This window comes from Peribacillus sp. YIM B13472 (assembly GCF_042788005.1).
In the GTDB taxonomy this organism is placed as follows: Bacteria; Bacillota; Bacilli; order Bacillales; family DSM-1321; genus Peribacillus; species Peribacillus simplex_E.
On sequence record NZ_JBHZPG010000017.1, the window covers coordinates 1 to 57,671 of the forward strand.

Genomic DNA, 57,671 nt, shown 5'->3' on the forward strand with positions numbered 1-57,671 from the left:
AGGCGAAAATTCAAAGGGAATTTCAAAAGGGTTTCAGAATTTTTTAATTCCGAACCCCTTTTGTCTACAAACTGAAGCACCCAAATTATGGGTGCCTATAATTTATAATAATTGATAAATTTTACTCGGCCTTCCACGAGTGGCGTTAGCCTCTTCCCCAATACATTGTGCCAAATCAACTTCGCACATATCTGCAACAATTCGCCGTACATTGCGCTCTGTCATCTCAAGATGTGTCGCTAAATCCTTTGTAGTAAAATCACTCCAGCCCATTCTTTGAACGAGAGCCGATATTTTCTTATACGTTTTAACACTGATATTTCCATTTTTCAACTTTTCTATAAGGGGTTTATTGTGGGAACGGGTATCATATTGCAGTTCTTTCTTTTTGCCTGGTGATTCGATAATTTTTCCATCATCTTGAATAATCACAATTTCACGCTTTTTCATCTCTTTCGAATGTTGAATAGCACGAAAAGCATTGATTTCCGCTGAATAGGCAGTCTCGCCGAAGCCAATTCCAACGGTAACGGGTGTATCTGCTTCAAAGGCCAATTTTTGAATGGTATCTTCGAGCGTAATGATTTCTCGTTCAATTGCGCCGCGAGAACTAAAAATCATGTACCTTCCATTCCCTTTCTCTGAAAAGGAACCATTTATTTTTTCTCCAAGCTGAATCAACATTTCTTTTAGGCGAAGCTCCAAGTACTGTAAATGATATGGAGTTTTCATATCCTCTGCCACTTTGTTAAAATATTCGACTTCAATGATTTCAACTCCGATTTGTGTATCTTTAAAGTAGGATGTCTTTACTTTTTCAGAAAGAATTCGAAGCGTTTGCCGCACTTCCATCTTACTCATCGACATACGATAGGCTGGAATGCCATATTCCCTTAAAGCGTCACACACGGACGGAAAACAAGAAAAAGCTCCTTCTGTCTTCCCCGTATTCCATAAATTCAAGTGAAAATGTACCAATTCATCCGTATCAACATCTGTCTCAAACACTTTCGTATAAATCTTTTTGGTTTTTATATTCAACTGTGACAAAGCTTCTTCGCTAATATTATTTGAGGACATAGTATCAATACTTAGATGCTCAATGATTTTCCCTTGTTCGTAGATCATCTCTAAAAAGGATTTATAAAAACCTGATTCCGTGGCTGGAACATGGACCATTATTTTATCTGTACCTAGTGTCCTTTTGGCAATTTCATAGGGAAGTGGTCCAGAAAAAAGCCATGCATGTACGTTAGAATCATATTCCTTTACAATATTCTCTACCTCTTCTGTCTTTACATAGGGCAAAGAGATGAATTCCAACTCATGTTTATATTCTTCTGCCAAGATTAAAATTTGTTCTATAGAAGTTTTTAGACCGACCAGTCCGATTTTATACATCCAGTAATCGACTTCCTTTATAATCTGTAATAGATTCATTGTTCTTTGTAGAATATCCTAGTTTAATCTAAGTCATGATATCGTAATCCTAATTCTTCCGCTGTCTAACTATTGCTCAATTTGCAGTTGTCTTGTTACTCTTGATCATATCGGCAGCAAAAAGAAATAGTTGTATTCATACCCACGCCAAGCTTTTCTCTTTTGAATCATTTTATCATGCAACACTTTTATTCGTGAACATCTCCTTTTAGGAATTATTATACTTCCCCGCCCATTACAATAAAAAAGCTGCCTCAAAGACAGCTTCGCATTTCTATAAAGATTCCTCTACGAACAGGACACGATCCAGCATACACTTCACTGGTCATAGGCAAATCCGCTGGAACAACGATTTTCCCCAAATAACAGGTGATAAGATGCGGGGAATTCCTGATTGACTCGTTGAACTTCATGTGCAAATTCCTTACTATCCTTTGGCACTCGTGAAAGTGCATCCGCTTTTTCCTGCGAATCAATATTAGCTCCAGGTGGTACAAAACTATCAGGTGGTATCCGAACGCCATTTGTTACTACTGTATTATAAGAAATAAATGCGCCTCTTCCTACAATTGCGGTATAAACAATGGAATTAAAACCAACAAATACTTTGTCTGCAATATAACAAGGACCATGGACAAGGGCACCATGAGCAATGGTCACTTAATTACCAATGAATATTGAATACCCTTTTTTTTCAACTAAAATCCTGTTATTTAATAAACCATGTAAAATTACTCCATCCTGTATATTTGAATTGGAACCTATATAAAAAGGAGTTCCTTCATCCGCACGTATACTTACATTAGGAGCTACATAGACATTGTTACTAATGGTAACATCACCTATGACACTGGAAAACTGACTTACAAATGCTGTTTTATCAATTTTAGGAAAGCGTTGGACAGGATTAAATGAAGTAATGGGATTGGGACTTATAAATGGTTCAAAACAGTGAGAATGGTTATTAGAAGAGGCGTTTGTTCCTTTTTTTTCGCTCAAGTAATCACCTCCTTCACAATCTATTGGGTTTAAGTATTTTATGCAGGAAGATTGGGTGAAGAATGGGCAATCATTCAGGTATCTATTCCTTTCCATGAAGCAGAACTGGACCTCAGAGGATGGAATTTTTCAGTTCCCCCCCTAGAAATGGATATTTCTCATGTTAGAAACTAAGGAGAATACCCATAAGTCCTGTTATGCACCTACCCTAGTGCAGTTTGTGAATCAACCGTGGAAGATCACGAAGTTTCTTAGCCACCCGGGGAGATCTAAAACGTGAAATCAAGAAATTTATGAGATCATGCTACCATACAGATATCAATGGAATTAAAAAAATGACCCCTGTTCAAATCAGAGATCATCTCCTAAAAACTGCCTCGACTTTTTTACTATGTCCGTTTCAACGGGTGCGCTTTATATACTATTATTAACAGAAACCGCCATATCCTTGGACGGTGCCATGACCGCCACCGAAACAAGCAGTTCCAACAATGATTAAGAGTATAAACAAAACGACTATAAAAGCGAAACCTCCACCAAATCCACCAACACCGTTATCACAACCACAATTTGACAAGAGAAACATCTCCTTATTTGTTCTAAGGAGGAATAAATTTAATGGTTCAATTTACTTTATGTTCTAATTAGGATATTGGCTAACCTCACCGGAAACTTTTTATTGACCACCCTTATGACTGAAATTAGCAGTTTACAGCATTTTTTAGGAGCCTCATGCACAAAACTATCATCGGGACTCGAATTTCATTTACGTGTATACCAAGAACGTCGAGGTGTTACTTCTTTAACATATAAATTTTACGTGGTCTTCCCCGAGGCGATTGAAGTTCTTCTCCTTTGTACTCCACTAAACCGCTTTCACTCAAACTACTCATAATTCTCTGGGCATTTCGAACGGTCATGGATAAATGAGAAGCTAAGTCTGAGGAAGTGAAGCCGTCCCAGCCCATACGATCAACCAATGCTTCTATCTTTTTATACGTTTTTACACTAATGTTAGCCTGATTCAATTTATCTAGCAGTTCTTTATCATTAGAACGGAAGGTATATGCCAATTGTTCTTCTTTACCTACGGATTCAATCATTACACCATCTTCTTGGATAACAACAATACCGGAACTGTCTTGCTTCTTCGAATGACGGATCGCCTTACGGGCATTGATTTCTGCTGATGCAGCCGTCTCACCAAAACCAATACCCACTGCAACTGAGACATCCATATCAAGGGCCAGTAATTGTACAGTACTTTGCAAGCTACCAATTTCCCGTTCAATTGCCTTGCGTGAACTAAATATTTGATAGCGGCCGTTTCCATTTTCTATGAGGGATCCATCTAATTTTTCGCAAAGTGAAAGCAATGTTTGCTTAATTTTCAGCTCCAAATGCTGAAGATGATATCGAATATTAACCTCGTCCACAAATTGATCAAACTGATCAATTTCAATAATCTCAACACCTATCTGACTATCTTTAAAATAGGTGCTTTTTGCTTTTTCAATCAAAATCTTGACCGCTTGCCGAATTTCCATCTTTGTCATATTTATTTTGTAGACAGCAACATTTTCTTTCTTCAAGGCCTCATATACAGATTGTAAAACGGTTAGGACAGCATGTATCTCCCCTTCCCTCCACAACTGAAGATGAAATTGAACAATTTCTTGATAATCATATTGTTCATCAAATGTTTTTACATAAATATGTTCGGTGGAAATCCCTAGCTCTTGCAGCGACTCATGCAAAAAAAAGTCTTCCAATCGAATCATATCGATGGATAACTTATCGAAAAAATGTTTTTGATCTGCAGACATTTGTAATAAACATCTATATAAACTAGATCCTACAGGAGGACAATATGTAAAATTGGCCTCTGAATCCAACATTCCTTTTGCTATTCTATAAGGAACTGGTCCAGAGAAAAACCAACCATTTACTGTACTTTGGTGATTTTTTATAATGTCCGTTACCTCACGTGCATCTTCATATGGAAAATCAATAAAATCTATTTCATGTTCAAATTCATTAGTAACATCCCGAATTTTCTTTATAGATGAAAGTGGACCTACGACCCCAATTTTATACAAGTTTATTTCACCCCTACATCATACTATTAGTTTTATTATATCAAAATAACCAACCTTAACAGGGAATAAAAAATGAGCTCAAATTATAAAAGCATGTGAAGCACCGTTTGACATAAATAAACGGTGCTACTTAATATGGTTTCATATCTATCGTGAGTTCAAGAGTGACAGGGCTTATTCATTCAATGGTTTTGAATCCCATTGTTTATTTCACAACAATTACCAGAAAATATTTTCCCTTTTTTCTGAAAATTTTATTGAAATAGATTATTCTTAATTATATAATACATTTAACGAAAATAGCGTTAAATGTTCGTTAAATAAAAATCAGTATATTCGAAGGAATTAATGAAGTTCACAAAGGATGAAAGACGGTAATTTGAGTTTAAGGCATGTTTAGAGAAAAAGTGTATAAATGGAATGGTACAAAACGCACAAACTACAAATGGAAGAAGGTTTAGGAGGAGAATGTAATGGAACAAAAAGTAATGAAAGATACAACTAATCTGCAAAATCATAAAACGGGTGGTTTTTTCAATCGAGTTGAGCGAATAGGAAACAAAATCCCCCACCCCTTTATCTTATTTATTTATATGATTGCCTTTTTATTTGTTGTAACCGCTCTCTTATCAGTATTCCATGTTTCAGCATCGGACCCGATAAGTGGAGAGAAAGTGGAAGTTCAAAACCTCTTAAGCCGTGAAGGCATCCAATGGATTTTGCCGAATATGATTAAAAACTTTTCCGGCTTTTTACCACTTGGATCTATTTTAGCTCTTATGCTAGGAGTAGGATTAGCAGAAAAAGTTGGATTGTTAGAAGTTTTGATTCGGAAAATGTCGTTAAAAGTCTCAGGGAAATACGCTAGTTATTTAGTTGTATTTGTTGCCTTTTTTAGTCATGTTTCTTCTGATGCTGCGCTTGTTATTATGCCTCCCCTTGGTGCTTTAATTTTCCTTGCTGTGGGACGGCACCCTGTTGCTGGGTTGCTCGCTGCCATCGCTGGGGTTGGTTCAGGTTTCACTGCCAACTTATTAATCGTCACAACAGATGTCTTGCTTTCAGGAATTAGTTCGGAAGTAGCGAAAGGCATGAATGCAAATTTGACCGTAAATGTTACGGATAACTGGTTCTTTATGGCGACTTCCGTTCTCGTACTCACGGTAGTTATATCCTTGATTACAGATAAATTTGTCGAGCCGCGCTTAGGAAAGTATGAAGGTGGCGGTCAGCATAAAAAATTGGAGCAATTAACGAAGCTACAAAACAAAGCACTCCTGGCTACAGGTATTTCAGCATTGATTTTTATAGCTGTTATGGCCGTTCTAGTCGTTCCGGAAGGAGCTCTATTACGAAATCCAGAAACTGGAGCCATTCTCCCCTCTCCATTCATGTCTGGAATTGTCGCAATCATCTTACTCTTCTTTTTTACAGTTTCTATTACTTATGGAGTTAAGGTGGGAGCAATCAAGAAACAAAATGACATTCCGGAATTATTAGTGGACCCAATTAAAGGAATGGCCGGATTTATTATTATGGTTTTTCCGCTTTCCCAGTTTGTCGCTTGCTTTAACTGGAGTAATATGGGTAAATTTTTGGCTTTATCCATCACAGATCTCTTGGAACAGCTAAACATAGAAGGTGCACCTGTCCTAATTGGGCTAATGTTCTTATCTGGACTTCTTTCCATGTTCATTGCCAGCGGATCTGCAATATGGTCTATATTGGCACCCGTTTTTGTCCCAATGTTCATGGTATTAGGCTATCATCCTGCCTTCGCCCAAATGTTGTTCAGGGTAGCAGATTCATCTGTACTGCCATTGGCACCTGTATCTCCATTTGTCCCACTATTCTTAAGTTTCTTACAAGAGTATCGAAAAGATGCAAAACTAGGAACCTATTATTCTCTTATATTGCCTTATCCGATTATCATCTTCATCATTTGGACTCTATTGGTAGTTGTTTGGTATTTCCTTGGCCTCCCAATTGGTCCCGGAATATATCCGAAATTACCGTAATTTGAAAAATCTCAAGCGCCTCGCATGCCCCTTACCCGACTTGGGGGGCTGGGCTGCTTGGTCCAGACACCAAATCGTATTATATGAATTATCATCAAATAAATTAGGAGTGAAACGAATTGGATATTGTTTCTTTAAGACGTGATCTTCATCAACATCCGGAAGTTGGATTTACGGAATTTCGAACTGCTTCAAAGGTAGTAGAAGCACTAACTTCTCTGAAATATAACGTGATATTTGGAAAAGATGCTTTAGATGGTGATTCTCGCCGTGGAGTCCCCCCTATAGAAGTATTAGAGGAAACATTTAATAGAGCATTACAAGATGGCGCCAATCCAAAAATCCTCCAAGAAATGGAGGGTGGATATACTGCCGTCATTGGTGTATTAAAAGGAAAAACTGATGGCCCAACCGTAGCTTTCCGCTTTGATATGGATGCATTGCCTGTTACGGAAAGTACTGATTCTGACCACTACCCGCAAATAAACGGTTTTCGTTCCAAATATGAAGGGAATATGCATGCCTGTGCACACGATGGCCATACAGCAATTGGCTTAGGACTTGCTGAAAAATTAGCGGATGGGAATTTTGCAGGAACGGTAAAGCTTATTTTTCAACCAGCTGAAGAAGGAGTACGCGGTGCCTATTCAATTGTACAAAAAGGGATTTTGGATGATGTGGATTATTTATATTGTCTGCACCTTGGCACAGATGTCCCCCTAGGAGAATTTCATGGTGGTTCTTCCGGCTTTTTAGCAAGTACGAAAATGGCTGCCCATTTTCATGGGGTATCTTCTCATGCAGGGGCTTCTCCGGAAAAAGGGAAAAATGCATTGTTAGGAGCAGCCACCGCATTGTTAAATATACATGCCATTCCAAGATTCAGTTCAGGTTCTACTCGCATAAATGTAGGTATTCTTAACGGAGGAACAGCCGCTAATATTATTCCAGCGCATGCAAAAATGGTCATTGAGACCCGTTCTGTATCCGAAGAAACAAATGCTGAAGTGGAGCAACGTGTTCGAAATATCGTGGCTCATAGTGCAGGTATGCATGAGCTTGAACATGAAATTGAAATTATAGGTCAAGCAATTACGATTCGTTGTGATCAAGAACTTGTCGAACTGGCCATGGAAGAAGCCAGGAATGTAGATGGTTTTTCAACAATCAAAGCATGCAGGGAATCCGGTTCTGCTGGTAGCGAAGATGCAAGTTTTATGATTCGAAGAGTACAGGATAATGGCGGTAAAGGGACATATATGATTATTGGGACTGATATTCCTGCACCACATCACCACCCTAAATTTGATATTCAAGAAGAAGTTTTACCAAGGAGTGCAGAACTTTTGAATCTAATTGCAAGACGCCTATTAAAATAATTCTTCAGAATATATATAGGAAGGAAAGAGTGTAAAATGACACATGTAAATAGATTATCGGAAATCATTGAACAAAAAAAAGAAAAATTCATTGAAGTCAGTGACTGTATATGGAATTTTGCAGAAACACGCTTTGAAGAATATCAATCTGCTGAATTGCTGTGCAGCACGTTAGAAAACGAAGGATTTTCTGTTGAAAAAGGTGTTGGAAACATAGAAACGGCATTTATCGGTAGCTTTGGCACCGGTAAACCTATTGTGGCAATCATGGGAGAATTTGATGCGCTGTCAGGTATGAGTCAAAAAAAAGCTACAGCTAAACAAGAGCCAATAGTACAAGGTGAAAATGGCCATGGATGTGGTCACAATTTACTTGGTACGGGATCTTTAGCTGCAGCTGTTGCAGTGAAGGATTATATGGAAGAGAATCATATAAATGGGACAGTCCGTTATTATGGATGTCCAGGAGAAGAAGGCGGATCAGGCAAAACCTTCATGGTCAGAGAAGGTTTGTTCGATGACGTTGATTTTGCATTTTGTTGGCACCCACTGGATGTTAACGGCGTTATGTCGATGGATTCGCTTTCCAATTTCCAAGTGTATTATAAGTTTAAAGGCAAAAGCTCTCATGCAGCAGCATCACCACATTTGGGACGGAGTGCTTTAGATGCCGTAGAACTTATGAATGTTGGCGTGAACTATTTAAGAGAGCATATTATTCAAGAAGCAAGAGTCCATTATGCAATAACGAATTCAGGTGGATTATCGCCTAATGTTGTCCAACAAGATGCAGAAGTTCTTTATTTATTACGAGCTCCAGAAGTTTCACAAGTTCAAGATATTTACTTGAGAGTTTGTAATATTGCTAAAGGAGCTGCCCTTATGACAGGAACTGAATTAGAAATCATTTTCGATAAAGCCTGCTCCAATGTTATCCAAAACAATGTGCTAGAATCCGTCATGTACAAGAATTTTCAAGAATTAGGTATTCCACAACACGATGATAAGGAAAAACAGCTTGCCAAAGAAGTCCGCGCCACCTTAACCGAACAAGAAAGGAACAGTACACTCAATCCTTTTAAGGATAATCAAGATGATGCATTGGCAAATTGGTTAGAACCCATTGAGGGCTTCCAAGCGCCATTAACAGGTTCATCGGATGTGGGAGATGTTAGTTGGATTGTTCCTACTGCCCAATGCACAACAGCTTGTTTTGTTCTTGGGTCACCTTTGCATAGCTGGCAGTGGGTTACACTAGGATCAACATCTATTGCCCATAAGGGAATGCTTCATGCTGGCAAGGTTATTGCGGCAACTGCAATAGAAGTGCTTCAAAATCCAGATTTAATCGAAAAGGCAAAAACAGAGCTAAAAGAACGATTACAAGGGAAAAGCTATATCTCCCCTATTCCGCAAGATGTAAAGCCTTTAGTTAAAAGATGATGGACTAGATAGTGGGTTGCCGTAATCGACCCTTGCATATACGGCCATTTAGTTCCTGGCATAAAAAGGGATCTTCGATTGGAAGATCCCTTTTTCATTTGGGCTTTATATTAACTCCATGTTAAGAGCAGGAAAGTCTTGGTTTTGGAAATCTCTAAGTGTCATAAAAATTAATGGTAAGAAGCTTATCCCTTCATATTCAACAGATATCCTTCAATTTCGTGCTTGCTTTTTAATATAACTATTAGCTTTTTTGGGTCACTCTTTTGAAGATCTGCAAATCTCATTTTCATTTCTTTCTTGCGAGGAAAGTAGGTGGTCATGATAAATTTAACAAACTGCCAATCTAATTTTTCATTGCAGTCTTTGCCCATATCAGGTCTTGTTTTACCTAGATAAGATAACCAACGTTTTATAACACGGTAAAGGCAAACACGGAGAGGAAGTTCTAAATAAATAATCGTATCGGCAAGCTCCGAACGTAAATTAAAAGAATTACTATAGTTGCCTTCCATTATCCACTTGTCATGACTCAATACTTCCTTCTGAGCAGAAATAAAATCCTCTAAAGGAGCTTCCACCCAGCCAGGCCTCCAATAGAAAGTATCCAAATGATGTACTTCGATATCCAAATTATCTCCAAGTCTTCTTGCAAAAGTGGATTTTCCGACACCCGCGGACACTCCGATAACCATGATACGTTCCATTTATATACCAGCTTCCTCACTTTATTAATTGAAATAACCAGTAAGTCTACCAAATATATATAACCTTTTTAACGTCCTTCTTCCTCTGCACTTCCCTTTTAGTTCCATAGAAAAGGCGACCCTTCTTGAATGAAGAATCGCATCAGTTATAGAGAAGGAAGTATGGTTACTGCGGTGTCCTGTCAATGAACAAGCCTGACTTATATTATATCCCTATTAAATCAGTTGCCCTAAATGTTTCTTTGCCTCGTAATCAACAAGTTTTTCATCTTGCTTAATTCGTGCCAGATAATCCGGGTTGGCTATAAGCGGACGTCCAATCGCCGCAACGTCAATAATGCCTTTTTCCAGTGCGGCTTCTGCGGTTTCAGGATCAAGCCCCCCTACACCAATTATGATCCCATCCCAGTGGCTGCGTACCAATTCATGCATCGTCAATCCTCTTGCAATCGGTTTGGTAAATTCCATCGTGGATGGGTGAATCATTTTGACTCCTGTTTCATTGAACGCTTCAATAAATGTTTGGATCGCTTTTTCAGGGTCTTCCCACATGTAAGACGGCTGGTCAATTTTCAAAGCCGAGAAACGAATAAGGGTGCGTTCCACTCCAACCGCATCAATAACTGCTTTTAGCACTTCCTTCATAAAAGTCAGACGCTGTTTTAAATCACCACCGTAACGATCGGTCCTTTTATTGGAGGTATCAGAATTGAACTGGTCTATTAAGTAGCCGTGTGCACCATGAATTTCAACGCCGTCAAAGCCAGCACCCATTGCATTCTTTGCAGCTTGTTTATATTGGTTCACAACTTCTGCAATATCCGTCTCTGTCATTTCTTCAGGAATGTCAAAAGGTTTACCGAATCGTGAAACCTTACCTTCTGCAGCGATAGGCGACGGAGCCTGCGGAGGAAGTCCTCCTGCAATTTCATGGTGGCTTGCACGGCCCACATGCCAGATTTGCGCAATAATCGTTCCGCCTTCTGCATGCACTGCTTCCGTTACTTTTTTCCACCCGTTGATTTGCTCTTGAGTATATATTCCGGGAACCCCAGGATTGCCCTTTGCTCTTGGTGAAATCACTACACCTTCAGTAATGATAAGTCCGATTCCATCTTGAGCCCGTTTTCGGTAATATTCTACGGTCAGGTCATTTACAACACCAGTTTCGTTATCGGCAAACGATCGTGTCATAGGAGCCATTGCCGTTCTTGTTTTTAAGTTCCATGCACCTATTGTTACAGGTTCAAACATTTTGGTTTTTATTGTATTCATTTGAATTCCTCCTGTTAACCGCTTTACCTGGGCTAAATTTAGTAACTATTACTGTGTAAGATTATCCGATAAGTGGTTGATTTTCAAATAATTCACTCTGATTTTTATAGCTTTTGATAAAATATGGTAATAAAGACCAATAAAAACGTTTTATTCACGGTGTTATTGTTTTTTTCCAAACAAAAAGCCAGACAGAGAAAACCTTTTCCCTGCTGGCTAATTTATCTTTTTCATTAATATCTTATTAGTCTCGTGCTGTCCTGATAAAAAACGAGACGATCAAACCAATGATTGCAAGGACAAGACCGAAAATAAAGGCATCTTGAACACCTGCAGTCAATGAACCGCTGATGGCAGATGGATCGAACGGATCTTCTGCATTTGCCATATAATTTTTTTGGGATGCTGACATGATTGTAATGGCAACGGTTGTACCGATGGCCCCCGATACTTGTTGCAATGTATTCATTAGAGCCGTTCCATCCGGATAAAGATTTTTCGGCAGTTGATTCAGACCATTTGTCTGGGCCGGCATCATGACCATCGAAACACCTATCATAAGGAGGGTATGCATGACGATTACCATAATGATCGTCGTTTCAGTCGTTACGTTCGTCAAAGTCCATAACATGACAATCATGATAATGAAGCCTGGGATCACTAACCCTCTTGGCCCGAACTTATCAAAAATGCGCCCCGTAACCGGAGACATGATACCATTAAGCACTCCACCCGGTAATAGTACAAGCCCAGCAGAAAACGCAGCTAATGCAAGACCGGTTTGCAGGTATAACGGTAAGAGAATCATGGATGACATGATGATCATGAAGGTGATGAAGACGGTTATTAACCCTAACGTGAACATAGGATATTTAAAAACGCGCAAATCAATCATTGGTTTATCCATGTTGAATTGCCTTACAGCAAACAGGAATAACGCTACAAGTCCAACAATGATCGAAGATAGAACTATCGCATTGCTCCATCCTTGCTCTCCGACAATACTAAAGCCATAAACAATACCCCCAAAACCAATGGTCGATAAAACAATGGATGGTACATCGATTTTAGGTTTGGTGATTGTTGAAACGTTTTGCATATATTTGAGACCGAATAGTAAAGCGATCACAAAGAACGGCAAAGACACCCAGAAAATGAAATTCCACTTTAGGTTTTCGATAATCAAACCTGAAACTGTCGGTCCGATGGCTGGGGCAAACATGATCACCAGCCCCATCAATCCCATTGTCGCTCCCCTTTTATGAATAGGGAAAATCAATAAGATGGTATTGAACATGAGAGGTAATAAAAGACCCGTTCCGATTGCCTGGATGACACGAGCTAGCATCAAGATGCCGAACCCAGGTGCAATTGCTGCAATGAGCGTCCCAATGATGGAGAACACCATTGAGGCAATGAATAATTGACGAGTATTGAACCACTGAATCAAGAGTCCCGAAACTGGAACCAATATCCCCAATGTTAATAGATAACCCGTTGTCAGCCATTGCACGGTGGAAGGACTGACATTGAATTCTTGTATTAGATCCCCCAGCGCCATGTTTAATGCCGTCTCGCTGAATAACCCAATGAACCCTGCAATTAAAAATGCAATTAATATAGGGGTCGTTCTAATGACTGGGTTTTGTTGCTGTGTTGCATCTGCAGACATAAAATAATTCCTCCAATTACTAACTGTTCGACCTAAGCTTAAGATAATTTTTCCGCATGACTTATTTATTTATCAGCAATAATGGTATCTGTTCCGCAATGGCTTGGAGGGGTTCCCCGTTTTTCGCCGTTAAGGATAAAAGGATACCGCCTTCAATTAAAGCATTAATTACGATACTCAATTCTTTTGCCCGTTTCTCACTGAATTCCGCCTCGAGTAATTTCTTCACATATATGGATTGCCAATCTTCTATCGCTTCTTGACAGGCCGTTCTTATCTGCTCACTCGTCGTATATGTTTCCGCTGCAATCGTCCCGATTGGCAGTCCTAATAGATTTTCACTATCACCAAATACCTCGGATAAATGAAAAATATGAGACTGAATGGCTTTGATAGGGTCTTCAATTTCATCAAATCCCCGTTTAATTTCATCTATCACGAATTCTTTTGTATGAATAATCGCCTCGATCGCCAATTCTTCTTTGCCTTTCGGAAAATAATGATACAGGGAACCTTTTGGGATACCACTTTCCTCAATAATGTCCTTGAGCCCTACACCGTAATATCCACGTATCCGAAAAAGTCGGGAAGCAGCTTCAATAAGAATGTCTTTCGAGTTTCGTTTTTCTGCCATAGCTGGATCACTCCTTAAAATTATATCAACCGGTCTATTAGAGACTATACTTGTATATCATTGTTTTGTCAAAAATGACAGCTTATGAATGGAATATGCTATTGAACTCATTGAAAACAAAAAGAACACCTCATAATGGTGTTCTCTGCAAGTTTAAAAATTCAATACCTTCTATAAACAACCCGGTATTTTTTAAACGCTTCCATTATTAATCAAACACATCGGCCTGCCCCAATATCTTCAAGGATTGTTGTCATGATTTTTGAAATCAAGAATAGCAATTACAAACATGCCAAAGCTTAGCATCAGGGAAATAACTTCGAAAGTACCCATTCATACATCGCCTCCTTACATCCAGCTTTTCCTGATCAGAGATTGTCCTATACAAGAAAAAGATGAAGCAGTGGCTTTTAAACAAAAAAAAGCAAACCCAATCAGGTTTGCCCTCGTACTTCATTCTTATGATTGATCCGTTGAACTTTCTTTTCAAAAGACCGATTACTGTTAATAACCAAGTTTTTTTTCCACAACGTTCATTAGGGGTTTACCGTCAGAAAATAGCTTTAAATTTTTCAGGAATAATTCCATCACACGATCTAGGTGTTTGGAAGAGTTGTAAGCATTATGCGGGGAAATCATGACATTTTCCAGCTGCCAGAATGGGTGATCCTTAGGTAAAGGTTCTACTTCAAACACATCTAGAGCCGCTCCTGCTATGTGCCCATTGCTTAAGAAATCGATTAAATCTTCATCCACAATCGTATTACCGCGGCCGACATTAATTACATAGCTGCCTTTTTTCATTTTATTTAAACGTTCTTTATTAAAAAAGTATGAGGTATCTTTTGTATACGGGAGTGCCAAGACGACAAAATCGGACCTGGAGAGGACATCATCCACTTGATCCATACCCATTATCAAATCAGCAGGTTCATATTCTTTGTTCCTCTTGGAGGGATTCCGGCGGCACCCGATTACGTTCATACCTAGTGCTTTACATCTCTTTGCTATCTCATAGCCAATATCACCATACCCAATTATCCCCACTGTCGCATTTTCAAGATCTTTCACAGGAATTTCAACCCAGGTTTTGTTTATTTGATTTCTGATCATTGTCGGTATTCCTCGTGCTAAAGAAGATAGCATCGCAATTGTATGCTCGGCTATCGGGACAGATGTGCAGCCTTTGACATTGGTGATGATGACATCGCTGTTTTGTATATCTTCATTCAGCATGGTCTCCACTCCAGCACTGTCTGAATGGACCCATTTAATCTTTGGAGCTTTTTTTATAATGTTAAGATTATCATGAAGCCCCAGCGTATATAGGACATCAAACTTTGTTAAATCAACCGTTGGCTCTGGTTCGGGTTCGCCGAATTCCCATGGCTCGACAACAACTTCTGAACAAATCTCCTTAAACTGATTGATGTATTTTTCCGGTATATCGACCCTGATATAAAGTGAAGGTGCTGTTTTCTTAGAAGCGGACATTATAAAACCTCCTCAAGAACCTACGATTCCTTTCTCCCTCTTTTACGAGAAGGCAATCCGTTGCGATTATACTATGCCGTGCTTTATGATCACTTCAAGAAATCTGGTTGCTCTTTTCTGATTCTGTCCCAAAGAGGCTGAAAACTCAGCCATCCCTCATATTCCGTTCCCGTTTGTTCTGCCGTTAACTTTGCATACTCTTCTTCTATAAAAATCGGCTTACCTACAGATTCAGCCATTATCTGTGCTTGACATGAACGTTCCATCGTTATGAACCACCAAGCAGCTGAATCTACAGATTGGCCGACCGTTAACAATCCATGATTGCGGAGGATGACAGCTTTGTATTGACCTAAAGCCTTAGCAATACGCTTTCCTTCTTCGGATGCATAAACCACACCAGTAAAATCATCAAATAATGCATGGTCATTGTAAAATTGGCAGGCATCTTGCGTAATCGGATCTAACAGTCTCCCTAAGGAAGACCATGTCTTTCCATAGACCGAATGAGCATGTGCCGCTGCAATCGCTTCCGGCCGCGATTTATGGATTTCAGAATGAATGGCAAAGGCAGCACCATTCACAGAATGTTCACCCTCTACAATATCACCTTTATGATTAACCAATATAAGATCCGAAACGGAAATTTGACTAAAATGCATCCCAAACGGATTGACCCAGAAATGGTCTGTATATTTAGGATCACGGACCGTAATATGGCCTGCTATCCCTTCATCGAAACCAAACTTTGAAAAAAGGCGGAATGAAGCTGCCAAACGTTCCTTCCGGTGATTGCGTTCTTCTTCCATTGTATTGAATGTTGCCGGTTGCAGGGAAATTGTCTTTGTCATTTTTACTTTCCTCCTCCATTTTTCCGTTTTTTTGCCGGACCTTCAATTAGCCATGGTGTCCATGTCAGCTTTACCCTTTACATCTTGCTTTACTTCACTTTCGTTCTTGTGATCATTATTGGAACTTAGGAAAGTAATCGTAGTGATGACGACAAAACTAGTAGCGAGCCCGTATAGAATTGGTTGAGTGGAGGAAGGTCCATTAATCACCAATCCCACAATAATAACGATCATGCTGGCCAGAATCGAGTAAAATGCTGCTGTGGCCGTGACCCTTTTCCAAAAGAAACCAAGGATGATTGGAAAGAACACAGCACCGGATAAAATTGCGTAAGCTACATCCAATGCAACTAAAATATCTTGAATCCATATCGAAACGATTATGGTCAATACACCAATCGTTAAAGTTGTAATTCGGGATGTTTTTAAAAATTGTCGTTCGCTCATTTTTGGACCAAAATATTTTTTAATGATGTCATTAACAACTAAAGTGGACGAAGCAAGCAAAGTTCCTGAAGCAGTGGACATTAGGGCTGATACCACACTCGCAATGACAACCCCTAATAGACCAGCAGGTAAAGTTACCATCGCTATGCTGGTAAATGCATTTTGGGGATCGCCTAAATCAGGAAGGATAATAAAAGCGCACATTCCAATGATACTGATTGCTATGGCATAAAAAACACTATATAGTCCCGCTCCAACCGTTCCGCCACGAGAAACAGCTTTGGTTCGTGCGGTAAAAAGACGCTGCCAAATATCTTGGCCAACAACTACCCCTAGAGTGAATAGTAGGAAATATTGAAAAATTGTCTCTCCGCCAATGTTTCCTAGCTCGAAATGTGATGCAGGGAGATTTTCTTTAAGCGAGTCCCACCCTCCTGCCTTAGAGATGCTCATCGGAAGCATGATAAAGAAAATACCGATCGTCATGATGACGAATTGTACGACATCAGTCATGGTGACTGACCACATACCTCCTAATATCGTATAAAATAAAACGATTCCACCCCCGACTATCATGGAGACCGTTAAATTCCAGCCAGCCAAAACATGTAAAATCGTCCCCATCCCAATCACTTGCGTTACAGTCAGCATGAATGTATAGATAACAGAGACAAGGGCACTGATCAATCTTGTCTGAGAGTTGTAGCGCTTCTCAAGCATTTCACTGATCGTCAATACTTTTAAATTAAATATCTTATTTGTTAAAAACAACCCGATAGCGATAATGCCGAGCCCAATCATCACCACTAGCCAAATACCGGATATCCCAAACTGATAACCTAACTTTGCTGTTCCTAGAGTAGAAGCTCCCCCTAATATCACAGCAGCTAAACAGGATAAATACATAAAATGACCAAGATTACGTCCTGCCACAATGAAATCATCTGCTGTTTTTGCCCGTTTGGATCCGATTACTCCCACAATGATTAAAACAGAAAAATATAGAATCATGATCGATATATCCAAAATATGCATGTACACATCTCCTTTTGGGCTTGTTATGTTCGCTTTGTAAAGAGGGAAGGAAGGGATTTCACCGATACCTTCCTTCTTTCCAGTAAAAATGAGGAATTAATTATTAAGCTGTGTTTCCAAATCTCCGGCTCTCTCTTTTTTCTCCATTTTCCTTTTTTTTGCGAGAGCGATGAGTGTGATGAATTCATAGACAATATTAGCGGCTGCGGCAGCCGTGATTTGTCCGTGATCGTATGATGGTAAAACCTCAACAAGGTCGAATCCAACAAAATCTATATTCGTCAATCCTCTCACTAAGGCTAAAGCATCATCAATGCTGGCTCCGGAAACTTCAGGGGTACCCGTTCCTGGAGCATAGACCGGATCTAAGAAATCAATGTCAAAGGATAAAAACACCGGACCATCCGCAACACGCTCATGAATGACCCTTAGCATCTTTTCGACCCCGATACGTTTATAATCGTTTGTCGTATAAACGCCCAAACCTAAATCCCTGGCATCCTGAAGATCTTCCGGTCCATACAGACCGCCCCTCATACCAATTTGAAGAGATCGTGATACATCGATGAGACCCTCTTCTATCGCGCGGCGAAAAACGGTTCCGTGATTATACTTTTGATCGAAATAACTATCCCAAGTATCAGAGTGAGCATCGAATTGAAGCAGGGCAACTGGACCATGTTTTTTTACGATCGCACGTAACTCCCCTAGCGTAATGGAATGATCGCCTCCCAATGAAATGGGAATGATCCCTTTTTCAATGACGGGGGTAAGCTCTTCTTCAATCTTTTTATATGTTTCAGAAATATACCCGGGAATGATCGGAATATCCCCATAATCAATTCCTGATATATAGTCAAAAATATTAATATCTTGTTCTGGATTATAAGGACGTAAAAGGATTGAAAAATCGCGAATGGCTTCTGGTCCGAATCTCGCACCCGTTCTAAATGATTGCCCGGAATCAAAAGGAATTCCCGTAATGACAAAATCCATATGTTCATCTACCCGTTCAACAAATGGGAGCCTCATAAACGTACGCACTCCACAAAAACGGGGTGATTTGAATGAGTCTTTCGGTTGATACTTCATCATGTAACATCCTCCTAAATTCTAATTCTGCTATTATTATATTTTCACTCCACTGTCATGGCAGATGTCATACAAACTTCCATCCTTTCAAATAGAATGGACATATATAACACCTTGTTTGGAAATTCTCTTCTTACCTTTTACATAAGCAAGATTCAGGCCAACTATTTCGCTGCGGTATATATGGCTTTTCATTATTTTGTTTCATCAAATGATTAAAAATTTAATCATTTTCTTGGTTTTTGATTTATTTTTTGATTATTTAGACTTTTTGATTTATATTTTAATTAAACAGCATCCCAAAACCGAAGGAGCGGAATGTATGTACGACGACATGCTGGAGGAAGAACTAAATAAGATTATTGAAACATCGAATAATAACATTCTCATTACCGATCAAGATGGAATCATTTTATATTCCAACCCTAAGCTTTGGGAGATTTATGGTATGGAAAGTGACTCTTATATCGGTACCTCCGTCTATCAATTAGAAAGCGATGGCCTTCTCACACCTTCCATCAATGCGATTGTTTTAAAAGAAAAGAAAGCGAAGCGCATAATGCAGGAAACGAAAACGGGTCATGTTGTCATGTCGACTGGCTATCCCATTTTTAATAAGGAAGGACTTCTCGTTAGGGTAATCAGCTATGGTCAGGATCAAACCGAGATCCTGCAATTGCAGGATCAATTTGAACAATTACAACGAAAAGTAAAAGGCTATCAAACGGAAGTCGAGGATTTAAGAGAAAAGGAACTGGATTACCATTATTTGATTGCTAGAAGTAATGAAACGAAGCATATTTTAAAAACGATCCATAATGTTGCAAAAACCGATGCCACGATTCTCTTATTAGGACCTTCCGGGGTAGGGAAAAGCACTTTTGCCCGTGCTGTTCATGACCAAAGCAACCGAAAGAAAGAACCTTTTATCGAAGTGAATTGCAGTACGATACCTGATAGCTTGTTTGAATCGGAAATATTCGGCTATGAGCCGGGATCATTTACAGGGGCAAATAAACAAGGGAGGCAAGGCCTGATTGAGCAGGCTGACAGCGGAACTCTTTTCTTGGATGAAATCGGGGAACTCCCACTTGCCATGCAAGCTAAATTACTGAAAGTATTACAGGAAAAAAAGATAAAGCGCATCGGTGGAAAAAAAGAAAACCATATTAACTTCCGCCTGGTTGCAGCAACTAATCAAGATTTGAAGGAGATGGTAAGTCAAGGTAAGTTTAGATTGGACTTATTTTATCGTTTGAATGTGATTCCCATCCAAATTCCGGCATTACATGAACGTAAAGAAGATATCCCTCTCTTAATTCAGCATTACTTACAGAAAACCAGTGATAAATACCAGAAATTCAAAAAAATCCATCCATCGACTTATGAAGTTTTGACTCATTATCATTGGCCCGGAAATATACGGGAATTAGAAAACTTAATTGAACGGTTGATCCTGACCATCGAAGAACCCATTATATTTCCCGAACACCTTCCACAATCCATCACAGGGCAAATTGAACAGCCTGATGACTCCAACTTCCTTGCAATCGAACAGGATTGTGAAGAGAATTTCGATTTAAAGAAGACACTGGAAAAGGTTGAAAGGCAACTGATTGCAAAAGCATGGAAAAAATGTAAAACCACATACGAGATGGCAGAACATTTGGGTATCAGCCAGCCAACAGTCATCTATAAATTAAAGAAATACAAAAAGTATTTGTAATTTCATCTGGACTGGAATCCACTAAAAGTGAAATCTTTGAATCGAAAATAAGGCCAATTAAAAAGCCCTAAACATTCAATCAAAAAAATCCACATTCAAGATGAATGCGATTCAAAAATATCATTTACGTTTCCATATTATTAAGGTTAAAGCTTACATTAATTAAACAAATGCTGTCAGTGAAGCTCCTGCAACACCTGTGGATTAGTCTGAAATTTTCACCAGATAAGAATCCTAATGATGTTAATTGAGTAAACCTGAATCTCTTTCAAACGGATAAGGCTTCCATAAAAGGAAGCCATTCAATTACTAACATAGCAATCTTGCCACACATTTTATGCATTAAAGCTTTTTTCCAATTTGGAACCGCAAGATTCGCGGATGATCAACTCATCTTTCAGAACAAATTTTTTCTGTTCAATGGTTCCGCCTTTCATTAAGGTCAGCAATAGGTTCGTTGCCTTTTTCCCTATTTCGTACTTAGGCTGGTCAATGGTCGTTATATGAGGATTAAAAATCGATGCTATTTTCAAATTATCAAAACCTACGACAGCAATATCATCGGGAACGCTCAAGCCATGATCCTGGATCGCCTTTACAGCTCCCAACGCCATTTCATCATTAAAAACAAAAACTGCTTCAGGCTTGTTTTCCAGCGATAATAATTTCACCATCTGGTCATAACCCGAGTCAATGCCATAATCCCCTTCCTGGATGAATTCCGGGTTGACCTTCAAGTGATGGCTATTCATTGCCTGCTGGAACCCCCCTAGGCGATCCCGGCTAAGAATGATATTCATAGGTCCTGTTATATGGGCAATCCGTCTATGTCCAAGCTTGATTAAATGTTCCGTAACTTTTCTGGCACTGCTTACATTGTCAATCGAAACAGTTGGTATATCCAGTCCGTCCACGTATTCACATGCCAGTACAATCGGAAATTGATTTGATAGTTTTTCCAGGCTTTCCCTGTTCATTCTAGCTGTAAGGAGTAATGCTCCATCTGCCTGCTTTTTGTATAGCAAATCGATATATTCCTTTTCCCGTTCAATGTCGTTCTCCGTATCTCCCAATATAACCTGATAGCCATTTTCTACAGCTGTATGCTCAATGCCCCGAAGCACTTCGGAAAAAAACGGCCTTGTTATATCCGGAACGACGACGAGAATGATCTTTGTCTCTTTCGTCCTGAACTGACTGGCAATCATGTGAGGCTTGTAATTCATCTCTTCAATCACCTGCATCACCTTTTGTTTAGTATCCTCGCTGACTAAATCCGGCTGTCTGAGCACTCTTGAAACAGTTGCAGGAGATACGTTTGCCAATTTCGCCACATCGCTCATTTTCATACTATTATCTCCACCTGCCAATTTCTTTTTTCATTTTCATTAAGTCCATTATAAAGTAATTTAGACTTCATGTTAAAACATCGAATTCTCTAGGCAACGTTTCTTTCAAAACATTCATGGATTTTTTCACGCCCGTTATTGGCTCCATTGTCAAATCTTCCATTTCGAGAACGATGGGCCCTTCATAACCTATCATTTTAACGATAGTAAAAAACTCCTTCCACCAGCCACTGTCGTGTCCATAACCGAGTGCAACATAATTCCATGATCTATCTGAATATTGGTTCATCGGTTTCACATCAATCAATCCCTGGACATCATATATCCCTCTTTCTAAGCGAACATCTTTTGCATGAATATGATAAACTGCGCTTCCTAAATTCCTTAAAGCTGCGATGGGGTCACCGCCCATCCAAAATAAATGACTCGGATCAAAATTCATGCCGACCGTATCTCCGACTTCATCCCTCAATATAAAGAGAGTCTCAGGATTGTAAACTAAATTGCAGCCTAGATTTTCGATGGCAACCCTTCTAACTCCATTTTCTTTTGCCGTTGTCACAGTTTTTTCCCAATAAGGGAACGCCACCTCATTCCACTGCCAATCAAGCATCTCAAAATGTGAGGGCAAAATGGGATGTGTCAGCCAATTGGGCGTCCTGTCACTTGGTCCGCCGCCAGGACACCCCGACATCATGACAACCGTTTCGACTCCTAAAAGCCCAGCTAGCTGAAAGGTCTTATTAACAACGGCTTTATGCATGGTTCCTTCATCTGATGGATCAAGCTGATTGCCAGAACAATTCAACGCTGCAATGCTAATCCCCCTTACATTTAATTCATTTAAAAATTGCTTTCGTTTTGCGGTGCTGCCAAGAAGTCCATCGAGATCGAGATGTGGAGCATCCGACCAATTGCCGCATCCAAGCTCCAGTGTCTCTATTCCCTGATCCACACACGTATCCAGCATTTTTTCAAATGGCATGTAACCTAAAATGTCCGTAACTAAACCAACCTTCATAAGTTCTCCTCCTCTATTTAAACTAGCATCCCTTTCACTCGCTTAGTTCAATTTCAAATTATGTTTTGTTGCCTTCCTTTCAAGACGACTCCATACAATCATAAATAACACAGCGGTTGCACCTAATGATCCAGCGAAATAAAATCCTGCAGAAATACCTAAATGTGAGATCAATACTCCTGCAATGAAAGGTCCTGCAAACATACCAATCGCGTAGATTGCTTGATATGCCCCCATGGCCGTTGCCCTTTTTTCAAGGGGGATCGACTCCACCGCCATTCCTAGAAACAAGGGAAAAAGAGTGCCTAATGAGAATCCATTCAATCCTTGGATCATAAAAAGCATCCCTTTTGTATCTATTAATGGCGTACATATTGTAAAAATGGCCGTTAGTCCGAATCCTAGTTTCAGTAACCTCCATTGTCCGAATAATGGTACGAATATTTTTCCGCTAAGCATGGTGGCAATGGCATGAGGAATCATGAATGAAAAGATGACCATGCTGATCTCATCAGTCTGGAGACCAAGCTTTAAAGCAAATGTCGGGGTGAAACCGAACATTGTCGTGAAGATGATGCCATGTGCGAGAATGGATAAAAATGATACTTTTAAAAGCGCCGGTTCAAGCATGACTGATACGAGTTCTTTCAATTGAATAGGCTCTTGCGGAAAATCTTCGTTCGATTCGTAAATAAAAAGTGAAAGGACGATACCAATGAAACCAATAATTCCTCCAATCCAAAAAGGTGCTTGCCATCCCCATTGATCGACAATGTACCCGCTGATCACCATTCCAAGCAGCTGTGCCAGAACCACAGCTAACGAGATACTGCCCATCGCTCGGTGAAGATCACGTTCTGAAAAATAGCTGGAAAATAAAATGGTGAAGGCTACCCAAGTTGCAGCGGCAATTCCAGCTAACGAGCGGGCCAAAAGGATCAAGCCTAAACTATCGGCCCATGCAAATGTCACGCAACTCAACGTACTCACGACCATTCCAAATATAATAAAAGGTTTCCTTACTTTTATGAGGTCGGAAAAAATCCCGAACGGAAGCCTGAAGAGAAATTGCATCAGCCCATAACTGCCTAGTACCATGCCGATAAATGTATAATCCCCTCCAATCGTCTCAAGGTAAGGAGACAAAATGGGAATATAAATGAAATTTGAAAACCAAAAAATAAATGAGAGCACTAAAAATAAAAATCTATTGCGTGCGTTATGTAACAAAGTCATTGCAACACTTCCCCTGACCAGCGAACTATTTTTCAGCAATGGCACCTCGTGCAAAAAGTGAATGTGCAAAAAGGTGCCCGCAGCGTAATCGGGAACACCTTTTCATTCTTAAGCCTTTCCACTTGTATTGAACTCTGCCATTTTTCTCTTCACGACGGAGATGATAGCTTCTTTCGCTGGTGTGATGATGGCGCGCGGCTCATATACTTTTCCTTCAACGGCTAATACTTCCCGAATCGTTTTTGCCCATACTTGTATGCTTTCGGTATTGACATTTATTTTGGCGTGTCCAAGTTCAATTGCCTTTTTAATTTGGTGCAGCGGAATACCTGAGCCTCCATGTAAGACGAGAGGTACATTCGTCGTGTTCGAAATTGATTTCATTTCCTCAAAACCGAGTTTAGGTTCTCCTTGATACGGGCCATGAACCGAACCCAAAGCAGCCGCTAGAGCATCAATTTCCGTTTCTTTTACAATCCTCGTGCATTCATGGGGATCTGCATATTGAATACCGCCAACGAGGCCATCTTCCGTCCCACCGACTGTCCCCACTTCCGCCTCAACGGAAACGCCGTTCTTTTGGGCATAGTCGACAACCATTTTGGTGATTTCAATATTTACATCTATTGGATGATGGGAGCCATCGATCATGACCGATGTAAAACCCGCATCGATCGCTTTCCTGCATCGTTCCACATCCATTCCATGATCAAGATGAAGGGCAACCGGAACCGTAATGTCCATTTCTTCCATAAGACTTTTCACCATGGCCGCAATCGTTTTAAATCCGCCAAGATAATCAACAAGCCTGTCCGATGCCGCAAGTATGATTGGCGCTCGTTCCTCATTGGCAGCTTGTAAAAACGACTGGGCGAATGACAAACCATTAATATTATATTGACCCACAGCATACCTTTCTGCTTTTGCTTTTAAAAGCATCTCTCTCATTGATACTAAAGGCATTATTCCTTCACCCCCTTATTCCCGAGATTACATGATCACTTTATGAGTTCTGCAGTGCAAAATGTTTCGAAATAACTTGAATTGTCGTTTCTTTTGCTGTTTTAATGGCTTCTTCAGCATCGAGTTCATAATATTCCGGACGGAACAGTTCCACAGAGGCAACGTCAGAATAACCAATTCCCTTCAAGATGGATAATATGCTGTCTAAATCTATGGCACCATGCCCAGGCCATACCCGGTCTTCATCCGTCAAAAAGCCGATTGGAAAATCCTCTGTATCATCAATATGTAAAATGAAGATTTTCGCCCCATCCGCTTTCTTCAAGTCTTCCAAACTGGAACCCATGGCATGGAAGTGAAAACAGTCCAGCACCAACCCAACATTATCACGGTTGACCGTTTCAACGATATCGTATGCCTGACCGAATGTATTCACAGTACATTGCGGATGCCCGACAAATTCCACTGCAATTTTGACGCCAAACGGTTCAGCGATCTCGGAAAGCTCAGTCAATACTTCCACACAGCTGTTTTTAATATCTTCTTTCAATATTTTCGCTTCCGTTACAAGCGGAACCGCCACCACATATTTCACACTCAATTTCTCCGCCATGATCATCATGTTTTTAAATTCGCCTATTATCGCCTTATGGCCGTCTTCATCTCGGTTATTAAAGAATACGAGCGCGTTGAAGGCTAGCGGTTTAATATGATTTGCGTTAAAAAATTCCGCTAGGTCTTCAATAGAGTGCTCTTCCAAATACTCAGGCAATTTATCCATGGTACGGATTTCGATATAATCGTAACCATGTTTTTCACAGTGTTTGAGATCTTTGACCAAGTTGGAATTTTCAAGTGTTGTCGCTTGGTTGAAACATATATTCATTCTGTCAGCCTCCAATTTTTTCTGCTAAACCCAATCCGTCTCTCATTTTTTCAAGCATAAGCTTACTTGACCAGTCTGCTTTGTCGATCCAAGCAAATACTGCATTTGTCGCGATGCCGTCAAAATTCATTTCTTTCAGTTTTTTGAAGATCGTATCAAAGTCAACTTCCGCTTCGCCGATGTTCAAATGCTGGTGGACAGTTGCCTCGACACCTGGGGGATTGACGATATAACGGAGTCCGTTGGATGCTTTATGATTGAATGTATCTGCAAACAAGACATGTTGCAGGCGATCCCCGGCAGAATCGAACATAGGGGCGATATCGCCTTTGCCATCATCATAGAAAAATGTATGGGCGGTTGAATACACAAGGTTGATCCACGGACGGTCAAGGGCACGGATCATATCCATCGCTCCCTCATGCGTTTCGATAAAATCGAATGGGTGTGCCTGCAAATTCAGTTTAACGCCTTCCCTTTCAAATACCGGGAGGAGCTCAACCATCGATTTAATGAATTTCTCTTCACAGATAACTTCATTGAATTTAGATCCGTTAAATTCACTATTCATCAAGTCAACATCCAATTCCACTGCAACTTCAATGGCACGTTTCCAATTTCGGACTGCGGCCTGGCGCCGTTCCTCATCAGGACCGGCCCAGTAGTAAAGCGGAAGCAAGGATGATATCTTCACACCTGCGTCGCTACACCAGCGTTTCAAATTCTTAATCTGTTCCTTATCCACTTTAGGATATTTATAGAATGGACAAAAATCTTCCCTCGGTGACAGTTCGATATATTCATAGCCTAGTTCCGCTGTTTTATCGACCATTTCTTTTAATGATAAATTGGCATACATCGTAGGATCCAAAGCTAGTTTCATTGGTCTTTCCCCCTATAATTTATTTATTTTTCGTTTCAATGCATGGGTACGTTCACTGTACAGTAATTTTTCCCGTATAAAAATCAGGCTTCTCTTCAAGGTCAACGGATTCTTTCTGTCCGGACTCTTGTGCCTTTACACAAGCATCAGCTGTTACGGCAGCAATGTATCCGTCCCATGAAGTCGGACCATTCGGCTGACCTGTCTTTATAATGGAATCTATGAAATCCTGTAATTCTATGTCATATGCATCCATAAAACGATCTTTCCAATCTACCAAGATATTCGTGCTCCGTTTTGCGCCTTTCCTTGTCACGATGCTCGCTGGTTCAGGAAGATATGCAACACCTTCCTCACCAATGACTTCACATTGGATATCATAGCCATATTTACAATTCACGAATACTTCAGCTTGAATGACAATCCCGCTCTTCGTTTCCATTATGATGATTTGGGGATCTTTTAAATTAGCATGCGCGCGGCTTGCTTTCTTCGGGTAAATGACTTGAACTGATTTGTAATCATCGCTGATTAACCAATGCAATACATCAATCTCATGAATCAATGTATCAACGACCGCCATTTCCGTCGTATATTTTTCATCCACTTCTGGGTTGCGATGTACACAGCGGACCATGAGCGGCTCACCAATTTCATTTCTATCAATGGCTTCTTTCAGTTGTACGTAACCGCTATCATAACGTCGCATAAAACCAACTTGCACCAAACGCTTCCCATGTTTCATTTCCGCTTCGGCAATTCTCCTGCAGCCTTCCGCCGTTGTTGCCAGTGGCTTTTCACAGAATACATATTTGCCAGCTTCAATCGCATTCAATACGTTTTGCTCATGTGCAGGGCCCCAACTCGTAACAAGCACAGCATCGACATTTTCCGAGTTTACGAGTGATTGGTCATCCGGATATACAAGTGCCTCAAGTCCATATTGTTCCACGACCTGTTTTGCCGCCTCTTCATTCACATCGGTTAAAGCCACAATTTTCCCTCCGGATAATTTGTCCGTAATTCTTTTAATATGCTCCCGGCCGATGGCACCCGTTCCTATTACCCCAAAATTTAATGTCATGATCATATTCCTCCTTTTATGAATATCTGGTTTATTACTCTATAACTCTTAAATTATTTGTGTTATTTCCTTTGCAGGTTCTTTTCCATGATTGCGGAAGTTTTGTTCAAGCTGTTCAAGTGTAAGTCCTCTCGTTTCCGGTAAAAACTTTTTCACAAAGATGATAGCGATGATGCCTAAAGCGAAAAAGATATAGAATGTGGTAGACAATCCGACTTTATCTAATAAAACCGGGAATGTTAAGCCGATTAGAAAGTTCACGCCCCAAAGGAAAAATACGGTGACACCCATACCGAGCCCACGTACTTGAAGCGGGAAGATCTCTGAAAGCATCAACCAGGTAACCGGTGAAATGGCCCCCTGCTGAAAGGCAAGGAAGGTGACAGTCAAGGACAAAATGAGATAGGGAAGGGCAACCGTCCCTTCAAGAAGGGAAGATAAGACGCCAATCAAAAGCAATGTGGTCGTAGTCCCGATCAAACCGGTTATGAGCATTGGACGGCGCCCGATTTTACCAAGCAGCCAAATACCTAAAAACGTTGCCAAAACAGAAATGATACCGTTTGCAATATTCCCGATCAAAGCAGCTTTTGTCTCAAACCCAGCATCCTTTAAAATTTGGGTACCATAGTACATGATAGAATTAACGCCCGTTATTTGCTGAACGATTGCAATCCCGATTCCAAGAAAGACGATTCTCCGTATCCATGGGACGGTCAAATCTTTATATGTAGCCTTTTTAACATGGTTCTCCTTATCGAATGTCGCTTTGATTCCCTGAAATTCCGATTCTGCCTCATCCATTTTACGTATTCTTTTCAAAACCTTCAGGGCCTCTTCATTTTTGTTCTTGGACACAAGCCACCTTGGACTTTCGGGCAACCTGATCATGCCAAAGAAAAGAAGTATGGCTGGAAGTGATGCTATTGCCAGCATGTAACGCCAAACATGTGAACTGTCACCCATCGTTGTCCCTAGAATGGCATTGAAGATGAATGCAAGCAGCTGTCCACTAACAATCATCAATTCATTTTGGGTGACGATCCGGCCGCGTCGTTCAGCAGGAGACATTTCCGCCAAATAAGTAGGAACGGTTACTGACGCCCCGCCTACCGCAAGTCCGAGTAGAAAACGGCAGACAATCATGACCGTAACATTCGGTGCAAACGTGCATCCAATGGTGGAAAGGAAAAAAAGTACCGAAAGAAAAAGAATGTTTTTTCGGCGGCCCGCATAATCCGAAAGCCTGCCTCCCAGAAACGCTCCAAGTGCCGCGCCTAAAAGAAGTGAACTGGCAACAAGTCCTTGCGTAAGTGAATTGAGGTTAAGTTGATCCGCTTCGGACATGAACGGCAAAGCGCCATTAATGACACCTGTATCATATCCGAACAAAAGACCGCCTAACGTCGAGATAATAATAATCTTGCGTAAGAATGCCATTTGATTTCCATCATTACTCAAGTTAATCACTTCTTTCCGGTTTTTAATCTTGAACTAGGAGCAGCCTGTCATTTATATACTTGCGAGCCATTAATGCGTATTCCAATGGATGGGCAACGGACGGATCTTGTTCCGCTTCTACTACAATCCAGCCTTTATAATGATTTTCCAGTAATGTATGGTAAGCTTCCACAAAGTCAATGCAGCCGTCACCAGGCACTGTGAACATGCCCGCTAAAAAAGATTCTTGAAATGATTTTCCCTCTTTCCGGCACTGCACCAGCACGTTATGCCTTACATCCTTGAAATGAACGTGCCCAACGCGGTCGATATGCTTTTGCAAAAGGGACTTGCAATCGCCATCCGATACATAAATATGTCCAGTATCATATAACAGATGCACTTTCTTTTCGGTATTTTCCATAAGGCGGTCAATTTCACTAAGTGTCTGGACCCCTGTCCCCATGTGGTGGTGATACACCAGTTTTAGGTTGTAAAGTCCAGCAATATCCCCGAGCCGATTCAGGCCCGTACACAATATTCCCCATTCTTCATCAGTAAAGTGGGGCTTTTCCTTAAATACATCGTACCTTCCGCCTTGGATACTGTAAGTCTGTTCGGATACTACCGCTACATCTCCATCGACAGCCTGTAAATATTTGCAATGTTCATGGAAATCCCTTTCTGCTTTTTCAATGCCATCTCGGATGATGAAACTGCTGAACCACTGACCGGCTATTTTTAAGTTCCGAAGCTGCAGCTCTTTATTCAGGACCGCCGGTTCCGGGAAGAAACCTCCTACTTCGGTCCCCTGAAATCCCGCCACGACAATATCGCTTAAAAGGTGGGATAGGGTGTTTTCAGCTCCGATTTCCGGTATGTCATCATTACGCCAGCCAATTGGGGCAATCCCCCACGAAATCTCCTGCATTTTCCGACTTCCCCCTTTTAATATTGTTTGGCCTTTTTTAATTTCTCTTGTCTCGCTTCATATGCCCTTTGTATACTTTCTCGTTCAGAGACCTCTGCCACGCCAACATTCCACCAGGAGTCATAACCATCCGTCATCGTTTTCGGCAGAACCTTCATTTCTATTAATGTAGATGCCGACTGTTTCTTTGCATCCTCCAGCGCAGCTTTCAGCTCATCGACCGTATTGGCCCGATAAGTTTTGGCTCCGTACCCTTCCGCCACTTTTGCGTAATCAATATTCATGATTTGGTTATCATGTGTTCTGAACTCACAGCAATATGTTCCGCTGCCATTCTCCATTTGCAGATTGTTGATGCAGCCAAAGCCAGAATTATCAAACAATAAAACATTGATTTTATGATTATATTGGATGGCTGTGATCAATTCCGAATGCAGCATCAGAAAACTGCCGTCCCCTACCATTGCATAGACTTCCCGGTCTGGATGGGCAAGCTTAGCTCCTAAAGTTCCAGCAATTTCGTAGCCCATGCAGGAGAATCCATATTCAAGATGGTACGTGTTTGGCACGCTTGAATGCCAGAGGCGCTGCAAGTCACCCGGAAGTGATCCGGCTGAACCGACCACCACACTTTCCTGATCGACCGTATCGTTTATTGCGATCATCGCAGCGGATTGGGCCAATTCAGTTTTTAATGCATCCGAGTATTCATTCAAGACTTGCTGTGAAAACTGGCTTTTGATTTCAGGCATGAAATTTTCACGGCTGAAAGTGACTTGACTTAAACGGGTCCGTTCGGAAAGCCACTCCTCCTTCCAATCTCCAAGCATCTCCCCATATTCGGTTTCATAGCCTACTAGTAACGCTTCAAGGTTCTCGAGCGCCACTTTTGCATCAGCGACGACCTGAAACCCATCTAATTTATAGGTTTGAAGGCGGCTGACGTTAATGTTCAAAAACTTTGTCCTTTCAAAATCAAATGCAGTTTTGGAAGACGTCGTAAAGTCCGTATAGCGGGTCCCGACACCAATTACGAGATCTGCCTGGCGGGCAGCCTTATTGGCAGCCATCGTACCGAGAATGCCGACTCCGCCCAAATTCTTAGGAAAAGATGATTCCACCGTCGATTTACCTGCCTGTGTTTCCACAAGTGGAATGTTATGCTTTTCTGCCAGCTTCATCAAAATATCCCGAGCTCCGGAATATCTTGCTCCGCCACCAACGATGATGATTGGCTTCTTACTTCCTCTAATTCTCTCGGCAGCTCCTTGCAGTTCCCGTTCTACCGGAACTTTCCGATCTAAATAATGGACGCGTTTTTCAAAAAAATGTTCATCGAAATCGAATGCTTCCCCTTCTACGTCCTGTGAGATGCATATCGTCGCTGGCCCGGCTTTCCCGGGATCGGTCATCACCTCGAAGGCCCGGATCAGACTGGACATGAGCTGCTCAGGGCGAGTGACGCGATCCCAATATCTTGATACTGCCAGAAAAGCGTCATTTGTTGTGATGGCCGTACTATGCTCATGCTCAAGTTGCTGAAGAACCGGATCCGGCTGACGTGTCGCAAATGTATCAGCAGGAAGTAAGAGGACAGGAATATTGTTGGCAAGTGCCGTCCCCGCCGCAGCTATCAGGTTTGCCGAGCCTGGCCCGGCTGATGTAGTGACGGCATAAATTTTCCTTCGTAGCATTTCCCGGCTGTAGGCGATTGCTGCGTGTGCCATCCCTTGCTCATTCTTTCCTTGAATCACTTTCAAGTGGCCAGCGTCCTGTTCGAGTGCCTGACCAATTCCAACGACATTCCCATGGCCGAATACATTAAATATCCCTTCTACAAACGGAGACTCTTCACCATCAACATGAATGTACTGCTGATTTAAAAACTTGATCAAAGCCTGGGCTGTCGTCAACCTCACTGTTCCCATCTTCTGTTCACCCCTCTATGTAGATAAATTCCTTACACGCGTAAGGCAATTAAATCCTCGATTTCTTCTGCAACAGGCATCGCCTCAGATGAACTGTGCTTGCTTACAACTATGGAAGCGGAAGCACTGCCAAACTTCAAAGCGCTTTCAATCCCTTTGCCGCGCACTAACGCATATATGAAAGCGGAAGCATATGAATCCCCTGCGCCGAATGTTTTCAATACTTTCGTTTTATAGGACTTTGCTTTAAATACTTCTCCTGATTTGGCATAGGCATATGAACCCTCGACTCCGTGTTTGATGACGACCAGGTCTGCGGAATGTTCAAACAAGTAACGGACGGTCCTTTCATTCGTACCTTTTTCGGTATTTTCCATTACATCATATTCATCACGAGTGCCAATCAATATGTCTGATTGCTCTGCGACTAACGAATAGTAAACGGAGGTTTCTTCAATGGAATTCCATGTATAGGGACGGTAATCCAATTCAAATATGACTTTTACATCATTTCTTTTCGCAAGGCTGACGGCTTTTAAAACTGCCTCACGTGATGGACTTTTTGCTAAAGCCGTTCCTGAAACCAATAGAATCTTTGATTTTTTGATATATTCTTCATGCACTTCCGAAGGTGCTAAATGAAGGTCGGCTACATTATCCCGATACATCAGGATACTGCATTCTTCAGGACTTTTAATTTCCGTGAAGGCCAGTCCCGTTTTATGCCCTTCTCGATCGATTACCATATTCGATGTATCAACATCTGCCTCACGCATATAACTCTCGATGAAACGGCCGTGCTGATCATCTGCAAGCTTACCGATGAATCCGACTTTCAAGCCTAATTTTGCACTTCCGATGGCAACATTGGCAGGTGAACCGCCCACGTATTTTGTGAATGTCATGGTCTCTTCCATCGGACGGTTATATTCATTGGCATTCAAGTCGATGCAGGCACGGCCAATCGCAATCAAGTCAAATTCCTTATCGATATTAAATGTATAGTTCATTTGGTTAACAGCTCCTTTTCCTTTAACGATTCAGGATCCACTCGTGTTCGGGATCATTGAAAAATTTCCATGTCCTTGTCGGACCGGCCATAACATTCAAGTAATAGGATTCATAACCGTCAGGCACTCCTACCGGATGATAACCGGCCGGTACAAGTACGACATCGCCGTTTTCAACCGACATGGTCTCATCAATCGAACGGTCATCTGTATATACTCGCTGAAAAACGAATCCTTGAGGCGGGTTCATTTCATGATAATAGGACTCTTCCAATAACGACTCATTTGGTAAGTTATCCTGATCATGTTTATGCGGAGGGTAGCTCGACCAGTTTCCGCTTTCTGTATATACTTCAACCACCAGAAGGCTATTCGCATACGGAGCTGAATCCGGTAATATATTATGCACCATCCGCTTATTGCTCAAAATGCCCCTATGTTCCACTTCAACATCCCCCGCTTTAATCCATTTAGTCGGAAGTTGCTTATCAGAAGGCGAATAACACAGAGCAACTCTGGCCTTGGTTATCGCTTCCAATTTAAAGCCTCTATCATTTGACACGTAAATGCTATCAGTCGGCACTTTATCAAATACACTATCGCGTGTGCCTAAATCACGGTATACATTTTCGCCTACAGCCACATTGATTTTTCCTGTAAGAGCGACAATGCAGCATTCTGTTTTATTTAACAATTCAGAATATTCGGCATCAGCAACCAACTCCACTATTTTGAATTCAACAAATTCTAAAGGAGAATTTCCTTTCGTTACTGCTTGAACGACTGTAACACCTTCAGCGACCTCTTTTTTTACCGGTTTTTGAAGCAGTTTACTCATATGTACCTCCTTGGTTTTCAAAAAATCCGGCCCGTATCCAAACGGGCCATCTTGCAAAGTCTTTTTCGTTTCACTTATTTCACGTAGCGTGCAGTCACCATTTTTTTACGTGTATAGAACTCCACACCGTCGGTTCCATTTGCATGAAGATCACCATAGAATGAATCTTTATATCCAGAGAATGGGAAGAATGCCATAGGTGCTGGAACACCCACGTTAATGCCCAACATCCCGGCATGTACCGTTTCACGGAATTGGCGTACATCAGCAGCACTGTCCGTATATAGGCAAGCCCCGTTAGCCAGTGCTGAAGCATTGGCTATCTCAACGGCTTCCGTTAAATCTTTAGCACGGACAACGGAGAGCACTGGTGCAAAAATTTCATCTTGCCAGATTTTCATTTCCTGTGTGACATGATCAAAAATCGTCGCCCCTAGGTAATATCCATTGCCGCTTGCTGCCTCATCTTTACGGCCATCACGTACAAGTGTCGCACCTTGAGCTATACCTGATTCGATGTAATCGATGGTCCTCTTTTTAGCTCCTTCCCGGATCACCGGACCAAGAAAAACTCCGTCATCCAGACCATTACCGATCGTAATGGCATCTGCTGCCTGTTTCAATTTTCCAACTAGCTCGTCCGCTACACTTTCTTCTACGACAACAACCGCAGCGGCCATGCAACGCTCACCGGCAGACCCAAAAGCCGCACTTGTTATTTCCTTGGCTGTCATATCAAGATTTGCATCTTTCAAGACAATCGAGTGATTCTTCGCTCCCGCAAGAGCCTGCACGCGCTTCAAGTTAGCCGTGCCTGTTTTATACACATATTCTGCAACTGGCTGTGAACCGACGAAGGAGATAGCTTTCACATCTTTATGCTCCAGAAGCCCATTAACCACATCATGTGCTCCATTAACAATGTTCAGTACTCCTTTAGGAAGACCTGCTTCCTCAAACAGTTCAACAATGCGTGCTGCAAGCAATGGTGTACGTTCAGATGGCTTTAACACGAATGTATTGCCACATGCGATCGCAAGCGGGAACATCCAGCAAGGGACCATCATAGGAAAGTTAAAAGGGGTGATGCCGCCGATTACACCGATTGGGTAACGGTACATACCCGATTCAATGTTTGTCGCGATATCCGGAAGCTGCTTGCCCATCATCAGTGTAGGTGCACCCGCAGCAAACTCGACACACTCGATGCCCCGCTGTACTTCACCAATAGATTCCGATAGGCTTTTACCATTTTCGATAGTGATCAGTTTAGCAAGTTCTTCCCAATTTTCCACAAGGAGCTGCTGATATTTGAACAATATTCGAGCCCTTTTCGGGACAGCAACCTGCGACCACTTTTTAAAAGCCTCATCCGCCACTTGAACCGCACGATCCACATCTTCCCTAGTTGAAAGTGGCACCTCGGCAATCGCCTCACCAGTTGCAGGGTTAAACACAATTTCCGTTTCCTTTGAAGTGGACTCAATCCACTTACCATTTATATAGTTTTTTAATTTTTTCACCTCATGTGTTACTGAAGACATGTTTTTTCCTCCTAAAAATAAAGTTTTTTGTTGATCATCAAGGCCAGCATAAGTATCGTCGTCAAATGAAATCGATTTCATTTGACTATAGAAAAAATCCATCCATGTTTCTTTCTAGGATCAATCAATTGGATTTCTAGCTCAATCCAAATATCAAAGCCTGTTAATCTGGTAATGAAATCGATTTCATTTCTTTCAGGAGGTCCACCTGAAGAAAAGGTAAGGATCGATCCACTCCCACTTATGTTGTAGCTTGTACACAATCTTGATTCGATGAAATCGATTTCATTTACTTTATAAGGAAATACTACAATGAAATTTTTTCCCTGTAAACACTTTTTTTTGGATTTTTTATAATATTCTCTCTTCTTCGCACTTCAAAACATTGATGGATATGGAAATAGGCTTGAATATTTAATAAAAACATCTCCAGGGGTTCTTAAAAACTAACCAATACTTTATCGATATCTATTAATGGTATTTTGGTATATTAATATTTCTAAGCTCAATTGACTTTATCATAGGAATTCCAGCTAACCTAAGAACAACATCCCTATTTATTTCATATGTGTAAACTTTTCAGACTAACTTCCTACTCCCCTTTTCTTTACAGTTCCATGAATATCTCCATTTTAATGAAAATAAAAGATATTTTACTATATCAACAGAATTGGAATTACATATATCCTATTTTGAGATGAATTCATAAAAAAAAGAGGCACCCATAATGGGAGCCTGAATTTTAGTGAAGGTAAGCTATTGTATGTGAACGGTCATCATTCCGCATCCCTTTGCGACGCGGTAGTTGAGAAATGGGATATTCCACCCAGTATGTTAACTTTTCTAATGTACGGAATCTAAAAAAAGGCTAGTCCGTTATTTCACTGCCTTTTTAATAGCCTTCACTTCATATAATGATCCTTCCGAACTGACGATATATTCAGGCTTTGGTCTCCCAAGGTTTGCTTTAAGGCCTGCGATATGGGCCTCACTCTTTTCCCACTGCTTCCAATGTGCCTCCGACTCCCAATTGATCATAATGATGACCTCTTCATCGCCGCGTCGCACTTTTTTCACGATCACACTTAAATCGATGAACCCCTCCTGCTTTTCAATGATCCCTTCCCCACTGAACCGTTTTACTACTTGTTCTGCATTTCCTTCTTTTACAACCATTTTTCTCATCTGAACGAACAATATGAACAACTCCAATCGATATACTAATAATGAATCATTTTAGTCGATAACGATTCTCATTGTTAATTATTGTACCTTTGTCTTGGGACCTCAGAACTCTAAATCCCAAAAACAAAATAAAAAATGAATCAGGAAGTCATGCAGATCTTCCTGACCCATTTTTTATTGTCATTCACCTTTTATCTTTAAGACTTTTGGGAACATAGTCATTCAGTTTGTTAAATAAAGAAGTAATGTAGGAGTTGAGTTCAAATCGATCCTCCTGAACAAATTCAATTAACGACACTCCATCCTTTTTCATATCTTTTCCCCCTTTTAGTTATTCTCCCGGTGCATGAACATTTCAGCCACTAATACCTGTGTATCCCGCCATTAGTCCACTTACATCTACTCTCCATCGTTTTCTTTATTTGATTATACAAGAAAGCGCTTACAATGTAAAATATTATAATACTATAGATTGCTATTTAATTAGAATGTTCCAGTTATATAAAGCTTCATCTTCATCATATTTAAGTTATCAAACTGTGCTGGCTTTTAGGTGTACTTTCAATATCATTACTACTTGTCTTGTTCACAGTGTATGAAATTTCATGAAATGCCTTTCAATATTTCAGTTAAACGAAGGAACTCTTCCTTATCACGATTTCTTAATGAGTCATCGATTTCTTTTTCAATTTGTGCTTTCCGATAATCACTAAGGGCCTTTTTTAAAACCATTTCAGCCATCTCTTCAGGTTCAAGCGATGTTCCTGGCAATTGCTTCTCCATACGAAACCAACTCCTTAACCTTTTTTCTATTATACTAAATAACTCGGAGATTATTATTATTTCTTGAAATCTTATCCTTTCGTCTTTTTCATTTCCTTATCCACATGATTTCCACTTTGCCACTCTTCTATACATAAAAAATACTAAATCTTATGAGATTAATTCTCCTCCTTAGTTAAAACTCTTTCATTTTATCCGGGAAGATCAAATCGTATTTCCGTTACTTTAGAATGAATTATATTCCAATACAGGTGATGAAAGCTAAGTTATTCGTTTCATTTTTTCAGAAAAATCAGAAATATATTGACCAGCATGGATAAGCCCTCTAAAATAATCTAAATAATCCAGTTTTTTACTTATATTCCTTAACCATCTTTTTTGTTCATTTCAGCTTTATTTATTGCTGTAAACAATTTTGATGAAAAACTACGCATTAAAGGAGCATTTCCATGAAAAAAAGCCGAGTTCTTTTCGCTAGTTTAGCTGGTTCCGTTATTGAGTGGTATGATTTCTATTTATACGGGACAGCAACAGGCCTAGTTTTTACAACTCTATTCTTTCCCAATCATGATCCTGCGATTTCACTTCTTCTCGCCTTTGTCACTTTCGGGGCTGGTTACGCTGCCCGTCCAATCGGAAGTATCCTATTCGGGCATATGGGTGATCGCATCGGACGGAAGGCAGCACTCATGTTCACCCTTATTGGTATGGGAGGGAGTTCAATGCTTATCGGTGTTCTGCCCACATATGCCCAGGTTGGGTTGGCCGCCCCCGCCATCTTGGTGGTGCTGAGGTTGATTCAAGGAATTTCCTTGGGGGGTGAATGGGGCGGAGCCATCCTATTGGCAACGGAATCTGCTCCAAAGGGTGTCCGTGGGTTATATGGATCCATTCCCCAACTGGGGGTCCCCATCGGTTTGGTTGCCGGTTCATTCAGCCTAACCCTTATCAGTTCCTTGACTACCGATGCCCAATTTTCAGCTTGGGGTTGGCGAATTCCATTCCTTTTAAGCGGTGTACTGATTGCATTGGCAATCTGGGTAAGGAGTGGCATTGAAGAAACGCCGGAATTCCAGCAGCAGAAAGATAGCGGTGATCTTGCGAAAGTTCCCATTATTGAAACGTTGAAACACGATTGGAGAAGTGTGCTGCAAGTGATCGGACTAAAAATTGGGGACGGGTTCTTCAATGTATTCATCATGTCCTATGTTCTCGTCTTTACTACACTGTATTTTGGTTATTCCAAAGATTCAGCCCTTACCGGTTTAACGATTGGCTGCGCTACAATGCTAATTACCATTCCTGTCATTGGTTACATTTCAGATTTCATCAATCGAAAAATCATCTATTTTGGGGGCCTGATTCTCCTTTTCATCTCGGCCATCCCATATTTCACAATGATTGGGCGTGGGGTCGGCTGGTTCTACATTATGCAGGCAGTTGTACTCGGCGTCATCTGGGGAGCCATTTTTTCTACACAAGGGACATTATTCTCGGAGCTCTTTCCAGCCAAGGTCCGTTATACTGGATTATCTGTCGGTTATCAGGTCGCGGCAGCATTTGCAGGCTTCGGTCCGCTCATCTGGACTGCCATGGCTGAATCATATGGCCCATCCCCTTTGGTATTTGGCGGATTCATGATGGCAGGTCTCGCAATTTCCCTGGCGCTTTGTATATTATCACCGCATTTCAGCAGAAGGATGGAAAAGGATCAAACACTCAAACCACATGAGCTGGATTTGAACTGATTATAAAATCTCTGGCATGAGTAAAAACAGAGGCTGCACGTCCTATCAATCGGACGAGCGGCCTCTGTTTTTTAGCCATATAACTTGCTATATTTCCTTACTTCCTACAATCTCCAAAAGATCAGAAAGCGTCCGGATTTCATATGTGGGCTTGATTCCCAGATTATTATCCTTTTGATGGGGATTGTACCAGCATGTATCCATTCCATAATTCAAACCGCCCTGTATATCTGATGTCAAGGAGTCACCCACCATCAACGCTTTCGATTTATCCGTGATCTTTAACTTGGAAAATGCATAATCAAAAATCCCTCTATCAGGCTTCTGAAACCCAGCCTCTTGGGAAATTATCAAAGTCTCAAAGGTATTGCAAAGGGGTGACCCCCCGATTCTTGCTGTCTGCACTGTCGTGAAGCCATTTGTTATAATAGCCAGCCGGCATCCTCCAAGCTTCTCGCAAACCTCTAAAGCCCCGGGCAGGAGATGTATTTCCTTTCCCAAATGTCCAAGGTACGAACAGCTGAATGCATCCGCATCAATATCAAGCCCATGCTTCAGGAACAGTCGCTTGAACCTTTCCACTCCCAGATTTGTTAAATCAATACGCCCCTGTTCCAAGTCCCTCCATAATACCTGGCTGATTTCTTGGTAGCATCCCGCATAATCCTCCGCCCCTGTGGGCAAACCGAACTCCAAGAAGACTTCATGCAGTGCTTTTTTTTCCGATATCCCAAAGTCTAGCAATGTATCATCAACATCAAATAAGATAATCTCGTATTTCATCGCTGCCTCCATAATCATTTTAGTCCAACTTAACACATTTCCTTAAGTTACGTATTAATTATGCAAATTCATGGTTGAAAACTACAAAAAGGATAGCTTTTAAAGGCTATCCTTGGAGTACTGTGAGGACTTAATGAATAAATAGGTACCATGAAAATGAAAATGACAATGTTTGTCTATCCTTAAACAGTCCATTTGCCCCCAACCGATATGCTTGTTATTCGTTGCTAGTGATCGATGTTGAATGGTAAACACTTATATTCCAATTCATACGAGCTTCCATTGTAAATCGCGACTTCTTCTTGTTTAAATCACTTAGCTATTAAATTCAGGTACGAACAGAAAATAAGAGACTTCCCCTTTGCGGAAAGTCTCTTACTTTTAAGAAGATCCTACTATTTTTTCGCCTCTCGGCTTTGTACTATTTGAATCTGGTTCTCTTGTGATGCCAATTTGATTGAATTTATCATTAATGGACAGTTTGTATGTCAATGATCCTGTGCCGGCTTCATCAGGCTTGAAGGTTCCTGCGTTTGTCCGTTTTCCATCTTTCAGCAACCACACCTGATACACCTCGGACTCTTGAAGGCTAGGCAAATTCTGAATCTGTACGATTAACCTTCTTTCTTCACCTTGCTGCAAAATGTATGCAGCACCGTCCGTATTCATATTTACAGCGGTCTTATCGGCAGGCTGCAAAGATAGCGACGTTTTAACCTCCATTGGCAGATTCATAGCTGCAAGTTCTTTTTTCAGTTGAATATTGGAATATAACAGCACAAACGCCAAAACCAGTGCGGCCAACAAGAGACCTGAAGTTACTGGTGTAAACTGCTTAAAGAAAAAACTACTCCAATTCTTTTCCCTTCTCACCGGAACTTCATCATCCGTCTCAAAGACAAAATTCATAACCTCTGATTTCAGGGAAGAAGAAGGTTCTATTTCTTCGAAATCCCATTTCAATGAATTCCAGGCTTCTGTCATTTGTTCATACTCCCTAGTGCATTCAGAGCAGTGCATTAAGTGTTCCGTGAATGCCTTTTTTTCTTTTTCTCCCAGTTCACCCGATAAAAATGAAAGTAGGTTAGCGCACTCTGTATTCATTTACAAACCACCTACTTCCAAATACTTTTTCAACAATTTAAGTGACTGATGAAGTCTGCTCTTGATGGTACCAATCGGTTCATTTTCAATTTTGGCAATTTCCGTTAACGAGTACCCTTTCCAATACAGTAAATCAATCAGCCTTTTTTGCGGCTTGCTTAACTTACTTTTTGCATTGGCAATTTCACTGTGTAATAGCCCATTTTCTATATCATTATTAGGATCTTCCATGTCTATTGGATGGCTCATGTCCATGTGTTTGTTATTCCGGATATGAACGCTGTCTTTACGGACATAATCCACACACACATTTCGTGTAACGGTCAAAAGCCAGCTTACAAAGTGCCCCTTTTCGGAATTGTAACTGCTTTTTGTGGTCCAGAGCTTTAAAAAGACCAACTGCACAATCTCCTTCGTTTTTTCAGCATTTCCATTTGTGAACTTAAAAATATAACCATAAATTAATTTAATATGCCGGTCATAAAGTTCTTCCAGAGCAGGACGATGCTTTTTCATTACTAATGCCATCAATTCCTTATCAAGTTTTTCTTTCAATCGCACCTGCAACTCCTCACAAGTAAATTTGGAAAAAACGTATAACAGGAACGACCATCAGTGGTCGTCCCTTTTTTCTTATTTTGGAAAAACCGTCTTGTTATTTACAATATACCAAACATTTTTCACACCTTCGCCATTGACATCTCCCTCTGCCTTATCATTCACAAAATAGTAGAGTGGAAATCCTTTGTAGGTTACCTGCTCTTCCCCTGTATCTTCTCTTTTAATGGTTCCAAAGTCTTTTTCCTCAAATCCTTTAGGGACAGCAAAATCCCTTTCCATGAACGGCGGCCATTTTTTGAAACAATCATCCATGCAATTGCTTTTTCCTGACTTATCATTCTTGAAAAAGTAAAGTGTCATTCCCTTGGAATCAGCCAGGTATTCGCCTGTTGTTTCACTTTCCAATAATTTTAGGGTTTCTGCTTTTTCATCGGCAGTACCATTAACCACTTGATCATTTTGGGGTGAATCATCAGCTTCATTTCCACATGCCGCCAAAACTAAGACCATCATAAAAACTGAAAATACCATCCACTTTTTCATATACTCTCACTCCTCATAAATTTTACTTCCATCCCCATTTTTGAAATATTTGATGGGATTCTTCCGTTTTAAGATAATCAATGAATTGTTTTGCTTTTTTCTTGTTTTCACTCTTACTTGTTATGCTTACCGGGGTCCCTCTATAGAGCTTGTCTTCCTCAGGAAGTTGAACCAGGTCCGTCACATCCGCCAGACGGTAATGCCAGGATTCATATGTAACCCAGGCGTCCAATTTAGAATTTGCCTTCCATAGATCGATAGCTTCTGCACTGGACTTCACTGAAATGTCAATATTCCTGCTAATTCCAGGGATCAACCCTTTTCTCCCAGCCAAATCTTCCCATAGCCCCAGTTGCCCGGCTCCATTAACATCTACAATCTTTACGCCCTTCTTCGTTAAATCCTCAAATGACTGTATATTCTTTGGGTTTCCTTTTCTAACCAGAATTCCAGCTGACCGTGCATACAACTCTGTACGTTTTTTTTCATCAAGGACCTCCGGGTGATCATGCATGAATTGAGTCAGCATATACTCGGACCCTCCGTAAATGATATCCGCATCCTGTTTGGCTTGATCAAACCATTTTTCTTCGGGTCCCGCTGTAACTTCAACTTTTATCCCCGTTTCTTTGGTGAATCGTTCCGCCACTTCCTTGATAGGTCCAAGAGGGCCACCTGGACCGTATACTTTTACGACATCGTTAATAGCTTGCCCCCGTTTCGAACCCATTTCCGGTGAAAATCCTAACAAGACTGCCATCAATGATATCCACCCGACAAAAATGACCTTTTTCAAGTCTTTCTTCTCTCCCTTCTAAAAAGCCTTTGTACTATAGATAACGGGACAAACTTCCAAACGGTTTGAAAAAATTGCTAATTATTTTTAACTTGCTGCAAAATACATCTGTGATCTCCATTTTTAACTCTTTCTCTCAACAAAAAAACCATTCGAAAACGGAATGGTTGCAGACTGTAGACAAACACCATAATAATTGAGTCTTTCTACATTTTATAAGTTTTTAAATTTGGCCGTTGATTGGAACCTAGGACCCTCGGCGCCATTGCGTCTGCGGGTTCTCCCATGGAAGCGCTTTTCTAAGCAAGGGGTCTCATACCTTTCAATCAACTTTGTTTTAACATTAAGATAGAGCTCCTTTTGCCTATTTTCATGCCCATACTTTTTTCAAGCATCTTCAATCAAAGAATTGGAAGAAAAAGTTTAGCTTGAATTGCTTCCCTTTTTCTGTCTTTTTCTTTTCCCAATCACAGCAATCACCAACAATAACAGAGGTATAATCGTTTGCATCAAAACTCCATGAAAAGGGAAGGCGATGACATCATATCGACTGACATCCATAGAGCTAGGATACGACCAAAAGCTGAATTCTACAATCAATATCCCTATCGGCCATACAACAGGACGATAGTCGGAGAGATTCAGCCACTGCGCGGTACCTAAAGCAGACGCATAATAAAACACGGAAATTTTGACAAACGCTCCTACTATCCATACGGCCATGATGGCGGACTCCAAATGTTCAAAAAAGTCGGCCAAACTGATGTACCGAGATACATTCATCACGGGATAATTCTTTGTTGATGTTGTTGACCCGAGTATAAAAAGAACCATAAGATTCACCACAATTAACGTAATCATCACGGCAAAAACAGACATCATCCCGGATTTCATCCCTTTTTTCATATCGGTTAAAAAAGGGAGGAGAAAAATCATCAGAAAAAACTCGCTGAACCATCCACCCGGTACAATCGAGCCCTTGATTGGAGGCATAATTCCATTCCCCAATATCGGGAATATATTCTTAAATTCAAGATCAGGGCCCAGGAGGACGATTAAAATGAGGATTGGAAAGATAAAAACGGGAACCAACAATTGGGCAGCTCTCCCCATCACCTCTATCCCTCCGCGTACGATAAAGGCACAAAGGAGTACCATCAATGCCATGATCACGCTAATCGGGGTTTTGACCAGAAAAGAGTCGACAATGAATTCCCCGTAACTTCTTAGGATCTGCCCTGTGATCGGGATATAAAAAAACAAGAATAAAAAACCGAGAATTTTCCCCGGAATCCGACCAATTATCTGTTCACTGAATTGGATAACCGTTTGTTTCGGATAAAGTTTGTGAAGTTTATAAGTGATATACACCGTCGCATACCCGATGAGAGACGCCAAAATGGGGGAAAGCCATAAATCAGTTTTAGCATATTTCGCTGTGATGCTTGGAACACCGAGAACAGCCGTTGCCACAATCGTTGGATACATCAAGAATGCCATTTGTAAAGCTGAAATTTTTCCTTTCTCCATCATCTTCCTCCTTTCTGTAATGGTATGGAAATTTGAAATCACGCAATCCACCGATAGATTTTCTTTAAACCCCTCAAACGGCTAAAAAAAGAGATGCAATCCATTCAGTTGGTCCTGCCCTCTGCGCGAGTCCGAACATAGATAGCACCTTATCGATAAACGCCAAGTCAGCCGGTTTCGGTTTCTTTACGATTTCTTTCCCTTACAACAGCAATCACCAACAATAACAGAGGAATGATCGTTTGCATCAAAATTCCTTGTAAAGGGAAGACGTTGATATCATTACGGCTAACATCTATCGAGTTAGGCAACGACCAAAGACTAAATACAACAATCAAAATCCCAACCGGCCATACAACAGGCCGATAGTCGGAGAGATTCAGCCACTGCGCTGTACCCAAGGCAGATACATAATAAAACACGGAAATTTTCACAAACGCTCCTACTATCCATACCGCCATGACGGCGGACTCCACATGTTCAAAAAAGTCGGCAAAACTGATGGACCGAGATGCATTCATCAAGGGGTAAAGTTTTGTGGATGTTGTTGACCCAAGTACAAAAAGAACCATGAGATTCACCACAATTAACGTCATCATCACGGCAAACACAGTCATCATCCCGGATTTCATCCCTTTTTTCATATCCGCTAAAAAAGGAAGGAGAAAAATGATCAGGAAAAACTCGCTGAACCATCCCCCCGGTACAATCGCACCCTTGATTGGAGGCATCATTCCATCCGCCAATACCGGGAATATATTCTTGACTTCAAGATCAGGAATCAGCAAAAGGATTACGATAATGATTGGAAAAATGAAAACCGGTAAAAACAATTCGGCAGCTCTTCCCAACACCTCAATCCCACCGCGTACGATAAATGCACAGAGGAGAGCCATCGATGCCATGATCACACTAATCGGGGTACGTACCAGAAAAGAGCCGATAACAAATTCTGCGTAGCCTCTAAGGATTAGCCCCGCGTTCTGGATATAAAAAAACAAGAATAAAAAACCGAGAATTTTCCCCGGAATCCGACCAATGATCTGTTCACTGAATTGGATTACCGTTTGTTTTGGATAAAGTTTGTGCAGTTTATAAGCGATATACACCGTCAGATATCCTATGAGCGCAGCAAAAATGGGGGACAGCCATAAATCAGTTTTGGCATATTTCGCTGTGATGCTGGGAACCCCGAGAATAGCCGTTGCCACAATCGCGGGATACAACATGAATGCCATCTGCAGAGACGAAATTTTCCCTTTCTCCATCTGCTTCCTCCTTTCTTAATAGAATGAAATTAATCCCGCAACACCCACTAATAGACTCACTTTTCCATAAACTCTCCAAATGGCCTGAAAAGAGTTTCCACCCATTGAGTTGGCCCTGACATCTGTGGGAGGTTGAACATGGACAGAACCAAGCCAGTGAGGAGCAGTGTAACAAATGCCACTTTATCTTTTTTAGGATTTTGTTTCATTTTCGGCCATTCATACAAAATGATTAAAGCTACGATCACGGTTGTACAAATAAAAGCCCCCCATCTCACTTGTCCTTCACCTCATTTTCAGACAACCCCGCCGGTTTGTTTATATAGCCCTGTCTTCGAATATGGGCCGCAACATCGACTTCCACTTCCATTTCCGCGAATATCTCATCCCAGTGGTTATCTACCTTATTAAACTGTTTAGGATATTTCCTATAGAAATCTTTACCCAACCCTAAAATGTCCGCTTTCTTATGCTGAATATGCAGAAAAGCCATCTCGATGCGTTTTTCTATATCTTTTTGATAGGCTCGTTCTGCAGCTTTTAGAGACTTAGGATTTGAAAGGTTCAAATTCGTTCCATTTTGTATAACAGCTCCATCTGTATTTATTTTCACTAATAACTTCCATTTTTCATTGATAATTTGCGGAATGATCTTGACTTTGGCTGTCACTGGACTTAAAGATATTTTCCCTTTCACCCCTTTGGGTTGGAAGGTCACGGTGTATGATTCCACTTCATCCCTTAACCACAATAGCCCTCTGGTTTCCTTTTCAGTCATCGTCCCAGTCATTTTATCTTTTTTGAACACGGCTGTCCCGACAATGTAAGGAATTCCCTGTAATTTCGTTTGCCCTTTCGCTGGCGGCAATATTTTAACGATTGGAATTGCGGCCGCTTGAGGCCTACCGGTTAACATTTCATCTAAATCCTGCATTGTGACCAGCATCCCAATATGTAAATCAGATAGTTCTCTCAACACTTCCCCTGAATAGTTTTCCAGGGGCGGCAAAGATTCAAGGATAGGCTTTGCATCCCCTTTGCTGACATACATATTTGCTTTCTCTCTCGGCTGCGGATGGCGCAGCAAAAAATCAAGTTGCTCTTGAATTCCTTTTTTCGCTAACTTTTCACCGAATACAAATACTTTACAATGTCCCCAAAATATTCTTCGCGGAAGCTTGCTTTGAAGCTTAGACAATGCATCTGAAATATTGGCGCCTTTTTCAGATCTCACCAATGTCGTAACCCCACTCCCCCCTTGACTGGACCCTCCTTGACCTCCTCCGCTACTTATTGAACTTGGAATAAAGACCTGGACGGATAGTTCGATTTGATCATTATCCTTCTTATCGATGGCGGCTGCTGTGACAACCGCCAAATCAGTGATTTCCACTCGATCCCAACAACCGCTTAGAAAAGGGGTCGTTCCACAAATACCGAGCAAAAGAAGGACGCTTTTCATGAAATGACGCCTTTTTCCTTTCTCCAATATCCTTTTTCGCCTCCAGCTATTATTCACTCCGTTTCACTCCCCCTTTTTGGATTTGGTTTCTGTTCCGGGGCTTGACGGTATACATTAGAATCCCCTGTGAGACGCGGGCGTGAATCCATCATCCACCAAGGGGCTCTCCACAGCACATCTTTCAGCTCTTTACCTTTTAACGGTGCCAGTGGCGCTAAGTATGGAACGCCAAAGGAACGTAAGCTGCATAAGTGAATGACTATGGCGATGATCCCCATCATGATGCCAAGCAGTCCTAAGGTGCCGGCAAGCAGCATCATTGGAAAACGCAGCATCCGGAAAGCAATTCCGGCAATATAACGAGGCATCATAAAAGAAGCGATTCCCGTAATTGCAACCACAATGACCATTGGCGCTGAAACCAAGCCCGCTTGTACGGAAGCTTGACCAATCACTAGCGCTCCAACAATGCTGACGGCAGAACCTACCTGCTTCGGCAATCGAACCCCTGCCTCTCTTAGTGCTTCAAACGTAATTTCCATAGCCAATGCCTCTACTATTGCAGGAAAAGGGACCGATTCCCGTGATGCTGCTACGCTTAGCAGGAGGGCGGTTGGGACCGCCTCATGATGGAACGTCAAAATAGCAACATAAAGTGAAGGAAGCAAAAGAGATAATCCCATAAAAAAATAACGCAACCAACGGATAAAAGTGCCTGCCATAAAACGTTGAGCATAATCCTCTTGTGATTGAATCAAAGAAAAGAAGGATATTGGTGCAATTAAAGTAAATGGGGTTCCTTCTACAAGAATGACAGCTCGTCCCTCCAGCAAACTAGAACAGGCTACATCCGGCCGTTCTGTCGACATGATCTGAGGGAAAGGTGAAAACGGATTGTCCTCAATCATTTCCTCGATGTACTCGCTTTCTAAAATACCGTCTATTTTAATTCGTTCCAACCGAGTTGTAATCTCTTCAATCAGTGTTTTATCCGCAAGTCCATCAATATAAGCAATTGAAACATTCGTCCTGGTAAGAGTTCCGATCTTCATCGATTGTATTTTAAGGGCAGGACTTTTAATAATACGTCGCAATTGGGACGTATTTACCTCTAGCGATTCAATAAACCCCTCTCGTGACCCCCTAACTCCACTCTCTGCCACAGGTTCTTCAATCGCTCGCTTTTCCCATTTGGACAATCCTAAAGAAAATCCATCGCTTCCCCCTTCATATAGAAGGATCGGGTTTCCAGAGGAAATCGATTCAATGCAATCCGTCAACATATTCACTTTTACCACTTTAGGAACGGGCATTTTATGTTCAATAAACTCATTTAATGGTTGTGATTCTTTTGATGACTCTTGCATGAGTGGAGATAGCACATATTGCTCTATCGCTTCGATGTCTGAGAGTCCCGCAATGTAAATGAGCATCGCCCGCGTCTTTCCGAAAAGTAAGAACGAGCGGAACATGACATCCGAGCAATTATCATAAACAGAACGAAGTGTTTCTACATTTTGACTGAAATTCGCATCAAGTGAATCTGCAGGCTTGGAATCTAGGTAATCATTTTGCACCAGGGATTTTTTTTCCTTCTTTTTTCTTAACAATTTGCCAACATTACGAATCAAGCTGGTTACCCCCATCTTTTTGCAGGTCGCTCTAACTCCATTTTTCTATGTTTCTTCATTAAGGGTATTTTATACAGAAAATCCTGATTCCAGCATGAACTTAATTTTCATTTAAGCAGTTGATTAAAACGTAAACATTTGTGATATCCTGTTTGTAATTAATAACAAAGGGGTATATCAAAAAACCGAGACTACATATTAGTGAAAAATACTGTCTCTGTTTAAGTATGGATTTTGACCAATATATGCAAGACCATAAAGTAGGGGATATTTTTTAAAGGATGGATATTCGCTTTAAAATACCTCTGCTTTTTTATCTTTTTATAGAAGTTTCATGGGCAAACAGACTAAAACATTAGAAGATAAGGGAGATTCTATGTCATTCTTAATCACATTGCTCGGATTATTAGTTTCCACGATAATCGCTACAATATTAAATGCCATATGGACTCGTATTCCACTACCGATATATCAGATATCCATGGGAGCAGTGCTTTCATTATTGCCATTACAATTATCGTTGGATTTTCATTCAGAATTATTCATGATCTGTGTCATTGCACCGCTGCTCTTTACAGAAGGAAAAAATACGTCCCGTAAAGAAATGCTTGAATTGCGTAAGCCTATTCTGTTATTGGCCTTTGGGTTAGTATTTGTGACTGTTTTTGCAGGAGGTTTTTTCATCCACTGGTTAATACCCGATATGCCGATGGCTGTTGCTTTTGCTTTAGCAGCCACGATTACCCCTACGGATGCCGTAGCGGTACAATCGATTACAAAAGGATTGAAATTGCCCGGAAATATGATGCCCATCCTTGAAGGTGAATCACTTTTCAATGATGCTGCTGGAATCGTTGCTTTTAAAGTTGCCTTGGCAGCTGCCTTAACTGGAGTATTTTCTATAAAAGATGCTTCGCTTAATTTTATATTCGTAGCTTTAGGCGGTATCTTTATAGGTATCCTATTGGGTTATTTAATCGTTAAATTACGATTATTTTTACGGGTTCATGGACTTGAAGAAATCACCATGTCCATTGTTATTGAACTGATTACGCCTTTTGCCATATATATGGTAGCTGAAGAATTCCATGTATCCGGCATCTTGGCAGTGGTTGCTGCAGGTGTAATTCATGGCATCGAGCGGGACCGCCTTCAGAGTTCCACAACTAAACTGCAAATTGTATCAACTAATACATGGTCTGTATTAGGTTATGTTTTAAATGGACTTGTATTTGCTTTATTAGGATTCATGTTGCCGATTGTTTATCAGGAAATTGAGACCGGCTTAAATAGGGGTAATCTTTTTGGGATAAGTGTTTTGATTGTTCTTTTATTATTGGTGATCCGTTTTATTTGGGTATACATTCTGCATGATACTTTTACGAAAAACAGAGTGAATCCATTAGAGCAATTCATCATGTCAAGGGTTCATCCAGAAGATAGCCATGACACCGATGAGGAGAATGTTTCAAGATCACGATTTGCATTTTTGACATCCGTTAGCGGCATTCATGGAACCATTACATTAGCTACAGCTTTATCCATACCATATTTTATGCCGGATGACACTTTATTCCCGATGCGTAATACAGTCTTGTTTATCGCAGCTTGCGTTATATTGTTAAGCGTCATATTGGCTACGGTTCTCTTGCCATTACTGGTGAAGACACCGATTGAATTCAAAGATGAACGCCTAACCCCTGAGGAGGCTTATAAAATTGTTTTAAATAAAACGATCAATCAGCTGAGCAAAGAAGCAACCATCGATAATCAGAAAGCTGTCCATCAAGTGATGGAAGATTTAAATGATCAACTGATAGATTTGGAGCGGGGAATAACAAATAGACCGGATAATCGGACAATACGCGATTTAGTGGAGCTAGGTGCCAACAAGGAATTGGAGGTCGTTTCTGGATTAGTCGAAAAAGGGACTATATCTGAAACAGCCTTTGAACTTTATAAAGTATATATCTCAAGAACCTTAAATTATATGCAAAAATCTTCGCTGAAAAGGGCTTGGATCAATTTGCAGGCCATTCTTTTCAAGAAAAAGATCAATGTCAAATGGGATAAGAAATGGAAAGCGAAATTAGAGGACTCCATCGTTAAAAATGCTGACCTGATCCGGGAGTTCCGTAAAGCACAAAAAGAAGCTTCAAAGGAAGCTATTTCATTGATCAAACAACAAACTACAACTGAGAACCGTCATGAAGTCATGCTTGTCATTCAAAGATATAATCGTTATTTGAATCCATTCGGAACATTAAGTGAAAAAGAAGCAAATCGCTTTAAAGAGATGGTGAGTCATTTTCAGTTGAATGCGATGCAAATCGAACGTGATATCATTCAGCAAATGGTTGAAGATGAGCAAATATCCATGCAAACGGCGACTGAGCTTAGACAAAACTTAATCTATGATGAAATGCTCATGATACAAAATTGATAAAACATAATATAAAGCGACACCGTTCAAATAGGGAGCGGTGTCGTTTAAGTAAATAAACATTTAAATCTAACTGATCAATCCCTTGTACATCCCCCATCAATTCCCTCGCTTATCTAATCCATCATTCAATATCTTCACTTGATAGCGGAAGTAAAGATAGAAAATAACCCAGATGATCACATAAAATGGAATGAATATCCCAATGCCTATCGCTAACCCTTTTAAGCTGAATGGAATCCAGCCAACAAAGAAAGATAATAGGAAGTAAAGTATGCTGACAGTCAGGAAGTGCATAATGGTTTGAGATAATAGACTCCATTTTTCCATTTCAAACAAGATGGTCGCCGTGCTGAAGAACCAGCCACATAATAAGCAGCCAATCGCGTTTTTCACAAATATTTCACTGTCTAATGCAGTGGCCTCCCCAAATCCGATTACTACAAAACACGTCAGCACCATCACTAGTGCTCCAAAGCAAATCCCAGCAAAGCTACGGTATAATAGTGTTTTCATCATAATCCCTTCCTTTTCCATTGAAATGCTTTCTTGATTCCTTGAACATAGTGCCGAGAAACATATTCTTTTTCCCCTGATCGGAAATACACACATAAGGTCCCGTTGAAAGATGCCTCGAATCTGCTTAACTCATCCAAATTGACAATCACTGACTTGGACAATCGCACGAATTGATTACCGGGAAGGTCCCTTTCCAGTTCATATAATCGTTCTTTCATTTCGAAAGTCCCCTGTTTCGTCCGCACCATTATGGAATCTTGCTCTGTGAACAAACAGATAATTTCTTCTGCCCGGAAGACATGCTGCATTTCTTCTTTTCTACCAACAAAATACGGTCTTTTCCTCTCCTTCAAGCGATCCATCAGTTCCTGCACTTCCTCATTCCATTCGTGATTGCGGATAAGCACCTCTATCGCCTTGATCTCCTCATGTATCTCTACGTTTATTTTCATCTCTGCGACCTCCCTTTGCTTATATTGTAAGTATATTAATATCTTGATATTTCGCTTGTGATTTCCAGCTACATGCCACTTTATAGCGATAACATGCTTGAAATGGATAATCAGATACACTAAATAACCGTCCAAATAATTGGACGGCCCTTTGATATAAAATCTAATTCTGATTTTAAATGCGTTTATATTAATTAAGATCTCTCTTTGCTTGTAAAAGTACTTGGCATCACAACAGCGATAACCTCTCCACGGGCGCAAAGTTTATCGATGGCAAAAACCTCTGTTTCGATTCTCCATTTCTTAGGATGAATTTCATGAACCGTCCCAACGGCTATTAATGGCACATCATTTGGGGTTGGCTTTACGAACTCCACTTTCAGTGAAGCTGTCACGAACCTGGGAGGCTCCACTCCATCTCCAACTTCATGACCATTTTTACGATGCAATGCAATAGCAGCGGAACCTGTTCCATGACAATCAATTAAAGATGCAATCAAGCCGCCATAAACAAACCCTGGAATTGCGATATGCTCTGGACGTGGTGTATAAATTGTCCTTGTTTGCTCGCCTTGCCAACCCGTTCGAAAATGATGACCATCTTTGTTTAAGCGACCACATCCATAACACCATGCAAATGCATCTGGATAATCATCTTGAATCGCTTTTAGCACATTCCCCTCCATCAACTCTCCCCCTTTTTCAGAATATTATAACATCATTAAAGGATAATCGGTCTATTTGGATAATTGCTGAAAGATAGTTTTTTTGTCATTCCATGAATCTTTATTAAGCTTACGTCCAAGTTTTAATTTTCATGGAATAGTAAACTGACGCAGCTTTATACATACTGTGGAAATCGACAACATACATAAAAAGTTTGCAAGGATCCCTGCTCCTTCTCGATATAAATGCAAAGGCCCCTGTAAGCATGCAGCATTCAGGAGCTTTCCTTTGACTAATATATAGTTAAGAATTGTCTAGCATTGCATTGACTAATTGCAGGCTTACCTTCTTATTAAAAGTTAAGCCTTTTTCTTAAATCCCAATACTTGAATGTCATTTTACCCATTTTCGACTTCGAAAGTGAATCATATTTACGTCCAAGTGCTAGGTTTTGTTTTTCTAGCTTAGTAATTTGTTTAAGTTGAACGGTGTTCAGTTTTTTTAATTGCTTTACTTCTTTAACCAATTCTTTATTTTTCACTTTAATTTCATTGTTTTTATTATCGACAATTACCCGTTCTTTCATTGAAATTTCCACATCTTTTGGTTTTAATTTAGGATTGCCATAGGTTTCAAATCCTATGGTCTTTACATATGGCATGTTATTTTGAAAATTTTGTTCAAAGTTTCCATAACTTTTATGGATGTGGAAAAATGTATAACATCCAGCTTTTTCCGCTGAAATGATTTGACCATAACCAGACAGTTTAAACAGTTTTTCAACTCGTTTTATTTCTTCAGGTATGTTTTTGACAATATAGGTGAAAACTTCGTCAACATTAAACTCTGCAGGCAATTTTTTCACTTTTTTTGATGGTGTATGCTTATTCAGTTCATCAAAGTCATCTTCATCAATATAAAACATATCCGTACTTTCATTTACATAATCTGTAATACGTTTACTCCATAATAGTCCTTGCAGTTTTTTTATTGCTTCCGAAAATAAAAACTGTCTGCTAACTTGATACATTCGTTGTGCCGCAAACTCATATATATCCTTATTACATAGCGCTAATTTGACAGCGTCACGGAAATCCTTCTCTGTAACAGCATATAACGGGTAATCTTCGCCAAAAAGCTTTATATGCATTTCGGTTGGATTCATTATTACAGCCTTCCTTAAGATCCCATACTCCAATAGCTTTGTAGACAGTTCCAGACTGCTGTCCATTTCCACACTTCTCCAGGTTATCCCAATATCACTGTTCACGATTAATTGTTGGGCATTCTCCCTTGTCAATGCCCCGTACCATGTAAGCCCATCTGTATTTTTAAGGAGGTATGCCGCTTCTTCCTTAAACTGAGAATCATCCTTAACCCATTTGAATTTATCCCCCGCTACATCAAGTGATAGATTCGGAATCTCGCGTTTTAATTCTTTAAAAGCAGTAATGATGGGAATGGTCTTCCAATCCGGGTCGAATTTCCCTGTATATACAAGTTTGTTTTTTAACCGGGTTTGCCGTTCTGCTGATTCAACGTTCGGTATCATCGGGGTAAGCAGGGAAACTTTGTTTTTTTCTTTATTCAAATTAAGAATCTCAATGACAAATTCGCACATCTCTTCTGTTTGGCATAAGAAATACGCACACTGATCATATATATTTTTGATGCTCTCAAATTTTTCTTCATTAACATCCTGACCTATGTGAGTCAATCCTGTAGCATAAACTAATGTATTCTTTATGATATGCTTATGCTTTGCTATTTTTTCAACAGTCTCAATGCTTCTTACAAATAGCCAATCATATCCCTTTTGACTCCAATAATGAGAAATGAGCATTTCAGCTATATCAAAATCAATGACACCTTTTTTTACCCATTCATCATCGTTGGCTTCAAAAAAAGGATCAGCAAAAGGATTGAGAATGGTTATATTATCAAATTTCTCAAGAGGCTGAATTAAGATATCACGTTTGACCGGGCTAGCTAAAAGTAAGTCAACTTCGATGTTGGAATCTAAAGCAATTGTCGATGCTAAGGAAGATAAAAATACTGCAGATCCATCCATTGAATTCATGTCAATAAAGCCAAATAGAAGCACCTTCATTTTTCTGTTTTCAACTAGTTCATGTGAATTCAAAGTTTTCACTCCAATGACTGAAATCTGATATGAATTTTTATTTTTTTATTTGTTCTTTAATAGATGATTTAAGCGCAAGATATTTTAACGTGAATTTCCCTGCATATGTAACGTTGAATTTGTGTTCTAATAACTTAAGTCTTCGTATTTCTTTGTTAAGCTTAATATTTTCTTTTTGGGCCATCTTACTTTTTTCTAATTCTTCCCGCAGCATATTATTTTCTTTTGTAATATTCTCAATTATTTTTTGCTTTTCAGTGCCACTTCCCTCTATGAGCTCCAATGTCATGGACATCATGTCTTTCATTTGTAATTCAAGTTCCTCATACATAGTTTTCCAATATTCGTTTCGTTCGTCCATATTGAAAAAACTCCCCTCATTTAACCTTGGATAATCTCCAATTCTCTTTTAATAACAACATCTACCGCGCATTTTTCTCGAATCGACTGAGAAGCTTGTTTTGACACTCTTAAAAATACGTCCGAGTTGTAATATAAACGCTCTATTGCATCGGCAATTTCGATAGGGGACTCAGGTTTTGTTAGAAGGCCAGTAACGTCGTGTTTTACGAATTCCGGGATTGCCGTAATATCTGTTGAAATCGGCACTAGCCCACTCGACATTGCCTCACACATAGAAACCCCTTGAGAATCCAAACGGGTCGGGCAAAGGAAAATTCCATACTCCTTATGTAATGCAGCGATTTGCTCCTGAGATAGGAAACCTTTATGAATCGTTACATTCTCAAAATCCCGGATTGGCTCAACGGTTTGATCGAACAATTTTCCATCACCATAAAATGCAAATTCCAACTTATCGAAGTATGGTCTCTTCGATAGTTCCAACACCGCTTTCACCGATAAATCATTGGCGTATTTTCGTGAAGCGTATGGCCTGATTGAAAGGACTTTTGTCCGCTTTTCAACTGGCTTTTCCATAAATGAAAACAGATTGTCATCTATTACATTAGGAATGATTACTGAATTTTTCGATTCTGCTCTTGCGTCACATTCCGCAATATGTTCTTTGAACCATTTGGAAATATGAACAAATGTTGTATCCAATTCCTTCGTTTGATAAAACCAATTCATAAAAGAAAGCTGTTCTACATAATAGTCGTCCGACATTTCAAGTATCTTCCTCAAGCTTTCAGGGCTTTCAAGAAAATTAAACCATCTTCTATGCCATGCCTCCGTTTCAAATCCATGAATCCAGGTGATAATCGGTAAATCTGTGTTCGTTTCTTTTATCGCTTGTACCATTTTTGGATTAACAAAATGAATAAGCGCTTTTTTATGTACTTTATGATTTAAGAAAATGCGCAGATGCTGTTCAGCTCCTCGATAAACAGGCACATCTTCATACGTATACTTTTCTGCATTTTTATAGGCAGGATGCAAAACAAAGACATCAACCTTCAAACCCTCATCCAAATAAGCCTTGACTCTTCGGTGGATAAACCCATTCCGATATAACTGATCTTCATGTGGATAAGCATTCGTAATGATTACATATCTATCTTCTTCACTAAATGTAAGCTCATATAGATTTATAGATTCCTCCATTTTTGTTCACTCCTACTATTCAGTCATCTTCAATCAGCCTGCTACTTATCTGTAAATGAAGGATTTTTAGAAGACCCTTTTCCAATCACATTTAAAACCGTCAATCGATTATAACAAACATGTATTACTGAATATTGACATCAATATGAGAATTCTGTAAATAAAAGTAAAGTTCTCATGAACTTTTATATGTTTTCGTTAAATTTCAGTAATGACATAACCGGGAGGATCAGTATTCGTAGCAAAATAAAGAAGGACGATCCATTTACTGGAGTCGCCCTCTTACATATAAACTATTGTATTTTAAGTCAGCTAAAAGGAATTGGGAGTGTAGAGCATAAAACCCAAAGATTAGACTTGATTATTTTTTATATCCTTAATGGAGTTTATTGGTTTAGACACCAGTCAGTAAACTTTTTCTACCTTCAAGAATTATTAAGCATGTTTTTGTAAGAATAGAATAGAATCGAAAAAAGACCAATTTGCTGAAGAGAGTGATATAGATGGAACCAATTACCTTTAAAGCATATGCAATCACTAACGAAATTGATTTGAACAAAATCGCCATTCATTGCGGCATCCCTAAAAAATTCACCTGGGAAGAGCCTTTAATCCTTAAAGGCGTTATTCTAAGTTCCATCCTTAATAAAAATGTGGACGAATCGCAACAGGTGCTGGTTTTTTCCTTTGGCAGCATTGTCTTCATTAATTACTCACAAGCGGATGAGATTAAGGAATTTTCATCCTTTATCCATTCATTCGAGCCGGACATTGATCTCGCTAATGTAGATAGATATACAGACGATTACAGCCTTCACTTCAGTGAAACTGAAAACATCAATTTGACAGACGAATTTGTAGTTGTGCCTAAATATGAATTTTTCTACCCTGAATTAATTTCCACTATTCTCGCAAAATCGGTGGCACTAGAAAAAACCGAAGAACAACTCGGAAAAATTCACGACAAGCTCGAAGCCATGATAGACCGACTGGAAAAAGGCAAGCTGAGAATCGGCAATAAGGAACTAGCGAGGACGACGGCAAAAATCGTGCGTCACGAGTAC

48 protein-coding genes and 3 pseudogenes (1 of these 51 running past the window's edge) are annotated in these 57,671 nt (G+C 40.4%); 7 read left to right on the forward strand and 44 right to left on the reverse strand.

Features of this window, described 5'->3' with window-relative positions:
• Nucleotides 1-102: 102 nt before the first annotated feature.
• The 4 genes and pseudogenes from ACFX4I_RS14320 to ACFX4I_RS14335 form a co-directional block, all read right to left on the reverse strand.
• Entirely contained in the window at nucleotides 103-1,401 is a 1,299-nt protein-coding gene (locus tag ACFX4I_RS14320) for a hypothetical protein (protein ID WP_377421382.1), read from the reverse strand.
• A 357-nt stretch (nucleotides 1,402-1,758) separates the two neighbouring features.
• Nucleotides 1,759-2,439, reverse strand: a pseudogene (locus tag ACFX4I_RS14325) (LbetaH domain-containing protein).
• A gap of 466 nt (nucleotides 2,440-2,905) precedes the next feature.
• Nucleotides 2,906-3,025, reverse strand: a pseudogene (locus tag ACFX4I_RS14330) (YjcZ family sporulation protein); the annotation flags it as partial.
• A gap of 208 nt (nucleotides 3,026-3,233) precedes the next feature.
• Nucleotides 3,234-4,538 (reverse strand): helix-turn-helix domain-containing protein, encoded by a 1,305-nt coding sequence (locus ACFX4I_RS14335; RefSeq protein WP_377421384.1) that lies wholly within the window; start codon nucleotides 4,536-4,538, stop codon nucleotides 3,234-3,236.
• A 473-nt stretch (nucleotides 4,539-5,011) separates the two neighbouring features.
• Here ACFX4I_RS14335 and ACFX4I_RS14340 point away from each other — a divergent pair, with 473 nt between their 5' ends.
• From ACFX4I_RS14340 to ACFX4I_RS14350, 3 genes are all read left to right on the forward strand, one after another.
• Complete coding sequence (locus tag ACFX4I_RS14340; RefSeq protein WP_377421386.1) at nucleotides 5,012-6,556, forward strand: AbgT family transporter; 1,545 nt, start codon at nucleotides 5,012-5,014, stop codon at nucleotides 6,554-6,556.
• A gap of 119 nt (nucleotides 6,557-6,675) precedes the next feature.
• Nucleotides 6,676-7,935, forward strand: a complete 1,260-nt coding sequence (locus ACFX4I_RS14345) for an amidohydrolase (protein WP_377421388.1) — start codon at nucleotides 6,676-6,678, stop codon at nucleotides 7,933-7,935.
• 36 nt (nucleotides 7,936-7,971) lie between these two features.
• Nucleotides 7,972-9,378, forward strand: coding sequence for a M20 family metallopeptidase (locus ACFX4I_RS14350; protein ID WP_377421390.1), 1,407 nt, complete (start codon nucleotides 7,972-7,974; stop codon nucleotides 9,376-9,378).
• 185 nt (nucleotides 9,379-9,563) lie between these two features.
• Here ACFX4I_RS14350 and ACFX4I_RS14355 read toward each other — a convergent pair whose 3' ends face one another.
• The 9 genes and pseudogenes from ACFX4I_RS14355 to speB all read right to left on the reverse strand — a co-directional run bounded on the left by ACFX4I_RS14355 (nucleotide 9,564) and on the right by speB (nucleotide 18,588).
• The gene (locus tag ACFX4I_RS14355; protein WP_377421392.1) at nucleotides 9,564-10,085 is read right to left on the reverse strand and encodes a P-loop NTPase family protein; all 522 of its coding nucleotides are present in this window, start codon (nucleotides 10,083-10,085) and stop codon (nucleotides 9,564-9,566) included.
• Between the two features lie 216 nt (nucleotides 10,086-10,301).
• Nucleotides 10,302-11,360: an alkene reductase gene (locus tag ACFX4I_RS14360; RefSeq protein WP_377421394.1), complete on the reverse strand. Its 1,059-nt coding sequence runs from the start codon at nucleotides 11,358-11,360 to the stop codon at nucleotides 10,302-10,304.
• Between the two features lie 244 nt (nucleotides 11,361-11,604).
• Complete coding sequence (locus ACFX4I_RS14365; protein ID WP_230302316.1) at nucleotides 11,605-13,032, reverse strand: MDR family MFS transporter; 1,428 nt, start codon at nucleotides 13,030-13,032, stop codon at nucleotides 11,605-11,607.
• Between the two features lie 61 nt (nucleotides 13,033-13,093).
• Nucleotides 13,094-13,666: a TetR/AcrR family transcriptional regulator gene (locus ACFX4I_RS14370; RefSeq protein WP_098370904.1), complete on the reverse strand. Its 573-nt coding sequence runs from the start codon at nucleotides 13,664-13,666 to the stop codon at nucleotides 13,094-13,096.
• A 240-nt stretch (nucleotides 13,667-13,906) separates the two neighbouring features.
• Nucleotides 13,907-13,999, reverse strand: coding sequence for a putative holin-like toxin (locus ACFX4I_RS14375; RefSeq protein WP_355482816.1), 93 nt, complete (start codon nucleotides 13,997-13,999; stop codon nucleotides 13,907-13,909).
• A 171-nt stretch (nucleotides 14,000-14,170) separates the two neighbouring features.
• The gene (locus ACFX4I_RS14380; protein WP_377421396.1) at nucleotides 14,171-15,160 is read right to left on the reverse strand and encodes a D-2-hydroxyacid dehydrogenase; all 990 of its coding nucleotides are present in this window, start codon (nucleotides 15,158-15,160) and stop codon (nucleotides 14,171-14,173) included.
• A gap of 89 nt (nucleotides 15,161-15,249) precedes the next feature.
• Nucleotides 15,250-16,014: pseudogene (locus ACFX4I_RS14385) on the reverse strand (class II aldolase/adducin family protein); the annotation flags it as partial.
• 39 nt (nucleotides 16,015-16,053) lie between these two features.
• On the reverse strand, nucleotides 16,054-17,493 hold the full coding sequence (locus ACFX4I_RS14390) for a sodium:solute symporter family protein (RefSeq protein ID WP_377421398.1): 1,440 nt from the start codon (nucleotides 17,491-17,493) through the stop codon (nucleotides 16,054-16,056).
• Nucleotides 17,494-17,589: 96 nt separating this feature from the next.
• Nucleotides 17,590-18,588 (reverse strand): agmatinase, encoded by a 999-nt coding sequence (gene speB, locus ACFX4I_RS14395; RefSeq protein WP_377421400.1) that lies wholly within the window; start codon nucleotides 18,586-18,588, stop codon nucleotides 17,590-17,592.
• Between the two features lie 319 nt (nucleotides 18,589-18,907).
• Between speB and ACFX4I_RS14400 the strand changes: the two genes are divergently transcribed.
• The gene (locus ACFX4I_RS14400) at nucleotides 18,908-20,311 is read left to right on the forward strand and encodes a sigma-54 interaction domain-containing protein (protein ID WP_377421402.1); all 1,404 of its coding nucleotides are present in this window, start codon (nucleotides 18,908-18,910) and stop codon (nucleotides 20,309-20,311) included.
• 335 nt (nucleotides 20,312-20,646) lie between these two features.
• On the opposite strand, the gene ACFX4I_RS14405 is transcribed toward ACFX4I_RS14400, so the two are convergent.
• The 15 genes from ACFX4I_RS14405 to ACFX4I_RS14475 form a co-directional block, all read right to left on the reverse strand.
• Nucleotides 20,647-21,660: a LacI family DNA-binding transcriptional regulator gene (locus ACFX4I_RS14405; RefSeq protein WP_377421404.1), complete on the reverse strand. Its 1,014-nt coding sequence runs from the start codon at nucleotides 21,658-21,660 to the stop codon at nucleotides 20,647-20,649.
• A gap of 67 nt (nucleotides 21,661-21,727) precedes the next feature.
• Entirely contained in the window at nucleotides 21,728-22,681 is a 954-nt protein-coding gene (locus ACFX4I_RS14410; protein ID WP_377421406.1) for a sugar phosphate isomerase/epimerase family protein, read from the reverse strand.
• Nucleotides 22,682-22,723: 42 nt separating this feature from the next.
• A complete protein-coding gene (locus ACFX4I_RS14415; protein ID WP_377421408.1) occupies nucleotides 22,724-23,917 on the reverse strand; it encodes an MFS transporter in 1,194 nt (397 codons plus the stop codon).
• Nucleotides 23,918-24,025: 108 nt separating this feature from the next.
• Nucleotides 24,026-24,880 carry a class II fructose-1,6-bisphosphate aldolase gene (fba, locus tag ACFX4I_RS14420; protein ID WP_377421410.1) on the reverse strand — a complete coding sequence of 285 codons (855 nt, stop codon included), beginning with the start codon at nucleotides 24,878-24,880 and terminating at the stop codon, nucleotides 24,026-24,028.
• A gap of 40 nt (nucleotides 24,881-24,920) precedes the next feature.
• Nucleotides 24,921-25,766, reverse strand: coding sequence for a 2-keto-myo-inositol isomerase (gene iolI / locus ACFX4I_RS14425; protein WP_377421412.1), 846 nt, complete (start codon nucleotides 25,764-25,766; stop codon nucleotides 24,921-24,923).
• 4 nt (nucleotides 25,767-25,770) lie between these two features.
• A complete protein-coding gene (locus ACFX4I_RS14430; RefSeq protein ID WP_377421414.1) occupies nucleotides 25,771-26,649 on the reverse strand; it encodes a sugar phosphate isomerase/epimerase family protein in 879 nt (292 codons plus the stop codon).
• A 52-nt stretch (nucleotides 26,650-26,701) separates the two neighbouring features.
• A complete protein-coding gene (gene iolG, locus ACFX4I_RS14435) occupies nucleotides 26,702-27,733 on the reverse strand; it encodes a bifunctional inositol 2-dehydrogenase/D-chiro-inositol 1-dehydrogenase (RefSeq protein ID WP_377421416.1) in 1,032 nt (343 codons plus the stop codon).
• Nucleotides 27,734-27,781: 48 nt separating this feature from the next.
• On the reverse strand, nucleotides 27,782-29,194 hold the full coding sequence (locus ACFX4I_RS14440; protein WP_377421418.1) for a sugar porter family MFS transporter: 1,413 nt from the start codon (nucleotides 29,192-29,194) through the stop codon (nucleotides 27,782-27,784).
• Between the two features lie 22 nt (nucleotides 29,195-29,216).
• A complete protein-coding gene (gene iolE, locus ACFX4I_RS14445; protein WP_230302330.1) occupies nucleotides 29,217-30,104 on the reverse strand; it encodes a myo-inosose-2 dehydratase in 888 nt (295 codons plus the stop codon).
• 17 nt (nucleotides 30,105-30,121) lie between these two features.
• Nucleotides 30,122-32,032 (reverse strand): 3D-(3,5/4)-trihydroxycyclohexane-1,2-dione acylhydrolase (decyclizing), encoded by a 1,911-nt coding sequence (gene iolD / locus ACFX4I_RS14450; protein ID WP_377421420.1) that lies wholly within the window; start codon nucleotides 32,030-32,032, stop codon nucleotides 30,122-30,124.
• 32 nt (nucleotides 32,033-32,064) lie between these two features.
• Nucleotides 32,065-33,042 (reverse strand): 5-dehydro-2-deoxygluconokinase, encoded by a 978-nt coding sequence (iolC, locus tag ACFX4I_RS14455; protein WP_377421422.1) that lies wholly within the window; start codon nucleotides 33,040-33,042, stop codon nucleotides 32,065-32,067.
• A 22-nt stretch (nucleotides 33,043-33,064) separates the two neighbouring features.
• Nucleotides 33,065-33,880, reverse strand: a complete 816-nt coding sequence (gene iolB / locus ACFX4I_RS14460) for a 5-deoxy-glucuronate isomerase (RefSeq protein ID WP_230303850.1) — start codon at nucleotides 33,878-33,880, stop codon at nucleotides 33,065-33,067.
• Between the two features lie 74 nt (nucleotides 33,881-33,954).
• Nucleotides 33,955-35,424, reverse strand: coding sequence for a CoA-acylating methylmalonate-semialdehyde dehydrogenase (locus ACFX4I_RS14465; protein WP_309519475.1), 1,470 nt, complete (start codon nucleotides 35,422-35,424; stop codon nucleotides 33,955-33,957).
• A gap of 876 nt (nucleotides 35,425-36,300) precedes the next feature.
• Entirely contained in the window at nucleotides 36,301-36,621 is a 321-nt protein-coding gene (locus ACFX4I_RS14470; RefSeq protein ID WP_377421425.1) for an antibiotic biosynthesis monooxygenase, read from the reverse strand.
• Nucleotides 36,622-37,212: 591 nt separating this feature from the next.
• Nucleotides 37,213-37,392: an IDEAL domain-containing protein gene (locus tag ACFX4I_RS14475; protein ID WP_034315231.1), complete on the reverse strand. Its 180-nt coding sequence runs from the start codon at nucleotides 37,390-37,392 to the stop codon at nucleotides 37,213-37,215.
• A 449-nt stretch (nucleotides 37,393-37,841) separates the two neighbouring features.
• Here ACFX4I_RS14475 and ACFX4I_RS14480 point away from each other — a divergent pair, with 449 nt between their 5' ends.
• Nucleotides 37,842-39,140, forward strand: a complete 1,299-nt coding sequence (locus ACFX4I_RS14480) for an MFS transporter (protein WP_377421427.1) — start codon at nucleotides 37,842-37,844, stop codon at nucleotides 39,138-39,140.
• A gap of 87 nt (nucleotides 39,141-39,227) precedes the next feature.
• Here ACFX4I_RS14480 and ACFX4I_RS14485 read toward each other — a convergent pair whose 3' ends face one another.
• The 10 genes from ACFX4I_RS14485 to ACFX4I_RS14530 all read right to left on the reverse strand — a co-directional run bounded on the left by ACFX4I_RS14485 (nucleotide 39,228) and on the right by ACFX4I_RS14530 (nucleotide 48,833).
• Nucleotides 39,228-39,923, reverse strand: a complete 696-nt coding sequence (locus ACFX4I_RS14485; RefSeq protein ID WP_377421429.1) for a YjjG family noncanonical pyrimidine nucleotidase — start codon at nucleotides 39,921-39,923, stop codon at nucleotides 39,228-39,230.
• 381 nt (nucleotides 39,924-40,304) lie between these two features.
• On the reverse strand, nucleotides 40,305-41,027 hold the full coding sequence (locus ACFX4I_RS14490) for an anti-sigma factor domain-containing protein (RefSeq protein WP_377421431.1): 723 nt from the start codon (nucleotides 41,025-41,027) through the stop codon (nucleotides 40,305-40,307).
• Nucleotides 41,028-41,582: an RNA polymerase sigma factor gene (locus ACFX4I_RS14495; protein ID WP_377421433.1), complete on the reverse strand. Its 555-nt coding sequence runs from the start codon at nucleotides 41,580-41,582 to the stop codon at nucleotides 41,028-41,030. It abuts the gene before it with no gap.
• Nucleotides 41,583-41,660: 78 nt separating this feature from the next.
• Nucleotides 41,661-42,131: a COG4315 family predicted lipoprotein gene (locus ACFX4I_RS14500; protein WP_377421435.1), complete on the reverse strand. Its 471-nt coding sequence runs from the start codon at nucleotides 42,129-42,131 to the stop codon at nucleotides 41,661-41,663.
• A 22-nt stretch (nucleotides 42,132-42,153) separates the two neighbouring features.
• The gene (locus tag ACFX4I_RS14505; RefSeq protein WP_377421436.1) at nucleotides 42,154-42,927 is read right to left on the reverse strand and encodes an extracellular solute-binding protein; all 774 of its coding nucleotides are present in this window, start codon (nucleotides 42,925-42,927) and stop codon (nucleotides 42,154-42,156) included.
• Between the two features lie 423 nt (nucleotides 42,928-43,350).
• A complete protein-coding gene (locus tag ACFX4I_RS14510) occupies nucleotides 43,351-44,457 on the reverse strand; it encodes a GerAB/ArcD/ProY family transporter (RefSeq protein WP_377421438.1) in 1,107 nt (368 codons plus the stop codon).
• 167 nt (nucleotides 44,458-44,624) lie between these two features.
• The gene (locus ACFX4I_RS14515) at nucleotides 44,625-45,725 is read right to left on the reverse strand and encodes a GerAB/ArcD/ProY family transporter (RefSeq protein WP_377421440.1); all 1,101 of its coding nucleotides are present in this window, start codon (nucleotides 45,723-45,725) and stop codon (nucleotides 44,625-44,627) included.
• 56 nt (nucleotides 45,726-45,781) lie between these two features.
• The gene (locus ACFX4I_RS14520; RefSeq protein WP_377421442.1) at nucleotides 45,782-46,003 is read right to left on the reverse strand and encodes a hypothetical protein; all 222 of its coding nucleotides are present in this window, start codon (nucleotides 46,001-46,003) and stop codon (nucleotides 45,782-45,784) included.
• On the reverse strand, nucleotides 46,000-47,244 hold the full coding sequence (locus tag ACFX4I_RS14525; protein ID WP_377421444.1) for a Ger(x)C family spore germination protein: 1,245 nt from the start codon (nucleotides 47,242-47,244) through the stop codon (nucleotides 46,000-46,002). The genes ACFX4I_RS14520 and ACFX4I_RS14525 overlap by 4 nt, the downstream gene beginning before the upstream one ends.
• Complete coding sequence (locus ACFX4I_RS14530) at nucleotides 47,241-48,833, reverse strand: spore germination protein (RefSeq protein ID WP_377421446.1); 1,593 nt, start codon at nucleotides 48,831-48,833, stop codon at nucleotides 47,241-47,243. Before ACFX4I_RS14530 ends, ACFX4I_RS14525 begins: the two co-directional genes overlap by 4 nt.
• Before the next feature lie 361 nt (nucleotides 48,834-49,194).
• On the opposite strand from ACFX4I_RS14530, the gene ACFX4I_RS14535 reads away from it, so the two are divergent.
• Entirely contained in the window at nucleotides 49,195-51,261 is a 2,067-nt protein-coding gene (locus tag ACFX4I_RS14535) for a Na+/H+ antiporter (RefSeq protein WP_377421448.1), read from the forward strand.
• Nucleotides 51,262-51,360: 99 nt separating this feature from the next.
• Here ACFX4I_RS14535 and ACFX4I_RS14540 read toward each other — a convergent pair whose 3' ends face one another.
• From ACFX4I_RS14540 to ACFX4I_RS14565, 6 genes are all read right to left on the reverse strand, one after another.
• Nucleotides 51,361-51,777, reverse strand: a complete 417-nt coding sequence (locus ACFX4I_RS14540) for a DUF3021 domain-containing protein (protein ID WP_377421450.1) — start codon at nucleotides 51,775-51,777, stop codon at nucleotides 51,361-51,363.
• A complete protein-coding gene (locus tag ACFX4I_RS14545) occupies nucleotides 51,777-52,232 on the reverse strand; it encodes a LytTR family DNA-binding domain-containing protein (RefSeq protein ID WP_377421452.1) in 456 nt (151 codons plus the stop codon). The genes ACFX4I_RS14540 and ACFX4I_RS14545 overlap by 1 nt, the downstream gene beginning before the upstream one ends.
• A gap of 194 nt (nucleotides 52,233-52,426) precedes the next feature.
• Nucleotides 52,427-52,918, reverse strand: coding sequence for a PaaI family thioesterase (locus ACFX4I_RS14550; protein ID WP_377421454.1), 492 nt, complete (start codon nucleotides 52,916-52,918; stop codon nucleotides 52,427-52,429).
• Between the two features lie 332 nt (nucleotides 52,919-53,250).
• The gene (locus tag ACFX4I_RS14555) at nucleotides 53,251-55,041 is read right to left on the reverse strand and encodes a glycosyltransferase family protein (RefSeq protein WP_377421456.1); all 1,791 of its coding nucleotides are present in this window, start codon (nucleotides 55,039-55,041) and stop codon (nucleotides 53,251-53,253) included.
• 37 nt (nucleotides 55,042-55,078) lie between these two features.
• A complete protein-coding gene (locus ACFX4I_RS14560) occupies nucleotides 55,079-55,402 on the reverse strand; it encodes a hypothetical protein (RefSeq protein WP_230303767.1) in 324 nt (107 codons plus the stop codon).
• Between the two features lie 20 nt (nucleotides 55,403-55,422).
• Nucleotides 55,423-56,607 (reverse strand): glycosyltransferase family 4 protein, encoded by a 1,185-nt coding sequence (locus ACFX4I_RS14565; RefSeq protein ID WP_377421458.1) that lies wholly within the window; start codon nucleotides 56,605-56,607, stop codon nucleotides 55,423-55,425.
• Between the two features lie 503 nt (nucleotides 56,608-57,110).
• Here ACFX4I_RS14565 and ACFX4I_RS14570 point away from each other — a divergent pair.
• Nucleotides 57,111-57,671, forward strand: partial view of an RMD1 family protein gene (locus ACFX4I_RS14570; protein ID WP_377421460.1) — the 5' portion only. It continues 276 nt past the right edge of the window; only the first 561 of its 837 coding nucleotides appear in the window; it begins with the start codon at nucleotides 57,111-57,113; the stop codon falls past the right edge of the window.

Coding starts and splice junctions, on each gene's coding strand:
- ACFX4I_RS14355 (WP_377421392.1), bottom strand. CDS start 10,085: ATGGAACGTATCATGGTTATCGGAGTGTCCGCGGGTGTCGGAAAATCC.
- ACFX4I_RS14565 (WP_377421458.1), bottom strand. CDS start 56,607: ATGGAGGAATCTATAAATCTATATGAGCTTACATTTAGTGAAGAAGAT.
- ACFX4I_RS14375 (WP_355482816.1), bottom strand. CDS start 13,999: ATGGGTACTTTCGAAGTTATTTCCCTGATGCTAAGCTTTGGCATGTTT.
- iolC (WP_377421422.1), bottom strand. CDS start 33,042: ATGAACTATACATTTAATATCGATAAGGAATTTGACTTGATTGCGATT.
- ACFX4I_RS14475 (WP_034315231.1), bottom strand. CDS start 37,392: ATGGAGAAGCAATTGCCAGGAACATCGCTTGAACCTGAAGAGATGGCT.
- ACFX4I_RS14390 (WP_377421398.1), bottom strand. CDS start 17,493: ATGCATATTTTGGATATATCGATCATGATTCTATATTTTTCTGTTTTA.
- iolD (WP_377421420.1), bottom strand. CDS start 32,032: ATGGGAACAGTGAGGTTGACGACAGCCCAGGCTTTGATCAAGTTTTTA.
- ACFX4I_RS14535 (WP_377421448.1), top strand. CDS start 49,195: ATGTCATTCTTAATCACATTGCTCGGATTATTAGTTTCCACGATAATC.
- ACFX4I_RS14360 (WP_377421394.1), bottom strand. CDS start 11,360: ATGAATACAATAAAAACCAAAATGTTTGAACCTGTAACAATAGGTGCA.
- ACFX4I_RS14545 (WP_377421452.1), bottom strand. CDS start 52,232: ATGAAAATAAACGTAGAGATACATGAGGAGATCAAGGCGATAGAGGTG.
- iolE (WP_230302330.1), bottom strand. CDS start 30,104: ATGCAGGAGATTTCGTGGGGGATTGCCCCAATTGGCTGGCGTAATGAT.
- ACFX4I_RS14415 (WP_377421408.1), bottom strand. CDS start 23,917: ATGACTTTGTTACATAACGCACGCAATAGATTTTTATTTTTAGTGCTC.
- ACFX4I_RS14405 (WP_377421404.1), bottom strand. CDS start 21,660: ATGAAAATGAGCGATGTGGCGAAATTGGCAAACGTATCTCCTGCAACT.
- ACFX4I_RS14485 (WP_377421429.1), bottom strand. CDS start 39,923: ATGAAATACGAGATTATCTTATTTGATGTTGATGATACATTGCTAGAC.
- ACFX4I_RS14400 (WP_377421402.1), top strand. CDS start 18,908: ATGTACGACGACATGCTGGAGGAAGAACTAAATAAGATTATTGAAACA.
- ACFX4I_RS14430 (WP_377421414.1), bottom strand. CDS start 26,649: ATGAAACTAGCTTTGGATCCTACGATGTATGCCAATTTATCATTAAAA.
- ACFX4I_RS14380 (WP_377421396.1), bottom strand. CDS start 15,160: ATGTCCGCTTCTAAGAAAACAGCACCTTCACTTTATATCAGGGTCGAT.
- ACFX4I_RS14510 (WP_377421438.1), bottom strand. CDS start 44,457: ATGGAGAAAGGAAAAATTTCAGCTTTACAAATGGCATTCTTGATGTAT.
- iolG (WP_377421416.1), bottom strand. CDS start 27,733: ATGACATTAAATTTTGGGGTAATAGGAACGGGTGCCATCGGCCGGGAG.
- speB (WP_377421400.1), bottom strand. CDS start 18,588: ATGATGAAGTATCAACCGAAAGACTCATTCAAATCACCCCGTTTTTGT.
- ACFX4I_RS14500 (WP_377421435.1), bottom strand. CDS start 42,131: ATGAAAAAGTGGATGGTATTTTCAGTTTTTATGATGGTCTTAGTTTTG.
- ACFX4I_RS14560 (WP_230303767.1), bottom strand. CDS start 55,402: ATGGACGAACGAAACGAATATTGGAAAACTATGTATGAGGAACTTGAA.
- ACFX4I_RS14540 (WP_377421450.1), bottom strand. CDS start 51,777: ATGAAAACACTATTATACCGTAGCTTTGCTGGGATTTGCTTTGGAGCA.
- fba (WP_377421410.1), bottom strand. CDS start 24,880: ATGCCTTTAGTATCAATGAGAGAGATGCTTTTAAAAGCAAAAGCAGAA.
- iolB (WP_230303850.1), bottom strand. CDS start 33,880: ATGAGTAAACTGCTTCAAAAACCGGTAAAAAAAGAGGTCGCTGAAGGT.
- ACFX4I_RS14320 (WP_377421382.1), bottom strand. CDS start 1,401: ATGTATAAAATCGGACTGGTCGGTCTAAAAACTTCTATAGAACAAATT.
- ACFX4I_RS14550 (WP_377421454.1), bottom strand. CDS start 52,918: ATGGAGGGGAATGTGCTAAAAGCGATTCAAGATGATTATCCAGATGCA.
- ACFX4I_RS14515 (WP_377421440.1), bottom strand. CDS start 45,725: ATGGAGAAAGGGAAAATTTCGTCTCTGCAGATGGCATTCATGTTGTAT.
- ACFX4I_RS14480 (WP_377421427.1), top strand. CDS start 37,842: ATGAAAAAAAGCCGAGTTCTTTTCGCTAGTTTAGCTGGTTCCGTTATT.
- ACFX4I_RS14340 (WP_377421386.1), top strand. CDS start 5,012: ATGGAACAAAAAGTAATGAAAGATACAACTAATCTGCAAAATCATAAA.
- ACFX4I_RS14465 (WP_309519475.1), bottom strand. CDS start 35,424: ATGTCTTCAGTAACACATGAGGTGAAAAAATTAAAAAACTATATAAAT.
- ACFX4I_RS14410 (WP_377421406.1), bottom strand. CDS start 22,681: ATGAAGGTTGGTTTAGTTACGGACATTTTAGGTTACATGCCATTTGAA.
- ACFX4I_RS14490 (WP_377421431.1), bottom strand. CDS start 41,027: ATGAATACAGAGTGCGCTAACCTACTTTCATTTTTATCGGGTGAACTG.
- ACFX4I_RS14370 (WP_098370904.1), bottom strand. CDS start 13,666: ATGGCAGAAAAACGAAACTCGAAAGACATTCTTATTGAAGCTGCTTCC.
- ACFX4I_RS14530 (WP_377421446.1), bottom strand. CDS start 48,833: ATGGGGGTAACCAGCTTGATTCGTAATGTTGGCAAATTGTTAAGAAAA.
- ACFX4I_RS14365 (WP_230302316.1), bottom strand. CDS start 13,032: ATGTCTGCAGATGCAACACAGCAACAAAACCCAGTCATTAGAACGACC.
- ACFX4I_RS14350 (WP_377421390.1), top strand. CDS start 7,972: ATGACACATGTAAATAGATTATCGGAAATCATTGAACAAAAAAAAGAA.
- iolI (WP_377421412.1), bottom strand. CDS start 25,766: ATGAATATATGTTTCAACCAAGCGACAACACTTGAAAATTCCAACTTG.